Below are 47,753 nucleotides of genomic sequence, written 5' to 3'. Positions count from 1 at the left end.
CAGAACTAAATCCTTTGGATAAATTAATTGTCTAACTTTTGGGGGTCAGTACATTTTATAGGTTTTTTAAACATCCTGTTTAGAATGGTGATCAGCATCACTTAGCTGCTTTTTCTCTTTCTTCCTTATGAGCAATCAAGCCGTTGGTAAAAATCAATACTGCCAAGAGGAAGAGAAGCACTGTCGTTTGGGGGTAAGTCAGGCTAAACTGGTAGACTTTGGTAATAAACAAAAGGGGCAGAGTAACCACCATCATGATCAGAAAGCTATACCATTTGACTCGGTTACTGACCAGCTCCTGTTCGAAGAGCAGGGGAGCATAAAGACAGGCGATGAGAGCTCCGATAGGAATATCAACATAGTCAGCAGAAAAAATGGTGAAAATACTCAGAGCTGCAAAGAGCCATTTGAGTACATGACGAGAATAGTTGAGCCAATCCATTTTCATTGGATTATCCTCCTTGTTTAGATGATAGTTGGCAGGCAGGAGTTTCTGCCTGTCTTTTCCTTGTGGATTTCCACCTATATTATAACGCTTTAAAAGCAAAAAGCAAGCGGTTACATAAGTGTAGCAAAGCTTTTTCACTAGTTTGAATTATCAGACCTTTCAGTCATCCCTTTTTCTTTCAAAATAGAGACTTTTCCGGTATAATATTAGTCAAAGATAGTCAATGTTAGAGAAGCAAGGAAAGAAGAGATTTATTCTGAAATTCTCAACTGGAAAGGGAAGTCATGGGTGCAAAAAACACATCGGACAGTATTGAAGCATATATCAAGTCTATTCTGGCTCAGGCTGGGATGGTTGAACTGAAACGCAGTGAACTGGCTGATGTTTTTCAGGTGGTTCCCAGTCAGATTAACTATGTTATTAAGACGCGTTTCACGGAAAGTCGGGGCTATATCGTCGAGAGTAAGCGTGGTGGCGGCGGCTATATTCGAATTGGAAAGATTGAATTTTCCGACCAGCATCAGATGCTTTGCGGCCTGTACGACAGTGTGGGAGAGCGTGTCAGCCAGCAGGTTTTTACAGATGTTATTCAGCTTCTTTTTGACGAGAAGATTATGACTGAACGTGAGGGCAATCTAATCTTGTCAACAGCATCGGACTCGATTTTGGGTGATGAAGCTGCGGTGATTCGTGCCCGGATATTAAAAAAGATTTTACAACAACTAGACAGAAAAGGAATGGAATCATAAATGAAATACTCAAAAGCCTTAATAGAAAGCTTGGAAGCAGCCCAGCTCTTGGCCGGCCATTTTACGACAGATTATCTGGAATCATGGCATCTGCTGATTGCTTTGGCTAATAATCCCTACAGTGTTGCTGGTTCAGTTCTCAATGAATTTCCTGTGGAAGTTGATGGATTTGAAGAAGCAGCTTTTCAGATTACTGGTCAGGCTTATCAGAAAGACGGTCACTTCGAGCTGCTGCCTTTTTCTTATCGCTTAGAGGAGCTGTTTGAGGAGGCAGGACAGATTGCAGAAGCTGTTCGCGCTAAGCATGTAGGTACCGAACATGTGCTGCTGGCCATGCTATTTGACCGGGGGACCTTGGCCTCTCGTATTCTGGAATTTACCGGCTTTAGCTACGAGGATAAGGAGCAGGGGCCGAAAATCAGTGATTTGCGTAAGGTCTTGGAGCAGCGAGCTGGCTGGGGCAAGGAAGATATCAAGGCTATCCGCAGTCTGAATAAGGGCGTAATGGCTGCTAAGCAGACCATGGCTAATATGATGGGGATGCCGGCTTCTACCAGCGGGGGGCTGGAAGATTACACTCGTGATCTGACGGAGCTGGCTAGAGATGGCCGATTGGAGCCAGTCATTGGCCGCGATCAGGAAATTTCACGGATAGTTCAGATTCTCAGTCGCAAGACTAAAAACAATCCAGTGCTGGTTGGAGATGCTGGGGTTGGTAAGACTGCTCTAGCCTTGGGACTGGCTCAGCGTGTAGCGGCTGGTCAGGTTCCGGCTGAACTTGCCAAGATGCGGGTTTTGGAGCTGGACTTGATGAATGTAGTCGCTGGCACTCGCTTTCGCGGAGACTTTGAGGAGCGGATGAACAACATCATCAATGACATTGAAGAAGATGGTCATGTCATTCTCTTCATCGATGAGCTACATACTATCATGGGCTCTGGCAGCGGTATTGACTCGACCTTGGATGCGGCCAATATCCTGAAACCGGCTCTGGCTCGCGGAACATTGCGGACAGTTGGTGCTACAACGCAGGAAGAGTACCAGAAACATATTGAAAAAGATGCTGCTCTTTCTCGGCGTTTTGCCAAAGTCAGTATAGAAGAGCCGAATGTGGCTGACAGCATTGCTATTTTACAAGGTTTGAGAAAGAGCTATGAGGACCATCACAAGGTGCAGATCAGTGATCAGGCTATCGAGACAGCGGTCAAATACGCCCATCGCTATCTGACTAGCAAGCACCTGCCAGACTCTGCCATTGATCTTTTGGACGAGGCCAGTGCGACAGTGCAGAATAGAGGACCGCAGAATTATGAGCAGTCAGATTTGACGCCAGTGGATCAAGCCTTGATGGCAGCGGATTTCAAAAAAGTCTCAAAGTTGCTTGAGCAAGAGCAGCAGCCTAAGCTCTATAAACTGAAAGTGGAAGAAGACGATGTTTTGGCAACACTTAGTGGTTTGTCTGGTATTCCTGTGCAGAAGCTGACTCAGACAGATGCTAAGAAATATCTCAATTTGGAAACAGAACTGCATAAACGCGTGATTGGGCAGGATGAGGCGATTTCAGCTATCAGCCGAGCGATCCGACGGAATCAGTCGGGCATCCGCAGCAGCAAGCGGCCAATTGGCTCCTTTATGTTCCTAGGTCCGACAGGAGTCGGAAAGACAGAGCTAGCTAAGGCTTTGGCCGAAAGTCTCTTTGATGACGAATCTGCCCTCATCCGCTTTGATATGAGTGAGTACATGGAGAAATTCGCGGCTAGCCGCCTCAACGGAGCCCCTCCAGGTTATGTAGGCTATGAAGAGGGAGGAGAGCTGACGGAGAAGGTGCGCAACAGACCTTATTCTGTCCTGCTCTTTGACGAGGTGGAAAAGGCGCATCCGGATATTTTCAATGTTCTCCTGCAGGTCTTGGATGATGGTCAGCTGACTGACAGTAAGGGCCGCAAGGTGGACTTCTCCAACACAATTATTATCATGACCAGCAATCTGGGAGCAACCAGTTTGCGGGATGATAAGACGGTGGGCTTTGGTGCGCGTGACATTCGTTTGGACCACGCCAATATGGAAAAACGGATGCTGGAAGAACTCAAGAAAGCATATAGACCAGAGTTTATCAACCGTATAGATGAGAAGGTAGTCTTCCACAGCTTATCTGCAGAAGATATGCAGGAAGTGGTCAAGGTTATGGTCAAACCGCTCATTGCCAGTCTTGCTGAGAAGGGAATTGAGCTGAAGTTTCAGGCTAGTGCTCTTAAGCTGCTGGCTCAGGAAGGCTACGATGTGGAAATGGGTGCACGGCCATTGCGTCGCACTCTTCAGACCCAGGTGGAGGACAAGCTGTCTGAGCTGCTCCTGACAGGTGATTTGGCGGCTGGTCAAACACTTAAGGTCGGGGTTAAGACTGGCCAACTCAAGTTCGAAGTGGCTTAGAAAGCCAAGTCTGCAATGAAAATTTTCGCCTGCGATTAGCCCTTGATTAGATAGATACTCAACAGTTATTTCATCATTCAATGAAACTGGGAATTGAAGGATTGGAGGCTGATATGTCGTTTTTTAAAGATTTATTTGCAGGTAAGCGAGCCAGAGTGAAAAAACCAGAAGAGCGCAAAGCGGCTAGTATCCAGCGCTTGAAAAAGGAGGGGATTCCTTACCTTGAGCATTTGCCGGTCATCGAAAGTGCTGAGCAGGTACGGCCGCGCTCGCTAGAAGAAATTGCGCGTCGGGCTATTACCAGCCTCTTGATTATTCAGGCGGCCTTGGATATCGAAAATAATAATTATAATGAGGAGAGCCGCCAGTGGCTGCAGGATAAACTGCAGCAATACGGGGTGCAGGAAGAGCTGACGCCCAAAGAAAAGGAGGTCTTGGAAGATCGTGCCGACCCGGCAGCTATCATCAATATGGTTTGGAAATACGAGGCCTATTGGTCCCTGATTTGGTACTTAGGTCTAGTAGATACTTTGCCGTTTCCAGATAAGATTTGTGATTGTGATGCTGCTATTGATGCAGTCGCTAGTGCGGTTAACTTTCAGGAATTTCTGGGCAAATGCCAACCGCGCAGCTTAGAAGAGTTACTGGATGAAGATGATTTGATTTATCGTTATCACTGGGCCTGTGTTGATGCTCGGATTCATGACCAGCCAGAACCGGCAGGCCTTGATGAAAGTGTTGTTCTGGAGAGGCGGTCTGGCCTTGACTGGCTGTTGGGGCTGAATACGGCTCAAGACTGGGATGCTGTTGAGCTGCATACCTAGTCCAACTTCTCTTGATTCACTCAATTAGAAAAGGAGGTACCTTTGTCCGCTCGCAAAATGGCTAAAATTGCCATCCTATCGGCTCTATGTGTGGCCTTTCGCTATGCATTTTCCTTTTTGCCCAATGTGCAGCCTATCTCAGCTATCTTTTTCCTGATAGTTATCTTTGAGGATTTGCAGACCTCACTCCTAGTGATGGCTGTGACAATGTTTACATCAGCCTTTCTTTTGGGAATGAGTCCGATCGTCCTCTTTCAGTTGCTGTCCTTTGGACTGATTCTTTGCCTTTGGCGGCTGCTCTATTCTCGGTTAAATCTAGTGGGACAGGGAATAGCAGCAGCTCTCCTATCCTTTGGCTATGGCATTGCCATCGATACACTGACAGCCTTGCTTTACAACTATCACTGGTGGTCTTATGCGATTATCAATGCTTTGACTTTCAATATAGCGCACGGACTGTCGACCTTGTTTTTTTACCCACTCTTGTACCCTATTTTAAGGAGGCTCTATCATGAAAAAAATCTTTAGTTTGCTCACACTTGCTTTTGCCCTTCTCCTTGTTGGTTGCGGCAGCAGCCAGACAAATACTGACAAGAGCTCTAGCTCAGCTGATTCTTCTGTCAAAAAGGAACTGAAAATCAGCATCAGTATTGCGCCAGAAGGTCAGGAAAAGAGCGAGAAAACGGTGGCTGTCGAAGAAGGAAAGACAGCGATGGATGCTTTGAAAAAGGCCTATAAGGTCGAAGAAAAAGATGGTTTTATCACTTCTATTGACGGTCATGCTCAGGATGAAGCAAAGGGCCTCTACTGGATGTTTAAGGTCAACGGAGAAATGGCTCCTAAGGCAGCCAATCAAATCACTGTCAAGGATGGAGACAAGCTGGAATTCTACCAAGAAGTCTATCAGCAATAAATCTTTTATAAAAAGAATCTGATGCTTGGGCATTAGGTTCTTTTTTGTGCCCTTGATACAGTTTTAAAGTGCCTGAAAATATTTTTATAAAATTTTATAAAAAACTGTTTTTTCATTTTTAATTACGAATAGATAAGTAGGAGCGTGTTTCTCATGACAGAAGAAGGAGATTGAGAAACGGAACTTTACTTAAGTAAAAAATTTTTTTGAAAAATCTTGTATAAATGATTGACATAGTAAATTTCCGGTGTTACAATAATGTTACAAAAAGATTTCTAAATATTACAAGGAGACGAAAGATGAAAACACGTACTTATACAAAAATGATGGCAGCTGCAGTTCTGGCTTCTAGTTTTCTTTTAGGGGCATGTGGTAAGAAAGAAGAAAGTACAACAAGAGCTAGTTCTAGCAAGACTGTTCAGACTTCCTCTAGCTCAAAAGCTGCGTCATCCAGCAAGGCCAGCACTTCTCCTAAGGCTAGCAATAGCGCTTCTTCAGAAGGAGCAGTTGGCCAGCCTGGACAAGCCGAAATTCCTGCTAATCAGCAACAGTCTACTGTCGAAGCTCCTCAAGCCCAACAAACGCAACCGCAGCAAGCTTCAGGTCGACAAAATACTCAGTCTCAACCGGCTCAACCAGCCCAAGCACCGGAAAGCAATCGCCAGCTTCAAAATAAGCAGGCAGCTAGCAATGCTCGCTATAAAGGTGTCTTGACTATGGTGGATGGGGATTTCTCAGCGGCTGCTGGTACTTGGAAGGATGCCAATGGAAATACTGTGACTGTATCAGGTAATGGTCAATTCACAGTCCAGTCTGTAGATGGAAAGACTGATAATTATTCTATCGCTTCCTACTCCTATACGCTGGATGATGGGAAATACAATGCGCAGTTAAGCGGGCAAGGCAATGCCAATCTGCAGATTACAACAGGAGCAGATGGCTCAGTAACAAGCGTTGTGGTAACTCAACCTTAAACATAAGGAAAAAGGAAGTCCAATGGGCTTCCTTTCGTTTTTATTTTGGAATTTGCAGGAGTTCTTCGATTTCAGCCAGACTTTCAGCTTGCGAAATAGCACCGCGGAGCTTGGCTGCTCCGGCAGTACCGCGTAGATAATGCGGAGCTAGGCCCCGGAATTCGCGGATGGCTACATATTCTCCTTTGAGATTTACCAAGCGAGAAAGGTGATCGTGAGCGATTTTCATCTTGTCCTCGAAGCTGAGGTCTGGAAGAATTTCGCCGGTTTCAAAGTAGTGGTTGATTTGATTAAAGAGGTAGGGATTTCCCATAGCAGCCCGTCCTACCATGACGGCATCTGCTCCGACTTCTTCAATCCGATGTTTTGCGTCTTGGACGCTACGGATATCACCGTTAGCGATGAAAGGAATCTTAGTCAGAGCTTGGGCTACATCGTGCAGGGTCTCAAGGTCAGCATGACCAGTATACATTTGCTCACGGGTGCGGCCGTGCATAGCCAGGGCAGAGACGCCAGCTGCTTCAGCAGCCAGAGCGTTTTCTACAGCCAGTGAGCTGTCAGACCAGCCAGTCCGCATCTTGACTGTCAGGGGAATATCCAGAACGGATTGGACCTTGTTGATGATTTTATAGATTTTCTCAGGGTCCTTGAGCCATTTAGCCCCAGCTTCGTTTTTGACAATTTTATTGACCGGGCAGCCCATATTGATATCGACAATATCCGTTTTGGTGTTTTCTTGGATAAATTCCGCTGCGCGCGCCAAACTGTCCTCGTCGCTACCGAAAAGCTGGATAGAAACGGGATTTTCTCCCTCATCAATATGGAGCATGTGGAGGGTTTTTTCGTTGTTATACTGGATGCCCTTGTCAGAGACCATTTCCATGACGACCAAGCCTGCTCCTAACTCTTTGGCAATGGTTCGGAAAGCAGAGTTGGTTACGCCGGCCATAGGCGCCAGAACTGTGCGGTTGGGAATTTCAACATTCCCAATCATAAAAGGGGTATTAAGATTTGTCACGAATCAGTTCCTCCAGGTCGTTTTGGTCAAAGTGATAGGCTGTCTGGCAGAATTGGCAGACGATTTCAGCTCCTTGGTCTTGGTCACGCATCTCTTCTAAGTCAGCCTTTGGCAGAGTAGCCAAGGCATTCATGAAGCGCTCTTTGCTACAGTCGCACTGGAAGCGGATTTCCTCTTCAGATAGGCGTTTGTAAGGCTCATCACCATAGATGGCAGCCAGCAGAGCTTCGATGTGGTCATCGGATTCTAACAGCTTGGAAATAGCAGGCATTTCTTGGATTCGCTTCTCAAAGCGGGCAATTTCGGTTTCCTTGGCACCAGGCAGAACTTGGACCAAGAAACCACCGGCAACCTTGACTTTATCATTCTCATCCAAGAGGACATTGAGACCAACTGCGGAAGGTGTTTGCTGGCTTTCGGTCAGGTAGAAGGCTAGGTCTTCGCCGATTTCTCCAGAGATGAGAGGAGTCATGGAGTTGTAAGGATTGCCAGTACCATAGTCTGTGATGACGAGGAATTCTCCTTGGCCGACAAAAGGACCAACTAGAACCTCACCGGTGGCAGTCTTTTTGATATCTACACCGGGATTTTGCACATAGCCTTTGACATTGCCCTCGGTATCTGCCACTGTGATAATCGCGCCTAGTGAGCTGGTCCCAAGGACCTTGACGGTAATCTTGGTCTGGCCTTTTTCATTTGCAGCTAAAATTTGACTGGCAATCAGTGTGCGGCCAAGTGCAACGGTAGAGCTTGCTTGAGTTTGATGTTTTTCTTGAGCGGTCCGAACCGCCTCTGTGCTATCCAGCACATAAGCTCGGAAAGAACCATTTTCTGAGATAGTTTTGATAATTTTGTCCATACCTTTTATTTTAACACAAAATAGAAAAACAAGCGCGCGACTGCGCTTGTTTTTTGGGGTTAGGGAGAATTTTAAGACCAAAAATAGTATAATAAAACAAAAAGCAGAGGAGGCTAGCATGAACCAATCTTTGAAAGCGGCAGTCTATGGTTTGGCGGTGGCAGATGCTCTAGGTGTTCCGTATGAATTTTTAATTCGGGGCAGTTTTGAAGCGGTTGGTATGACAGGCTATGGCAGCCATCAGCAACCAGCTGGTACTTGGTCAGATGATACTAGCCTCGTTTTGGCGACCTGTGATTCTATCAGGGAAAAAGGTAAGATTGACCCTGCCGATATGCAGCAGCGGTTTAAAAATTGGCTCTTCGAGGGAGTTTACACACCAGATGGTTTGACTTTCGATGTAGGAAATGCGACTCGCGAAGCATTGACAAGGGGACACGGTTTATCTGATGAATATTCCAATGGAAATGGTTCTTTGATGCGCATTCTGCCCCTAGCCTTTACGGCAGCTGGTCCATCTGATATTGAGGCTGTTTCCAGTATTACACATGCCCATGCGACTTCCGTAGAGGCCTGCCAGCTTTATGTGGATATTGCTCGTAGGCTCTTAAAGGGTGAGCAACTATCGGAAATACTATCAGGCTTAGAGACTAGCAAGACCTATGCTCGGTTGCAAACTTTAGCAGAGCTGACCGAAGATGACATTCGCTCTAGTGGCTATGTGGTGGATACCTTGGAAGCAGCACTGTGGTGTCTGCTGACTAGCACTTCTTATGCGGAAACCGTCCTGAAAGCTGTTAATTTGGGCGATGACACTGATACAGTAGCAGCAGTTGCTGGCGGCCTGGCTGGTATCATCTATGGTTTGGAAGGGATTCCTGACAACTGGCTAGCCCAGCTGCGTAATAAAGAACTGCTGGAAAGCTGCTTGTTTTAAAGGGATAATCGGAAGACAGGACTGTATTGATCATTTAAAAAGTAAAACAGTAAAAGAGCCACCTAGGCTCTTTTACTTATTCTGTAGTTAATTCCTTCTGGGCTTCCTTGCCTTGGTCCAACAGGGCTTGGATAATCTTTTGATCACGCAGTTTGACAGAGTTGTTGATGGTCTCTGCAGACTGGATAACAGTGGCTTCTAGCAGAGCGCGTTTTTCCCGCCCTTTATCAATAGCTTCGATAATGCCTTGGTTTTGTGCGACGAGGCTTTCTGCCAGCTTAGTGACAGACTCAACAGCGATAGTAGGACTTTGGGAAATCCGCTCCAGCTGAGGAATGACTTCCTTGCTCGTTTCGGCGAGCATTTGCAGGGCAGCGTTATTCGCATTAGAGATGGCGTCAGCTACCTGACCAGACTTCATGGATTGCTGGAGAATGCCTAACTGGGCGATAGACAGCTTCATAGTTGGAATGGTATTGCGGCGGAGCATTCCAAGTTTTTGGCGCATATCAGAGGAAACCTTGACCAGATTACGCATTTGAGGCGTTGTAGCCCAAGCCACATAGAGACGGCTGACATATTCAGTGTGTTGCTGCTCTAGGGTATTGACCACCTCTGTCATACGAGCTAATTCTTGCGATTTGACTTGGTAGTCAACGGTTGTCATATCTAGCTGAGCAACTTCAGCCTGCAGCTTGAGCGCTCGATTGCCAGATTCTTGCTGAGCAGCTTCGATAAAGGAAATAACTCCGACTAGGTTTTCAATTGATTTGGTATTGTCCTCAATCAGCATTTCAGCAGAAACAATATTGCGAGCCAGAACATCTTCTTGTTTGACGACTGTTGCAGCCATGCCGTCCATTTTCTGCTCAATATTTTGTGAGTCAAAATAGAATTCTTGAAGAGTGTTTTTGCTCTGTTTGAAGAGCTTTTCCAGGAAATTAGGCTTCTTGTCCAGTTCTGCTACTTGAGCATCCTTGTATTTTGCTACAAAGCCATTGAGTTCCTTGTTGGTGTTTTTTAAGAGCTCATCTACCTGGGGAATCTGTAATTTTTTCTGTTCAGCTAAGATACGATTGACAGTACCGTTGACCTCTTCTACAGCAGACTGGCCAAAGTCCAGCAAGGCATTTTGGTCCGATACGAAATTATCCACCAGCTGCGGAGCTTTAGCCGTAATAGCACTCTGTTGCTCAGGAGTCAGTTTTTCCAGAAAAGTTAGCTGGCCATTTTCTTGAGTTGTATTGGCTTCGATGATTTCTGTTGTTTTGTCGCTTTTACTGATGGCATTGTTAGCAATTTTATCAATGTCAAAATTAAATTCTTGGCTCATAGTTTCTCCTTTGGTTTATATAGCTTAAAGACCAGTGTCTGTTTGCTTTTCTTTGTCTAAGATGCGCAGGCTAATGTCAAAGTCCCTCAAATCAGCTTCATTTAATTGGCGTAAGGCTTCATCTAAGTCCAGGTCAAACTGCTCGATAGCTGCTTTGGCCTTGGTCAGCCGCTCCTCTGCATTGTAAAAATCTTTGGGAGAAGCTTTGATTTTGAGGTAGCCTTCTAAAATATCTTCGTAGTGCTCCATCTGGGACTGATGAATAGCAGTCAGCTCTTCCTTGTTGTTGCTTTCGGATTGAGAGATTTTTTGAAGAATGGCCTCATGGTCAATCTGAATATTGCGAACCGTAGCGACCAATTCTGGGGCTAGCTCTTCTAGACTAGTTTTCTTAGGCTGCGCTTCTTTTCGTTTTTTCTCTCGTTCAATCTTTTTCAGTTGTTCATCGATTTCATCGGTGACAGTACGAATTTTGGTCTGGATTCGCTGGTAGACTGAAGTAGGAATTTCTCCGTGTAGGTCGTTAGCAGCATTTTTGATATAGGTTAGCTGGGGAAGAATTTCTAGAGCTAAATTCTGATAGCTTTCTTGGTCCCCATCTTCTTGGTAGCCTTCCAATTCTTTAATGCGACGGTCAGCATGACCAATCTCTGATTTTAAATCTTCAATACGGCCAATGCTGGCTTGCTTTGCTTCAATCCGAACTTTTTTCTGGCTTTGGTGGCGATAGATTCCGTAACCAATAGCCCCCAGAATAGCTATGGGAATTAGATAGCTGGCTACAGCTCCAGAACCAAATACAAATACCAGTATCCAAATCCAGCTAAACCATTCTGGTTGCTGGTTGGAATCATCATTTCTCCTTGACATGGACGTTTCTCTTTCTTCTCAATGTGATATCTCTATTTTAACATAAAAGCTGGTTTTTGAAGGATAAAGATTGAAATGATTTTATATATTGAGACCATTTTTTATATTTGCTTAATTCAGGAAGGCATTTGCTTCCTCTCAATAAAGCAAGCGTTGTTTCTAGAACGAAAGCTTCTTCGTTTCTCTCAAGTATTCAAACAAAAATCGCAAGGAATACCCTGCGATTCGTGTTTTATCAGTCCATTTCTGGGAAAAGTTTAGCTAGTATTTTCGGAGTAATGCTTTGTCCCGACCCCTCAGCACAATAGGTGTGCATATACATAGAGGGATTGAAGTTGAGCTCGATGCAGGTACAGTTGGGATTTTCCTCTGTGGAAATAGCAGAGCTGTCAGGGATGATAAGGTCAACGCCACAAGCCCAAGCTCCCATAGCTTTTGCCATGTCAGCAGCAAGTTCCTTATAAGATGGGTGCATGCTGTCCGTGACATCGATCGAGTCTCCGCCAGTAGAAATGTTGGAATTGCGCCGCAAGTCAACCTTGACTCCATCAGGTAGAATATCATCTGGTCCATAGCCTTGCTGGTCCAGCATGAGCAGTTCAATGTCCCCTAGTTGAATGATTTCAAGCGGTGAGCGATGATCTCGACCCCGCAGCGGATTGTCATTTTTGATGGCAACCAATTCTCTCACGGTATGTTGACTGTCTCCGACGACATTGGCTGCTACTCGCAAGAGGACTGCCTCACATTGACCGTCTAAGACAAAGAAGCGGTATTCCGTTCCAGCGATAAATTCCTCCACCAAGACGGCAGCGTCTTCTGAAAAAGCGATCTCTAAAGCCTTGCGATAAGTTTCCAGACTAGCCGGTTCTTGGAAGATAGAGATGCCCAGTCCGAAGTTGGTTGACTTGGGTTTGACGACAATTTGTCGGTCCTTAATCAAAGGGTAGTAGGCCAGTCCTTCTTCAAGAGAAGAAAACTCTGCTCCAGTGGGAACAGGAAAGTCAGCTGCAGCCAAAATCTTTTTGGTGACTGTTTTATTGGCCATTGCCAAAGGGATGACATAGTTATCCTTAGAGGTCATATTGCCGTTCTTGACATATTCAACATGGTGACCATGCCAAAGCTTGAGAAATTGATCGTTTTCATCTAAGATGTCGACATTCAGCCCCTTCTGAATAGCATCGAAGAGCAGCATCTGAGTGGATAATTCCATATTTTCATAGCCTTTGAGGGCATAAGGAGCAGTCCAAGCGTAGCGGTGATACTCCTCCGCTTTGTCTAGTCCAAAAGCTATTAAGGAATCTTGCTGAATATGAGGCAGGAGCTGGCCAGATAGGGTTAGCTGAGGATTCAGAAGTGCCTCCTTAAGCTGCTCAAGCAAGCTTTGGTAGTATGTCGGCAGTTCAAAATGCTGGATGAGGTCTTCCATGGCTTGGAGCAGGGCTGAGCTATCTGCCTCATCTGGCAGGGCAGTCAGCGGGTGGCTACAAGCAATCTTTTGGTTCAAGTCGTGGGCAGTTTTTAATGCCGTATCCACATTTTCTACATCATCTAACCAGAGCAGGCTCAGTAAAAAGAGATGGACGGTATCTAAGGTCTCTTGGCTAATGCCTAAATGGTCAAAAGGATTGAGATCGAAGCAGCGGAATTCCAGATAAGTGATCCCTTGCTCCAGATAGGCGCGATTGTGCTTCTGTCCACGGAAGCGAACGGCTGAGTAAAATTCTTTTTCAGCGCTGAGCTCGCCAGACTGAACGTAGTTTTCAATATCAGTTACATATTGCTCCAAAGAAGCGTAGGACACCTGAATATTCTCGTCATTGACATAGCCATAGTCGCTGTTACGAAAAGAGCGGATAGGCTGGGAAATGTCCTGACTATAGAAGCCAGCTTCTGCTAGAGGGGCAGCACCGTATAGATAGGTTAAAATCCAGCGGAAACGGAGAAAGTTTCGAGCTAGCTTGAGATAGAGGTCATTTTTAAAGTCCTTGAGTGAATGGTGGGAGCTGGCTTGAAAGAGAGCAGTGACCAGATCTTTTCCTAGCTCCATGTTGCAGTGGATGCCAGAGATGGCCTGTAGTTTTTTGCTATATTTTTTCGCTAAGCCCTCTCGGTAGTGGCGTTCATAGTCGTTTTCCAGATGGGCGATGGCAATCTCTTCTTCTGTCAGCTGCGGTGGCATGGACAGGGGCCAGAGGCGTTCACTCTGGTCAATCGAGCGGCCAGCCACATCGCTAATAGCTCCCAGTAAGCGCCGTGCTTCCTTAGTCGAGTGAGAAATAGGTGTAATTAGTTCCAGTTGTTGCTCGCTGAAGTCTGTTTGGATGGTCGGGTGGAAATTGCGGGAACCAAGCTGACTCGGATGGGCAGTTTGAGCTAGGTGCCCGTCAGCTGTCACTCGCAGATTTTCCCTCTCCAGCCCAAAGGTCGCTTGAAGAATAGGGCTTGCTGTATCCAGTTTCTGCAGTAATTGATTAATCGTCATCGTTTCACCGTCCTATGGTAGTAATTTTAGTCTATTACAAACGGAAAAAGAAAACAAATTTCCGCTACGATTTTACAAAAATTCCGAACTTTTATTTTTAATAAACCGCTAAATTTCAGAAAATACAGATTTTGTGAAAATTTAATTCGTTTTCAAAAGGGAAAAAGCAAATCAAGAATGGGTCCCATCTTGAAAAATTGTTAAATTTTTCATATAATGAGGTATAAAACATAATCGCAGGTGAGATTCCTGCCTGCTTTTCAAGAAAGGAAGAGCTGCTTCAGCTCAGACAAAATTATGACATCAGTAGTTGTTGTAGGAACCCAGTGGGGAGATGAAGGAAAAGGGAAGATTACAGACTTCCTTTCAGCCAATGCCGAAGTGATTGCCCGCTATCAGGGTGGTGACAATGCCGGACACACTATCGTGATTGACGGCAAGAAGTACAAGCTGCACCTGATTCCGTCAGGGATTTTCTTCCCAGAAAAAATCTCTGTCATTGGAAATGGAATGGTGGTCAATCCTAAATCTCTGGTCAAAGAATTGAACTACCTGCATGAAGAGGGTGTGACGACGGATAACCTTCGCATCTCTGATCGAGCGCATGTCATCCTGCCTTACCATATCGAGCTGGATCGTCTGCAGGAAGAAGCGAAAGGTGACAATAAAATCGGAACAACAATCAAGGGAATAGGCCCTGCCTATATGGACAAGGCTGCTCGTGTCGGTATCCGCATCGCTGACCTTTTGGATAAAGATATTTTCAGAGAGCGATTGGAGCGGAATCTAGCTGAGAAAAACCGCCTCTTTGAAAAATTGTACGATAGTACAGCAATCAACTTTGATGATATTTTTGAAGAATACTATGAATATGGACAGCAAATCAAGCAGTATGTGACTGACACTTCTGTTATCCTAAACGATGCGCTGGATCAAGGCAAGCGAGTGCTCTTTGAAGGGGCTCAAGGGGTTATGCTGGATATTGACCAAGGGACTTATCCATTTGTAACTTCTTCTAATCCAGTTGCAGGGGGAGTCACCATCGGTTCCGGTGTTGGTCCGAGCAAAATTGACAAGGTAGTCGGTGTCTGCAAGGCCTACACCAGTCGGGTCGGAGATGGACCATTCCCGACAGAGCTTTTCGATGAAGTTGGTGACCGCATTCGTGATATCGGCCACGAATATGGCACCACCACCGGTCGTCCGCGTCGGGTAGGCTGGTTTGACTCTGTTGTCATGCGCCATAGCCGCCGTGTATCAGGGATTACCAATCTTTCGCTTAACTCCATCGATGTTTTGAGCGGTCTGGATACAGTGAAAATCTGTGTAGCCTATGACTTGGATGGGCAGCGAATTGACCATTACCCAGCTAGTCTGGAACAGCTCAAGCGCTGCAAGCCGATTTACGAAGAGCTGCCAGGCTGGTCAGAGGACATCACCGGTGTCCGCAGTCTGGAAGAATTGCCAGAAAATGCCCGCAACTATGTTCGCCGAGTGAGTGAGTTGGTTGGTGTTCGCATTTCAACCTTCTCAGTTGGTCCTGGCCGCGAGCAGACCAATATCTTGGAAAGCGTCTGGTCTAATTTATAAAGAAAAGTCAGCACAAGGAAATTGCTTCTTGTGCTTTTTTTGTAAGAAAATTCCATCTTAAGATTCATTTAAGATATATATTTTATACTAACAGCATAAACAAAGACCTCCTAACTTTGTTTAAAAATCCTAAACTTTTTTCATAATAATCTCCTGAAAGTCACCCTAGTGGTGGCTTTCTTTTTTCTAAGACGACTGATTAGCTTATGATATAATGGAATAGAGAACGAAAGTTTAAGAAAGAATATGATGAACTATACGATTGAAGAAAAAGAAGATTTTATGCGGGAAGCTTTGAAGGAAGCGGAGATTGCTCTGGCTCATGATGAAATTCCCATCGGCTGTGTCTTGGTCAAAGAAGGTAAGATTATCGGACGCGGTCACAATGCACGTGAGGAGCTGCAGCGGGCTGTTATGCATGCGGAAATTATGGCTATTGAAGAGGCGAATCGGCATGAAAATAGCTGGCGCTTGCTGGATACAACGCTTTTTGTGACCATTGAGCCCTGTGTCATGTGTAGCGGAGCGATCGGTCTAGCGCGCATTCCTCACGTTGTCTATGGAGCAGCAAATCAAAAGTTTGGAGCAGCTGGCAGCCTTTATGATATTTTGACAGATGAGCGACTTAACCACCGTGTAGAAGTGGAGACAGGTGTCCTCCAAGAAGACTGTGCTCAAATCATGCAAGATTTTTTTAGAAATCGTCGCCAAAAGTAAAAAAATGTGATATACTATTCATGGAGCAACAGTTTTGCGTGAAGCGGGTCAGGGGAGGAATCCAGCAGCCCTAAGCGAAGTAAGCTGTGTGCTCTTTTCTATTGCTCTTAATGAATCAAGCCTGAAAGGCGCAGATGAATCTTAGAGCAATGGATGCAGTTTTTCCTATAAGGGAAAAATCTGTAAACCTTATAAAGATTCTTAACGAATCAACTCCGAAGAAGTTAGATGGGTATAGGTACATTGACGCAGTTTGAGCGAAGCGAGAACTAGGTTCCGAAATTAAATGAATCAAGCCTGAAAGGCGCAGATGGATATTGGAGCAGTAAATCAAGTTCGAACGGACCTGAAATGAATTCAGCTGACATCCAATCTTAAATAGAATATTGGGCTCTTTGTCAATCAAAAATATTCTTCTCAATATATGGCTAAAATTTGTTGACTTACGCAAACGATTGCTTTCAGTTATGTCCTAGGATTAGCTTATTTAGAAAAATAGTATAGAATAAAAAATGTAAACGTTTTAAAATAGTAAAAGCACTTGCTTATTTTTTCCTAAAGCGTTATCATAAAAGAAAAGAACAATTGGAGGATAAACATGACACATATTAAATTTGACTACTCAAAGGTATTAGATAAATTTGTAGCACCACATGAACTAGATTATATGCAGCCTCAAGTGACTGCAGCAGATTCTGCTCTGCGAAATGGTACAGGTCCTGGGGCAGAAATGACTGGCTGGTTGAACTTGCCTGAAGAATATGACAAAGATGAATTTGCTCGTATTCAAAAGGCTGCTGCTAAAATCCAATCTGATAGTGAGGTATTGATCGTAATCGGTATTGGTGGTTCCTATTTAGGAGCTCGTGCAGCTATTGATTTCTTGAATAATTCATTTGTAAATCTACAAAGCAAAGAAGAACGCAAGGCACCTCAGATCCTCTATGCTGGAAACTCTATCTCTTCAAGCTATTTGGCTGATTTGGTAGACTATGTATCAGACAAAGATTTCTCTGTCAATGTTATTTCTAAGTCAGGAACAACAACAGAGCCTGCTATTGCTTTCCGTGTCTTCAAGGAACTCTTGGTTAAGAAGTATGGTCAGGAAGAAGCAAATAAACGGATTTATGCAACTACAGACCGCGCTAAAGGTGCAGTTAAGGTTGAAGCAGATGCTAATGGCTGGGATACTTTTGTAGTGCCTGATAGTGTAGGTGGTCGTTTTACAGTATTGACAGCAGTGGGACTCTTGCCAATCGCAGCTGCAGGGGCTGATATCAGCAAGTTGATGGAAGGAGCAAATGCTGCTCGCAAGGCTTATGCTTCTGATAAGTTGGCTGAAAATGAAGCATATCAATATGCAGTTGTACGCAATATCTTGTACCGTAAAGGTTATCTGACAGAAGTTCTAGCTAACTACGAACCATCTTTGCAATACTTCTCAGAATGGTGGAAGCAATTGGCTGGTGAGTCAGAAGGTAAAGACCAAAAAGGTATCTACCCAACTTCAGCCAACTTCTCAACAGACCTGCACTCTTTGGGGCAATTTATTCAAGAAGGAACTCGTATCCTCTTTGAAACAGTTATTCGTGTAGATAAGCCTCGCAAAAATGTGTTGATTCCTGAATTAGCAGAAGACTTGGATGGCCTTGGCTATCTGCAAGGAAAAGATGTTGACTTTGTCAATAAGAAAGCAACAGATGGAGTGCTGTTAGCTCACACAGACGGCGGAGTGCCAAATATGTTTGTGACCCTGCCTGAGCAAGATGAGTTCACTTTGGGCTATACTATTTACTTCTTTGAGTTAGCTATTGCTCTTTCTGGCTACCTGAATGGTATCAATCCATTTGACCAGCCAGGAGTTGAGGCTTATAAGAAAAACATGTTTGCTCTTCTTGGGAAACCAGGCTTTGAAGAGCTGGGTGCTGAGTTGAATGCACGCCTTTGATTCTCATATGCTCTGAGTTCATTTAGAATATAAAAAGATCCACAAGTTCATTTCTTGTGGATTTTTTAGTACAAGCCTCTTAATTAGTTTATTATTTTTTTGAACAGTGAAAAAAAGAGTGTCTTAATTCTTTTATGAAAGCGCTGTATAATTGCCTTGTAAATAAAATTTGAGAGGTATCAAAATGAATGATTGGTTAGACATAAAAGGCAAAACAGTTCTTGTGACGGGTGCGTCATCTGGGATTGGTAAGGCAATCGTTGAAGAATTGCTGGAATTAGGTGTCAATGTAGCGAATTTTGACCTTAGCGACAACGATTTGCGTCACCCGAATCTATTATTTGTAAAAGTTGATGTAACTTCTCGCTCTGAAGTAGAAGCAGGAGTCGCTAAAATAGTTGAAAGATTTGGCAATATTGATGCGGTAGTCAACAATGCAGGGATTAATGTCCCTAGATTATTAATCGATGCAGAAAATCCTAAAGGTCCTTACGAGTTGGACGATGAGACGTTCGAAAAAGTAACAATGATTAACCAAAAAGGTTTGTATTTGGTTAGTCAGGCAGTAGGACGTATTTTAGTGAAAAATGGGAAAGGTGTAATTGTGAACATGGCTTCAGAAGCAGGCTTGGAAGGTTCTGAAGGACAAAGTGCCTATGCTGCAACGAAAGCGGCAGTCTATAGTTACACTCGTTCATGGGCGAAAGAGCTTGGTAAACATGGTGTACGTGTGGTTGGAATTGCTCCAGGAATTATGGAAGCTACGGGTCTTCGAACTCTTTCTTATGAAGAAGCACTGGCATATACACGAGGAAAGACTGTAGAAGATATTCGAGCTGGTTATGCTTCAACTTCAACGACTCCATTGGGACGGAGTGGGAAACTACGGGAAGTAGCTGATCTTGTAGCGTTCTATATTTCAGACCGTTCTAGCTATATAACAGGTGTCACTACAAATATTGCCGGAGGTAAAACTCGCGGTTAAAACAATGAAGGTAGGGAAGAGAGTTGACCTTAGTAAATCGGTGGTATAATATTTTAGATAAAATGGTCTCGCAGCCAACTTATTCCTTGTTAGATATGCGCTCAGAACTGGATATTAGCTTGCAAACCTTGCAAAAGAGTATCCAACAATTAAATGATGTTTTGGCTCCTAATATCCAGATTATCGTACAAGATGATCAGTTAATGTTAGAAGTGTATGACTATACAGAGTTGGAAAGGATTTTATCTGGTAGTTTAAAACAGGAGAGTGACTTCAATTCTTCCAGTAAAAGAATTGCCTATTTGCTAAAACGTTTAATTGAGTCAACCTCCCCTCTTCTTATTGACGACTTGGCTGAGGAAGTAGGTGTTAGTAGAAGTACCCTTAATAAGGATTTAAAACAAGTAAAATCTTTGGCAGAGAGTTACTCTATCACTATTTCAGGAAAGCCCAACCGTGGGCTGGAGGTCTTGGGGAGCGAGCTGAATTTGCGCTTGCTCTATATTCACCAAGTGGCTCCTTACTTTGAAGGAAGGACACTCACTGAGGCAACATCTTATTTTCTGGAGACGCTAGTTCAGGACTATAAAATCCCTAAAGAAACACAGGAACTCCTTCGAAAGACCATTTCAATTATGGTGGAGCGTATTCATACATCTAGAGTGTTGAATTGTCCTATTCCTTACTATAGGAATGATTTAACAGAGACACCTTTAGCTGAGAAATTAATCTATCATATTGAAATGACTTATAAGATTTCCCTCAGTCAGTTTGAGATAGACTTTTTGTGTTTTCCGTTTAATGTCCGTTTTATTGACACTTTAAGCAAGACATCTTATCAATCTGAACAGCTTGCAAAGATTTTTCAAGGGATTGTCAAGAAAGTCAAAGAAACAATGTTGGTTCACTTTGATGATGAAGAATTATTTGAAGAAATCAAGTCTCATCTAGGCCCCTTAATCAATCGACTGATTTTCCATGTGCAAGCTAATGATATATTTCATGGCGAGGTTCAAACTCAATATCCTTTTGCTTTTGAAATGGCAAAAATAGCTGGAGAAGAACTATCTGCAATTTTTGGTTCTGAATTAGAATTATCCGAAATCGGATATCTGGCTTTGTATTTTGAAATGATTTTAAGAAAGCAAAATTCTGCTGTTAAGGGTTCTCGCAAGCAGATAGCTGTAGTTTGCACAACAGGAAGAGGAACAGCTGCGATGATTATTCAGCAACTCAGACGAATCCTTGGAAATGATGTAGACATTACTCAGTATTCTGAAGAGGATTTTAATGTGGATTTGAATCAGGACTATTTCGCGATTTTTACGACAGTTCCTCTAAAATATAAAGATTCTAAATCTCCAGTCATTCAAGTTAATCATCTTTTTGATGATCAATGGCTGCAGGAAGAATGGCAGAGAGCCAATGCTTTTCATCAAAAAAATCTAGAAACAGTCAGCTTACGATTTCTTCGATTAAGCCCCCAAAAAACCTATCAGCAATACTTGCTAAATATGGTTGCAGAGTTAGGGAAACTTCAGATGATTGATGAAGGTTTTAGAGAACGGATAATTGATAGGGAGAAAAAGCAATCAACCATTTTTGGTGGAGGAATTGCCTTCCCCCATACAATTAACCAGGGTTATGCAAAGACTATTTTAATGTTTGGAAAGCTTGAAGAACCTTATAAAAAAGGAGATGAATGGATTGAATTTATCTTTCTAGTCGCTATTCCCTCAGAAATTGAAACAAAAATGGAAAGTGAATTACTGGAATTGTATGATGATATTTTTAGAATTGCAGGAGAGCCTTCTTTAAAAGAAGCATTGAGGGCTGTAGAAACAGAGACTGAGTTTCTATCATTTTCTAAGAGCAAAGGAGTATTTTAATGAATTCGCTAATAATTTTCGCTGTATTTGTCATGGCAGCTTATATATTTCAAATGTTCCTCGGCTGGCAGCAACTAAAAGACTTCAATAAGACCTATACGATGCTCCGAAAACTGGGGCGCGTAGCGATTGGCAGGAAGTCCGGAAGAATAAAATCCGGTACGATTGTCATGTTCGCGGTTGATGAAAACGGTCGGGTTCTTAAAGCTAGCAAAATGCAAGGAGTCACAATCTTAGCGCGTTTTCAAAATATGGACGATTATGTTGGAGAAGACATCCATTATTTTGACAAGTATAATCCTCTTGTGAGAAAAGAAAATAAGTTGATGCAATCAGCCATAGAAGATGCTAGAAAAGTCTATCTTTGGCATGAGGCAGGTATTGAGAAAGAGACAAGTTCATCTGATTCTTTTCTGGGATTCGGCTTTTATGCGAATTACTTACAATTATCTATTAAACAGTTATTTAAAAAAAATAAGAAAAGGAGTTCCTTATGAATCACATTACAAAATTTGCAGAGAGTTTTATGAAACTCTTCCAATTAGGTGGAGAAACCTTTATTAGCTGGATGACAAATATTGTACCGCTTGTCTTAATGCTATTGATTGCAATGAATACCCTTATCGCTTTCTTGGGAGAAGAAAAGGTCAATTCCTTGGCTAAGATTTCTGCCAAAAATCCTGTTAGCCGGTATATGATTTTACCTTTCATTTCAGCCTTTATGCTGGGGAATCCGATGGCGATCAGTATGGGACGCTTCTTGCCAGAATATTATAAACCTAGTTTTGTAGCAGCTCAGATGCAGTTCTGCCATACTTCAAATGGTGTATTCCCACATATCAATCCTGGGGAATTGTTTGTATGGATGGGAATTGCGACAGGAATTCAAACTTTAGGTTTGAGTCAGATGGACTTGGCAATCCGTTACATGCTTGTAGGAATTATCATGAACTTTGTTGGTGGATGGGTAACAGATTTTACGACTGCCTATGTTGCAAAACAGCAAGGTGTTACCTTGAGTAAAACATTTGATTGATAGAAAGAGTGAAATTATGTCATATAAGAGTATAAAAGTTGTTAAAGGAAATGGCGGTTTCGGAGGACCTTTGGTCATTACACCTAGTGAGGCTAAGCATAAATTTATCTATATCACTGGCGGCGGAGAAAAGCCAGATATTGTAGATAAAATTGCTGATTTGACTGGTATGGAAGCTGTTAACGGATTTAAAACTTCTATCCCTGATGAGGAAATTGCTTTAGCAATCGTGGATTGCGGCGGTACTCTTCGCTGCGGTATTTATCCTAAAAAGGGGATCCCTACAATCAATATTGTCGCTACAGGGAAAAGTGGCCCTCTAGCACAATATATCACCGAGGAAATCTATGTGTCAGCAGTTGGCCTTAATCAAATTTCTGCTGCTAATGAAAACGAAAAAGCGACAACTGTGGTAACAGAAAAGCCAACTTATGATACTAGTAAAAAAATTACAGAGCAAAAAGCTGAAACAAGTATTGTAGCAAGAATTGGGATGGGCGCTGGGAAGGTCGTTGCGACTTTCAACCAGGCTGCTCGTGAAGCCATCCAAACAATGCTCAACACAATCATTCCTTTCATGGCCTTTGTTTCCTTGCTGATTGGGGTTATTCAAGGTTCAGGTGTTGGAAATTGGCTGGCAAAATTAATGGTTCCCCTAGCGGGGAACATCTGGGGACTCATTTTGATTGGCTTTATCTGTTCCTTGCCATTCCTATCTCCTTTGTTAGGCCCCGGAGCTGTTATCAGTCAGATTATCGGAACCTTAATTGGAGTCGAAATCGGAAAAGGGAATATTCCGCCCCAAATGGCTCTGCCAGCTATATTTGCTATCAACACTCAAAACGGTTGTGATTTCATTCCTGTAGCACTCGGTCTATCTGAAGCCAAGTCTGAAACAGTTGAGGTTGGTGTCCCTTCTGTGCTTTATTCACGCTTTCTCAATGGTGTTCCGCGGGTGCTAGTAGCTTGGATAGCTAGTATTGGTCTTTATCAATAGACCTTTGATAGATGCACGTAAACAGAGCAACTATTATGTTAAACTTATCTATAAGCATAAGTTTAAGACAAATTAGAGAAAGGATAAATAGGAATTAGATGAAGAAAATTTTTGAAGCTAAAGTAATTCAAGTGGGGCCTGAAGCTCAGAATATGATTCAAGATGCCAATATGCTCATTTTATTTGGAGAAGAAGCACCGGAAGATTTAGCAGAGTATTGTTTTAAGATTGATAACAAAAATCTGCTAGGTTCAATACTAGAAGGCGGCAAGCTGGTGGTAGATAATCAGGAATATTCGATTAGTTCCGTGGGAAATGTAGTAGAAAAAAATTTAACTGGACTGGGCCATATCACGATTTCTTTTGATGGTTCAAAAGAGGGGAGCCTTCCTGGTACACTCCATGTCGCAGCAGACCAAGCAGTAGTAATTGAAAAAGGCTCTACCATTCAGATTTTTGAAGTAGCTCAATTAGGATAAAATATCTAAATAAGAATACTAGAAAAATAAGAGTCTAAAAACTTGATTCAGAGCCTGGGCAAAAGTCCAGGCTTTTGGGTCTAAATTAGAAAAAATAGATGACGCAGTGGTTGATTGGCATCTTCCTTCGCTTTTTAAGCCCCAAAGATTGCCTGATCAACTGTGCGGGGGTGGGAAGACGAACTTTTTAACTTGTTTGAAGTTCTTTCCCACTCCCTTTTTGAGTGGAAGAATAATTTATGTTATAATATTGTAAAATTTGTCATTATTTTTCAATGTTTTCGCAATATGACAAATCAATAAAATTTATAAGGAGAAAACCATGTCAGATAAAGATGGACAAGGTCAAGTGCAAGGGGCTTGGCAAGAAAATCAACCTAGCCAGCCAATGCAAGGGAATTTCCAGCAGATTCAGCCGCAAGGATTGCCTGATAAGAAGGGCAATATCGGAAAAGTCATAGGACTTTCAATTTTTGCTCTCATAATTGGTCTTTTGATTGGCAGCGGTTCAGCTTATTTTATCGGCAAGCAGGCGCAGACAAATAAGGATATACAAAGGATTAAGCGTCTGAGTAAGGCTCAGGAAGAAGCCAAAGACAAGAGTGACAGCTTTACTACAGACGGGCAGTCGGTTCAGTTTAATTGGACATTGGAAGACTTGGGACGGTTGAGCTATACAAATGATGAGGGATTAGGTCTGACGGCTGATCAAATCATTGAAACTTATGGCTTGGCTAGTTCAGCAGAATATGATCGCAATCGTCTGTTACTCAGATGGGGCCCTTCTGTTAGGGACAAGGAGCAAAATATTTCTTTTCAATTTGATAAAGTTGACCAGAACTACTATCTGAGGCAAGTGGTAGTTGGAGATTCTTTTAAAGAATATAGAAAAGGGAAGGAAACGACAGATTGGAGCGTATTATCTCCCAAAGACCTTGAACGTTTGAAAGAAGGAGACAAGGAAACGGGTGAAGGAGGAACAGCTTTATCAGAGGTCCTGAAGAAGCATCCTGTTCCGTCAGAAATTGTCATCACAACCGAACGTGACGTAGATAATAAGATTATCTCCAACCGTCTGATTGCTGAGGTGACTTATAAAACAGAAGATGGTTATGAATACCTATTGTTTGTAGGCCAGCCAGATGGAAATTTCTTATATATAAAGTCAGAGGAAATGTAAGTTTTTAGTTATTTAGTTTATCTTTTGTGACTGACTGCTTTCAAAGCATTTCGTTATTAAAAGAGAACTGATAAGACTATTGGAAATAAACAAGAAAGAGGAAAGAAGATTGACAGAACAGCAAACACAGCATTCTTTTGAGCCTTCAAAGAATGCTCAGTCGCAAGAGGGATTCCCGCATCATTTTCAACCTCAGCAAGGCCATGTTTCAAGTCCGCAGGAACCAACCCCACCTTTGGCCAAGAATAAATCTTGGAAAGGAATCCTGATAGGCGGAGCCTTGCTCTCTCTTGGTCTTGGACTAATCGGAGGGGGAATCTGGGGCTATGGTATAGGAGTGGCGGATGTCATCAAAGGGGAATATCCTGTGCTGCATCCTTTGGCTGATGCCGGAGCATCAAAGAGAGATCAATCAGATCAGTACATTGACCCAGATACTACTGAATTCAAGTGGGATATTGATAGTTTGTCAGAGTTACGGTTCAATACTATTCAGACAGATACGAATGGTACTTCTGTGGAAGATATTCTTGATAAATATGGCAAGGCTTTAAAAGAGGAGATCTCTCGTGACAGCCTTGATTTAGAGTGGGGAACGCTTCAAGATTCTGATGATGAGGAGGATTGGCCAGTTTATTATACAGATCAAACTGCTTCTCTGGATTTTGAGAAGAAAAAAGATGGTTTCTATCTGAATAGCCTTCATATCTATAATATTCGCTTTGAGGGAAGCAAACATAATGCTGAGGACGAAGCGATGGCGGCTGATTACTTTGAAAAATTGAAAAAAGGCGATGCAAAGACTGGTAAGGATGGCATTTCCTATAAGGAAGTTTTTAAGGAATATGGCAGTCCGAGGAGTATCTCTATTCGTGTAGATGAAGATTTTAGTGAGGATACTAGTCAAACCATTATGGAGGCGGCTTATGACGCTCCTAATGATGGTACTTATAGGTTGTTCTTCGTTCAGCAGGAGGACGGAAACTATCTTTTGTCCACTACTGCCAATAAATAAAACAGAACTCAAATAATAAAAGGAGAAACGATGTCAGAACAAAATAAACCGCAGGAACAATCTTTAGAAGGATTGGCTCCGTACCCGCAGCAAGTCCAGTCATCAGACTCAGGACAATTTGTAGCTAACTCAACAGAGGGGCAGCCTCTCCCAGTAGAAGGGGGCAGTCCTGAAATGCCGAATCCTAATCAAGATTTTGGCGTTCAGCAACCCATTTTTGATGCTCCTCAGCAACAGATGCCTCAGCAGGATAATTGGGGAAATCCCGCTTTTCAAGAAGCAATTCCTCAGGGATTTAATCCAGCTGGTCAGAACTTTGCCGGACCACAGCAAGCTGCAAACTTCGCTGCCCAGCCAAGTCCAGAGCCAAAGAAAAATAGTACGGGCAAGCTGATAGGATTTTTAGGAATAGGTCTGGCAGCAGGACTATTGCTAGGGGGTCTTGGCGGCTATTTCCTAAATGATTTTATGGGTGGGGGAAGTGTGCCAAGTCTGTCTCGAAAGGGACATCAAAGCGATGTTGCTTCTTTTGTGGCTCCGTCAAAAGAGGATGTATATGAGTGGGAAGTGAAAGACCTTGAAAAGCTGAGCATTGTTAGTGCGGATGATGAAGGATTGACCCCTGAACAAGTAGTCAAAGATTTTGGCTTGGCCAGCAGTGTGACGTTTCAAGAAGAAGGGCTCTCATTGTCTTGGTTACCTGACTCTAGTTATACCACTCTGACCTTTATGAAACACGAGGATGGCAGCTACCATCTTCAGGGTATGAGTATTATGCCCGGTAGTGACGACTATGATAAAAAGGTATCTGGCCAGATTACAGAGAGCTTAAAGACGGGTGATGCGGAAACAGGCGAGGGCGGTTCTTCCTTTAAAGAAGTAATCAAGGAATACCCAGAATATCAACATATCTCAGTTTATGGGGATGGTGAATCAGAGCCGAAGATGCTTGTAAACTATGAAACCTCTTCAAATAAGGAGATAACTTTGACTTTTATCCGTCAGGAAAACGGACAGTATCTATTGAGTAATCTTTCTAAATAGAATAAATGAATAGGAGTTCTTGTCTCATAAGCTGGAAGCTCTGAACGGTACGCAAAAGATCAAAATGACCATTGATGCCAACAGTGGGAACATTTTGAACGAAAGAATTAAATAATATCGTTGGAATATAGTTTGGAATTGCTTTGTTGGGCACGGACGAGAGTTCGTGCCTTTTTTTATAATCCGTGTCCCAAGTAGAGAATCTTATAGGAGTTTTGCAATCCCTTTTTTTGTGTTATAATATTGTCTAATCAAGCTTCTTGGTTTGCTTCAATTGTTCTTAAAATTATTGTGTATTGAGGATAAAAAGCAAACTAAAAGGCTAAACCATTCACGAATCGAGGGAAAATCATGTCTGCTACTAAAATGAACGCTCAAGAAATTATCAAATTTATCGCTGATTCCAAGAAAAAAACTCCTGTCAAGGTAACCTTTGATGGAGAATTGCACGGATCAATCCCTTGGTCTGTTGTGAAGCTAGGCAATGTTCTTTTTGGAGACTGGGAAGAAATCAAGCCACTTCTAGCGAACTTAGAGGAAAATAAGACTTATGTCGTAGAGCAGGATGCCCGCAATTCAGCGGTGCCGCTTTTGGATAAGCGTGACATCAATGCCCGCATTGAGCCGGGCGCTATTATTCGCGACCAAGTTGAAATTGGCGACAATGCTGTCATCATGATGGGGGCGGTTATCAATATCGGTGCGGAGATTGGTGCTGGGACCATGATTGATATGGGGGCCATTCTGGGTGGTCGAGCAATTGTTGGTAATAACAGTCATGTCGGTGCTGGTGCGGTTCTGGCGGGAGTCATTGAGCCGGCTAGTGCTGAGCCAGTTCGGGTTGGCGATAACGTGCTGATTGGTGCCAATGCGGTTGTGATTGAAGGTGTACAAATTGGCAGTGGTTCCGTTGTTGCGGCTGGTGCGATTGTGACCCAGGATGTTCCGGAAAACGTAGTGGTTGCTGGCGTTCCGGCACGAGTCATCAAGACCATTGACGAAAAGACCCAGCAGAAGACAGCTCTTGAAGATGCCCTGCGTACTCTTTAAAAATAGCATAAAGATGAATTGATTGGGTGCGGCCCAACACTTTGACGGGTCTGACAAGATTTTAAAGGAAAGAAACAATGCTTGATTATCTGAAAATTCGCCGTGATTTACACCAGATACCAGAAATCGGTCTGGAAGAATACAAGACTCATGCCTACCTGATGCAGGTCATTGATGGCCTGACAGCTGGTCTAGACTTTGTGGAAATCCGAACTTGGCGGACTGGTATTTTGGTCTTTATCAAGGGAAGTTCCCCAGATAAGACGATTGGCTGGCGGACAGATATTGATGGTTTGCCGATTGTGGAGGATACAGGACTGGACTTTGCCAGTACTCATGAAGGTCGCATGCATGCCTGCGGACACGATATGCACATGACGGTCGCTCTAGGCCTGCTGGAGCAAGCTGTGAGCGCTCAGCCTACCCACAATCTGCTCTTTCTCTTTCAGCCTGCAGAGGAAAATGAAGCAGGTGGAATGCTCATGTACGAAGACGGTGCTTTTGGTGACTGGCTGCCAGATGAGTTTTACGGTCTCCATGTGCGGCCGGATCTCAAAGTTGGTGATATTGCGACTAACAGAGGAACGCTTTTTGCTGGTACCTGTGAGGTCAAGCTGACTTTTAAGGGGAAGGGAGGCCATGCGGCCTTTCCTCATGAAGCCAATGATGCTTTGGTGGCAGCTAGCTACTTTATCACCCAGGTGCAGACCATTGTCAGCCGCAATGTCGATCCTATCGAGGGAGCGGTGGTAACCTTTGGTTCGCTCCATTCTGGCATGACCAACAATGTCATCGCAGAAACGGCCTTTCTGCATGGTACCATTCGGACTCTGACTCAGGAGATGAACCTCTTGACCCAGAAGCGCTTACGGGAAATCGCAGAGGGCTTAGCCCAAAGTTTCGGTTTGGAATTGGACTTGGAACTCAAGCAAGGAGGCTACCTGCCTGTAGAAAATCATCCTGACCTAGCAGACGAATTGATGGACTTTTTCCAGAAGGAAGAAGGAGTGGAGCTGATTGATATTGCGCCGGCTATGACAGGCGAGGATTTCGGTTATTTGCTCAGCAAGGTCAAGGGCGTCATGTTCTGGCTGGGAGTGGATAGTCCCTATGCCCTCCATCATCCCAAGATGACACCGGACGAGGCAGCACTGCCCTTTGCTATTGAAAAGATTGGGAAATTCCTAGATTATAAAATCAACGAAAGATAAGAAAAAGGTGGACGAGCTGCATGAAAAAAGAGCTGAGACAAACTGTACTGAACCAGATGAAGAAACTGTCAGGAAAAGAAAAAGAGCAGGCAGATAGCTGGCTGACCCAGCACTTGCTCAGTTCGGCAGCTTATCAAAAAGCTCAGGTTATTGCTACCTATCTTTCTATGCCGCATGAAGTCTCAACTGCAGCCTTTATCAAGCAGGCTCAGTTAGATGGCAAGCGGGTTTTAGTGCCCAAAACCTATGGCCAAGGTCGGATGATATTTGTGGATTATGATGAAAGCCATCTGCAAAAAAGCTCTTTTGGTCTTATGGAGCCGATGAGCGAAGAGGCTGTGGAGAAGACGGCGATTGATCTGATTCATGTGCCGGGTGTGGTTTTCAATTCTCAAGGCTTTCGGATTGGTTACGGCGGTGGCTACTATGACCGTTATCTGGCTGATTTTGCAGGAGCATCCATCAGTAGCATCTATAGTTTTCAAAAGTCTGATTTTGAGCCCGATTATCACGATATAGCAGTAAAGGAAGTGTTGACTTATGAACTACATCTATGATAAAAAATATCCTGTGACCAGTATTTTGCTAATTTTGACAACACTTGTCTTTGTGGGGATGCTTATTTTACGTGGTTTTTCTTATGCTGAAGAACAAACTGTCTTTGAATTTGGAGCAGTGTTTTCTCCAACCATTATCATGTATCCTGCTCAAATATGGCGTCTCTTTTCTGCTATCTTTGTGCATATTGGCTTGGAGCACTTTGTGGTAAATGCTGTTACTCTTTATTTTATTGGACGGCAGGCAGAAGATATTTTTGGATCGCGAAATTTCTTTCTGCTCTATATGATGTCTGGCCTGATGGGAAATATCTTTGTCTTCTTTTTCAGTCCGGATACTCTGTCAGCAGGGGCCTCTACAGCCTTGTTTGGCCTTTTTGCCTCTATCGTGACCCTGCACTATGTCGTTCGCGACAGCTATATTCAGCAGCTGGGGCAGTCTTATATGACCTTGATTGTGGTCAATATCATCTTTAGTTTCATGCCTGGTATCAGCCTAGCGGGGCATTTGGGCGGTTTGATTGGCGGCATACTCTGTGCGGTCATTCTTCCCGTTAAAGGCTCAAGCAATGCCTTTAAACCTGCTCAGCGCTGGCTAGTCTTGTTTGGTTATCTAGCCTTGGCTGCCCTTCTTATTTTTCTAGGTTTTCATCATTCCTTGATTTAACGAATCCTTAGAAAATAACTGATGAAATATCAAAAAAAGAGGTTGGGAACCTCTTTTTTATAGATAAAATTTTATTTTCAAAGTTAGTTGTTTGAATCAATTATTTTTTACTTTGTTTTTTCTCTAGTTTATGACCTAAGTCAATGATATATTGCTTCAAGGAGTCTTTGACCTGCGGATGCTTGAGGGCGTAGTCGATAGAAGTCTTCATAAAGCCGAACTTGTCACCGACATCATAGCGATCACCTTTGAATTCGCGAGCGAACACGCGCTGCGTCTTGTTAAGAGTATCAATCGCATCGGTCAGCTGAATCTCATTTCCAGCACCTGGCTCTTGCTTTTCCAAGATTTCAAAAATTTCTGGTGTCAGAAGGTAGCGGCCGATAATAGCCAAATCACTCGGTGCATCTTCAGGCTTTGGCTTTTCGACAAAAGTTTCCACGCTGTAGAGACCTTTGACACCTTCGCCTTGAGGGGCAATCACACCATAAGAGGAAACTTCATCATGAGGGACCTGCATGACAGCGATGGTAGAAGCATGAGTAGCCTCGTAGTCATCAATCAACTGCTTGGTCAGTGGCACAGTCTTATCATTGGTGATATCCATGAGATCATCGCCCAGCATGACAACGAAAGGCTCGTTTCCTACGAAAGCCTTAGCCTGAAGGACAGCATCTCCCAGTCCGCGCGGATGGCTTTGACGGATGAAGTGTAGACCGATACCAGTGGTTTCGTCAACCAATTTGAGCAAGTCGTCTTTACCCTTTTCTTTGAGGTTGTATTCCAATTCAAAGTTTGAGTCAAAGTGGTCTTCGATGGAGCGTTTTGACTTACCTGTGACAACTAGAATATCTTCAATTCCAGATTTGAGAGCTTCCTCAACGATAAACTGGATGGTTGGCTTGTCAACAATCGGCAACATTTCCTTAGCTAGAGCTTTGGTAGCTGGCAGGAAGCGGGTTCCGAGACCAGCTGCAGGGATGACGGCTTTCTTAACTTTTGACATAATTATTTCCTTTCTATTAGAACGAAGTCCATTCGTTCTCAGCCTTGAATTCATTATTCATGATTTCATAAATGGCTTCTTTGATATTACAGTTTTGATAAATAACCTTATAAATAGCTTGGGTAATCGGCATATAAACATCCAGCTCTTGGGCCAGTTCATAGGCTGCCTTGGTGGTAGAAATTCCTTCGATAACCATGCCCATATTGGCTTCAATATCAGCTAATTTCTCGCCGCGTCCTAGAGCATTGCCGGCCCGCCAGTTGCGGGAGTGGACAGAGGTTCCTGTGACAATCAGGTCACCGACACCAGATAGGCCGCTGTAGGTGAGAGGGTTGGCTCCTAACTTGACACCTAGCCGCGTGATTTCGGCTAGACCGCGTGTGATAATAGCTGCCTTGGCGTTATCACCATAGCCTAGTCCATGGAGAGCACCAGCTCCAACTGCGATGATGTTTTTCAGAGCGCCTGCAGTCTCTACTCCGATGACATCAGTGTTGGTGTAGAGGCGGAAGTAGTGATTGCTGAAGAGCTCCTGCACATACTTAGCTGTTTCCAGATCCTTAGAAGCAGCGGTAATTAGGGTAATATCGCGTACAATGGTTTCCTCAGCATGGCTGGGACCTGAGACGACGACAATCTCGCTGCGTAGCTCTGCAGGGATTTCTTCTTCCAGGATAGTTGAAATCCGTTCGTGGGTATTGGGCTCCAGTCCCTTGGAGGCGTGCATGATTTTTACCTTGTGGTCTAGAGCCTGAGCTACTTGTTTAGCTACCAGACGGGTTACCTTGGTCGGCACGACAAAAAGCACAGCATCCGCATCTTTTAAAGTATCTTCCAGGTCATGATAGGCCTTGATCTTTTCGTCCAGTACAATATCTTTGAAATAGCGTTTATTGGTGTGTTCGTCGTTGATTTCGTTGATTTGCTCAGCGATATTTCCCCAAATACGAACCTCGTGTCCGTTGTCATTTAACACTTGTGATAAGGCTGTTCCCCAAGAACCAGGACCAATCACAGCAACTCGTTGTTTATCCATATCTTCTCCTTATGATGAAATTCCGAGTCTGAATTTAAATCAGTTTTAGAGTTCTATATCTCATTTTACCATATAATATAAGAAATTTCTTGCTTGACATTGTTTTTATCTGTGATATAGTAAGGAAACTAAGTCAAATATGAAAAAAGTAGGAGGAAGCATGTTTTTTAAAAGTCTATTACGGTATAAATGGTATGCACTGAGTTCGCTTTTGATGACCTCATTGATGATTGCCAGCTCTCTTTTGCTGCCCTGGTTTTTAAAGCACATCTTAGACGCTTTGCAGGAGCAAAATAGCCAGACTATCTACAGTATGGGCGGTTGGCTGATTGGCATCGGTTTTGTCGGACTGGTGGCCGGAGGGATTAATGTGACCTTGGCGGCTTATATTGCCCAGGCTGTCTCATCGGATCTCCGTGAGGAGACTTTCCGTAAGATTCAGACCTTTTCTTATGCCAATATCGAGGAATTCAACGCTGGAAATTTAGTCGTGCGGATGACGAATGACATCAATCAGATTCAAAATGTGACTATGATGCTCTTTCAAATTCTTCTTCGCTTACCCATCCTTTTTATCGGTTCAGTCATCCTGGCCATTGTGACCATGCCCTCTCTCTGGTGGATAATTTTCTTGCTAATTGTGCTCATAGCTGGTCTAACGGCTGTCATGATGGGAATGATGGGTCCTCGTTTTAAGAAATTCCAAACTCTTTTGGATAAGATTAATGCCATTGCTAAGGAAAATCTTCGTGGTGTGCGAGTGGTCAAGTCCTTCGTTCGGGAGGAAGACCAGTTTCATAAGTTCAGTCAGGTGTCTGATGAACTTTTATCAGAGAATCTCTATATTGGCTATGCTTTTTCAATCATTGAGCCAATGATGATGTTGGTCGGCTACAGCTCTGTTTACTTGGCTATCTGGACTCTGTCTGGCATGATTCAGGCGGAACCAGGCCTGGTCAGCTCCATCGCTTCTTTTATCGGTTATCTAAGCCAGATTATTTTCACTATCATTATGGTTGGCTTCTTGGGAAATGGCGTGACGAGGGGGATCATTTCTATCCGTCGGATCAAGGAAGTATTGGCAACGGAGCCAGCTATGGCTTTCCCAGACTCGCTAGATGAAGAACTAGAAGGTAGCCTCAGCTTTGAACATGTGACTTTTTCCTATCCCAACGATGACGAGCCAATGCTAAAGGATATCAGCTTTGAGGTTGAGCCGGGGCAAATGATTGGCGTTGTTGGTGCGACGGGGGCGGGTAAGTCTACCTTGGCCCAGCTGATTCCCCGTCTTTTTGATCCGCAGGAAGGTTCTGTCAAGATTGGCGGCCGGGATCTGCGAGAGCTTAGCCAGGGAACTCTTCGAAAAAATGTTTCCATCGTGCTGCAGCGGGCGATTCTATTTAGCGGAACCATTGCGGACAATCTCCGTCAGGGTAAGCTCAACGCTTCGCTACCTGAGATGGAGCGGGCGGCTCGTATTGCCCAAGCCAGTGAATTTATCAGCCGTATGGAAGAGAGTTTTGACAGTGCAGTGGAGGAGCGTGGCAGCAACTTCTCTGGCGGTCAGAAGCAGCGGATGTCCATTGCCAGAGGTGTTGTCAACAATCCGAATATTTTGATTTTAGATGATTCGACCTCAGCCTTGGATGCCAAGTCAGAAAAGCTGGTTCAAGAAGCCTTGAACAAAGAGCTGCAAGGAACAACGACGATTATCATTGCTCAAAAGATTAGCTCCGTTGTTCATGCAGATAAGATTCTGGTCTTGGATCAGGGCCAGCTGATTGGCCAAGGGACGCATGCGGAATTGGTCACAACTAACGATGTTTACCGTGAAATCTACGAAACTCAGAAAGGAAAGGAGGACTAAGATGCGGACGATTGCATTTTTCTGGCAATATTTTAAGCGTTACAAATTATCCTTTGTCATTGTCCTTTTGATGATGGTAACAGCGACTGTTTTTCAGGTCCTTTTTCCGGTTTATGTCGGTCAGGCTGTTCAGCATTTGGTTGAGTTGGGACGGGCTTTTGCGGAGAAGGGTGAGACTGATCAGATTCTGTCAACTTTTGGCAGCGTCATGGGCAGTGTATTGGTGTCCTTTGTCTGCCTGTCTGTTTCCAGCTTGATTTACATGCTTTTGATGACCCGAGTTATTGCCCATTCGACCAATGAGATGCGCAAGGGCCTGTTTGGCAAGCTATCCAAGATGACAGTTGCTTTCTTTGACCGCCATCAGGACGGCGACATTTTATCGCGCTTTACCAGTGACTTGGACAATATCCTGCAAGCTCTAAATGAGAGTATGATCCAGGTTATGAGCAATGCCTTGCTCTATCTGGGCCTCGTGATTATCATGTTTGTTCAAAATGCTAGATTAGCCTGGATAACGGTAGCCAGCACACCGGTTGCTTTTCTTCTCCTAGTGGTTATTGTTAAGCTGGCTCGAAAATACACTAATCTTCAGCAAAAAGAAGTCGGCCGCCTCAATGCTTATATGGACGAGACCATTTCCGGTCAGAAAACCGTTATTGTTCAGGGAATGCAGGAGGAGGTCATTAAAGGTTTTATTGAGCAGAATGACCGAGTACGCTCGGCGACCTTTAAAGGCCGAACCTTTTCAGGTCTTCTCTTCCCTATCATGAACGGGATGAATTTGATTAATACAGCTATTGTTATTTTTGTTGGCTCGGCTGTCTTACTGAATGATTCCAATGTTGAAACGGCAGTTGCAGTTGGCCTGATTACTACTTTTACTCAGTTTTCCCAGCAGTATTATCAGCCTATCATCCAGATTGCAGCCAGCTGGGGCAGTCTGCAGTTGGCCTTTACAGGGGCTGACCGGATTCAGGAGATGTTTGATGCACCAGAGGAAGTCCGGCCAGAGAATGCACCTGCTTTCACTGAGCTTACAGACTCCGTTGAGATCAAGCATGTGGATTTCTCATATGTAGAAGGCAAGCCCATTCTCAAAGACGTGTCTATCTTAGCCCCTAAGGGCAAGATGACGGCTGTTGTTGGCCCGACTGGATCAGGTAAGACGACTATTATGAACCTGCTCAATCGCTTTTATGATGTAGATAGTGGCAGCATTGAGTTTGACGGTCGTGACATTCGAGCCTATGAGCTGGACAGCTTACGGAGCCATGTGGGCATTGTCTTGCAGGATTCGGTGCTCTTTAGTGGCACGATTCGGGACAATATCCGCTTCGGTGTGCCGGATGCTAGTCAGGAGATGGTAGAAACGGCTGCGCGTGCGACTCATATTCATGATTATATCGAAAGTCTGCCAGACAAATACGATACCCTGGTAGATGATGACCAGAATATTTTCTCAACTGGGCAGAAACAGCTGATTTCCATCGCCAGAACCCTGCTGACTGACCCACAAGTCTTGATTTTGGACGAAGCGACTTCCAATGTCGATACGGTAACAGAGAGCAAGATTCAGCAGGCAATGGAAGCCGTTGTGGCGGGCCGAACTAGCTTTGTCATTGCTCACCGTCTCAAGACGATCCTTAATGCCGACCAGATTATCGTCCTCAAAGATGGAGAGGTCATTGAACAGGGCGATCATCACCAGCTCCTCAAACTCGGCGGTTTCTACTCAGAACTTTATCATAACCAGTTTGTGTTTGAGTAGATGGTTGGTTTTGCAGCTGGATAATCAGCCAGGCTTTTAAAATATTAGATAGAAAAGTTAAAAAATCCAGCAGGTTTCTGTTCCTGCCGGATTTTTAATTAACATCAAAGTAGTGATTATTTCACATGTTTAGCCAGATCCTCTTGTGCCTTTTTATTGGATTCCTCTTTTTCTTTTTTCCACTTTTCTTGGGCCTTCTGATAATCTTTAGTCGTGACAATCTCATCACTGATTTCCACGTATTTATGATAGTTGGCATCTTTTGTACCTGTCTGAGCATAAGAGTTTGTAAATGGTACAATCCGAGAAATGAACGGTGCTGCTCCTCTGCTGCTCATAGTTGGCACAACGAGGGCGCTATCTGTCAGCCATGCTTGAGCTGCAGCATATTTTTCATAACGCTTGTCAACATCTTGTGTTTCGTTTCCGGCCTCTTCGACCAGTTTGCTATACTCATCTAGTCCTACAGCTTTAGCAGCAGCATTGTCTTTGTCTTCAAATCCAAGGTAGGTTCTGGTCTGAGTGCTGTTACCTGGCACTAAAATGTCCAGGTAAGTAGAAGGATCTTGGTAGTCTGGATCCCAGGCAACGAGACCGTTGATATCCCAGTCTTCCTGGCTAGCAGCTTCAGCATTGAAGGTGATGTTTAGTGCTTCGTCCTCAGATAGCATCTGCAGGTCTACAGAGACATTGTCCTTTCCTAACGCCTCTTCTAATGATTGTTTCAGAGATTGCATGCGGTTGACGAAGTTAGTAGAATTCTGAGCGACAGGAACATCTAGGTGAATTGGGAATTGTACGCCTTCATTTGCAAGAGCCTGCTTGGCTTTGGAAAATTCCGCCTTGGCTTTATCAGTATTGTGGAGACCGTCTTGACCGTCATCCAGCTTGATACCTTTCCACTCGTCACCATAGGAAGCCAGTGATTCTTCGACCAGAGTGCCAAATTCCTTACCATTGGCTTGAACGAAAGTTGGCGGAACAAAGAGATTGCGGACAGCTGGCTTGGCTGCATCTTCTCCGTTGACCTGAGCTGAATAGCTTTCGCGGTTAAGGGCAAAGGCTAGAGCTTGGCGGAAGTCCTTGTTTAGCAGAGCTTTTTTGGTAGCTTCTTTTTGTTCATCGCTGGTTTTAGAAGTGTGGTTATAACTTTGACGGTCAATGTTAAAGCTGATTAGACCGACCCCCGCTCCTGCTTCTGTCATGAAGATATTATCTTTGTATTTCTCAGCGATTGAGGAATAACTGGAAGTGGCTGGGTAGAGTCTTGCCAAACTGTAGCCGCCATCTCCGAAGGTCCGCGCTAATGAATCTTGGTCAGAACCATCGTAGTAAGACAGTTTGACACCATCAATCTTGACCTTGTCCTTATCCCAGTAGTTAGGGTTCTTCTCAAATTCGACAGAGGATTTAGAAGTAATGGATTTCATGATAAATGGACCGTTATACAAAATGGAATCTGCCTTGGTTGCCTGACCGAATTCCTTGCCTTGCTTTTCTAGGAAGGCCTTGTTGACCGGCATCATAACACCTGACGTTGTTTTAGAGTTCCAGTAGGTTTCAGGCTTGTTGAGTGTATATTGAACCGTATAATCGTCCAGTGCCTTGACTCCAACAGCTGAAAAGTCCTTGTTGGTTCCGGCTGCATATTCACTCAGCCCCTTGATAGAATCTTGGATAAGAGGGAGAGCGTCTGATTTGACATCAGCAGCATGTTTGATACCTGCCACAAAGTCCTGAGCCGTGACATCTGCGTATTCTTCGCCATCAGCGGTATACCACTTGGCATCTTTGCGCAGCTTATAGGTGTAGACGAGACCATCTGGAGAGACTGTCCAATCTTCTGCGATAGACGGAGCTAAGTTTCCATATTTATCATTTTCCAGCAAGCCATCTACACCATTTGTAGTCAGCTCGTGGGTAGACCCCTTTGCCGACTGGATGTAGTCCAAAGTTGTTGGATCAGACGTAAAGACATAGCTGTAGATTTTTTTGCTGGATTGGGAACTTCCGCCTCCAGAGCAAGCAGTAAGTAAGCCGACAGAGAGCAGAGCGAGCCCTGCGGCAAGAAGAATATTTGATTTTCTCATAGGGACCTCCAAGTCATGAGTTTTTACACTGCTTATTATAACAAATTTCTGCCAAAAGTAAATAATTTTCTGATAATTCTGAAATGTTTTTCTAAATTTTAAAAAAGAGATTTATAGTGTTGCATATTCTGATAAAAAATTTTTATAACCAGCTTTAAAAAAATCTATTGGACGGCTTCGCAGAGGAGTGGTAAGATATACTATATCAAAATAAGGGGGAATCACGGTATGTGCAGAACGATTGTTGGAATTTCAGCCAATCTTTGTCCAGTAGATGAAGCTGGAAAGAATATTCACACCTCTGTTTCACGTAAGTTTGTGGACGGCGTACGAATGGTTGGTGGCCTGCCGATGGTGATTCCCGTTGGAGATAAAAGTTTAGTTCAGGATTATGTGGAAACGATTGACAAGCTGATTTTGTCAGGTGGGCAAAATGTTCACCCGCAGTTTTATGGGGAAGAGAAGACCATCGACAGTGACGACTACAATATTGTTCGCGATGAGTTTGAGTTGGCACTCTTGAAGGAAGCCCTGCGCCAAAACAAGCCAGTCATGGCTATTTGCCGCGGTCTGCAGCTGGTAAATGTTGCTTTTGGCGGCACTCTTAATCAGCACATTGATAATCACTGGCAGGGCTTGCCATTTGGAACTTCGCACTCCATTCGCACGGAGAAAGACAGTGTTGTGGAGCGTTTGTTTGGTCAGGCTAGCCAGATTAATTCGGTCCATCGCCAAAGCATCAAAGACTTAGCACCTAATTTCCGCGCGACAGCTTTTGATCCAAGAGACAATACCATCGAAGCGATCGAATCGGTTGACAATCATCGTATCATAGGCCTTCAATGGCATCCGGAGTTTTTAATAAACGAAGAAAAGGGCAATTTGGAGCTGTTTCAGTACCTCTTGCAAGAGCTGTAAAAAATAATTTCATTTTTTTAAGTTACTTTTAGGAAAATTTAAGATAAGTGTTCTATACTAAGATCATAAACAAAGACCTCCTAACTTTGTTTAGAAATCCTAAAACTTTTCTTTTTCATAATAATCTCCCTATAAGAACCGCCCAATTGGCGGTTTTTTTGTTGAAAAGGCTGAGAAATCTAGATTTTCATCAATTTGATGTCTTTTATGTTATAATGAGTCACAAGTAGGCCGAGCGAATCGGTCGGTAGATGGAGGAGCAGAGATGTCAAGAGCGGAGCGAGTTATTTTAACAAATATGTGTATGGTTTATGATGAGGACCGCATTTTAGTACAAAATAAAGTAAATGATGATTGGACCGGCCTTTGCTTTCCAGGCGGCCATGTTGAAAATCGTGAATCCTTTGTCAAATCAGTGATACGGGAAATCAAGGAGGAAACAGGTCTGACCATCTATGAGCCTAGGTTATGCGGTGTTAAGCAGTTTTATACCGAAAAGGATGAACGTTACGTCGTTTTTCTTTACAAAACCAATCGTTTTGAAGGAGAGCTGGTCTCGTCCGACGAAGGAGAAGTATTCTGGATTAAACGCGAGGATCTTGATCACCACTCGCTGGCCTTGAGCTTTAAAGAAATGTATCAAGTTTTCACATCAGATTTGACGGAGCAGTTTACCTATCTGGATAATGGAGAGATCATCAGAAATCTATACTAGGGAGAACCGCCCAATTGGCGGTTTTTTGCTTGTTCTTTACGAATTTAGTATAATAGGAACAGCAAAAATAGAAAAGAGAAATACATGAAAATTCGCGGATTCGAGCTGGTTTCCAGCTTTACAAATGAAGATTTGCTGCCTAAGAGAGAGACAGCTCACGCAGCTGGCTACGATTTGAAAGTGGCAGAGCGCACCCTCATTGCGCCAGGGGAGATTAAGTTGGTTCCGACTGGTGTCAAGGCCTATATGCAGCCGAGCGAGGTGCTTTATCTTTACGATCGCTCATCCAACCCTCGTAAAAAAGGCCTGGTTTTGATTAACTCCGTTGGGGTCATTGATGGCGACTACTATGGCAATCCTGCAAACGAAGGGCATATCTTTGCTCAGATGAAAAACATCACAGATCAGGAAGTTGTTCTTGAAGTTGGCGAACGTGTAGTGCAGGCTGTCTTCGCACCTTTCTTAATTGCGGATGGAGATGAGGCAGAAGGCGTGCGGACCGGTGGATTTGGATCGACAGGACATTAGCATGAAAATCATTTTTATCCGTCACGGAGAGCCAGATTATTCACTTTTGGAAGAGGCCGGCTATACTGGATTTGGACTAGATTTGGCTCCCTTGTCGGCTGCTGGTCGTAGGATGGCGACAGAGGCCGCTGCTAATCCTTTGCTGGAACAGGCGGAAATTCTGATTTCCTCTTCTGTGACGCGGGCTTTGGAGACGGCCTCCTATTTGATTCGAGACCGCCAACTGCCGCTTTTTGTGGAGCCTTTTCTACATGAATGGCAGGTATATGAGAGTGGGACAGAAAAGTTTGAGCAGGCTCGGAGGTTATTTTTTGAAAATAATGGTTCTATTCCTGCAGGAAGTCCTGTCCGGTATGAGACAGCTGAGCAGATGAAAGCCCGCTTTTTGCGTACCCTAAGCAAATACAGAGACTACGAGACGGTAGCTCTTGTAGCCCATCGCATGCTCATCCGCCAGTTTGTACCTAATCAGCAGATTGATTTTTGCCAGTTTGTTGAATGTGAATTGAAGTTTTAATGTTTCGTTGTAAAAAGAATCTTAATAAAAGGATTTTGAGATAGAAGAAAATATGAAAGAATTTAAGAACAAGGACTATGCAACAGAAATTCGTCAGAAAATTCCAGGCTATGATGTGATGCTAGATGTGATTTTCCGAGGAGTATTGCTTAGGTTAGCACCCGGTTTAAAAGTCGATAAGGTGTTAGCGTTGGCAAGCCAGACGGATGAGCTGAATGGTTTGGCATCCTTATTTCCTAAGGCCGGATTGACTGTGGTAGAGCCAAGTGAGGCGATGCTGCAAGGGCTTAAAAGACAGGTTCATCTGCCTCAAGCGGAGTATCTTAATAGTCGATTTGAAGAAGCAGTGCTACCTTCTGCTTATCAGATTTGTTCTTGCTTGCTAGTATTGCAGTTTGTTGAAAATCCCAGCTTTTTTCTTCGAAAAATTTATGAGTCTTTAAGTGAAGGTGGCCTTCTGATTCTTAGCTTTTTTTCCAACCAGCAACTAGGCTATTGGAAAACACTTGCTTCAGAGCTAGGAGCCAATCAGCAACAAATTCAGCGTACTTATGAGAATCAAACTAGTTTGATGAATTCCTTCTCGCCTCAAGAAGTTGCAAACCTATTAGAAGAGGCTGGCTTTACTAATATAGAGCAAGTGTGTCAGGTTTTATCAACTTTTGTTTGGATTATTAGAAAATAAGGAGAATCACCATCGCTAAGAAAAAAACGACCTTTGTCTGTCAAAATTGTGAATACCATTCGCCCAAGTATCTAGGCCGCTGTCCTAACTGCGGCTCTTGGTCTTCTTTTGTTGAGGAAGTAGAGGCTGCAGAGGTCAAGCATGCCCGTGTTTCCTTGACAGGCGAAAAGACCCGGCCCATGAAGCTGGCTGAGGTCACTTCGATTGATGTCAATCGGACCAAGACGGAAATGGACGAGTTCAACCGTGTGCTGGGTGGTGGCGTAGTGCCTGGTAGTCTGGTTCTGATTGGCGGGGATCCCGGTATCGGGAAATCCACCCTGCTTCTGCAGGTATCCACTCAACTTTCTCATCAGGGCACCGTCCTTTATGTCAGCGGGGAGGAATCGGCTGAGCAGATTAAGCTGCGGGCGGAACGCCTCGGTGATATTGACAGTGAATTTTATCTCTACGCCGAGACTAATATGCAAAATATCCGCACAGAGATTGAAAAGATTAAGCCAGATTTTCTGATTATTGACTCCATTCAGACAGTTATGTCGCCGGAAATTTCCAGTGTCCAAGGCTCTGTTTCTCAGGTTCGAGAGGTGACAGCTGAGCTTATGCAGCTGGCCAAGACCAATAATATTGCGACCTTTATCGTTGGTCACATGACCAAGGAAGGAACCTTAGCTGGTCCTCGAACTTTGGAGCACATGGTGGACACCGTTCTTTATTTTGAGGGCGAACGCCAGCACACTTTCCGTATCTTGAGAGCAGTCAAGAACCGTTTTGGCTCAACCAATGAGATTGGCATTTTTGAAATGCAGTCTGGTGGGCTAGTTGAGGTTGTCAATCCAAGTGAAGTCTTTCTGGAAGAGCGTCTGGACGGCGCGACAGGTTCTTCTATCGTTGTGACCATGGAAGGAACGAGGCCGATTTTAGCAGAGGTGCAGGCCTTGGTGACTCCGACCATGTTTGGTAATGCCAAGCGAACCACGACTGGACTGGACTTTAACCGAGCCAGCCTCATCATGGCGGTTCTGGAAAAACGGGCGGGGCTCCTTCTGCAAAATCAAGATGCCTACCTCAAGTCAGCTGGGGGCGTCAAGCTAGATGAGCCAGCCATTGATTTGGCAGTAGCGGTCGCCATTGCTTCCAGCTACAAGGATCTGCCTACCAATCCTCAAGAGTGCTTTATCGGTGAAATTGGCCTGACTGGAGAAATTCGCCGGGTTAATCGCATCGAGCAGCGCATCAACGAAGCAGCAAAGCTGGGCTTCACTAAAGTCTACGCTCCTAAAAACTCTCTGAACGGCCTCAAAGTTCCAGACAATATCCAAGTCATCGGTGTGACAACGATTGGGGAAGTCTTAAAGAAGGTATTTTCTTGATTAAAGTAGTATTGCGAAAAGTTGTTGTGCGTGCTATAATATTGCTAGAAAAAATAGGATTTATCTGGAATTTCCTATAAGTTGTTTTTCCAGATTTTTTAGGAGGATAATCAACCATGGTAGATCATCGTATGAATGTTTCTATTACCAACAATGCTCAATTTCCCTTGGCGGAGATTGCCTTAGATGCATCAGAGTCTGTTCGTATTCAGACCGGGAGCATGATATACCACACTCCCAACGTTGTCTTGAATGCTAAAGTGAATGCAGAGTCTCAATCAATCTTTGGCATGGCAATCCAAGCTGTGGGCCGTTCTATGGCTTCTGGCGAAGGAGTGTTTATCACTGAAGCAACTGCTCAATCAAATAACGGTCGTCTAGCCTTAGCGCCTAATGTACCTGGTCAGATTGTTGCTCTGGAACTAGGCGAAAAGCAATACCGCCTTAATGATGGAGCTTTTCTGGCTATGGATGGTTCTGCCTCTTATACTTTGGAGAGGCAGTCGGTAGGTCGAGCTCTCTTTGGTGGCCAAGGAGGCTTTTATGTGATGAGTACCCAAGGTCAGGGAACACTCTTGGTAAATTCCTTTGGCTCGATTCAAAAGGTCGAGCTGCATAATGATAGGATAACGATTGACAATGCTCACGTAGTAGCATGGAGTCGAGAGTTGGAATATGATATTCATTTAGAAAATGGTTTCTGGCAGTCCATGGGGACTGGTGAAGGAGTGGTTAATACCTTCTATGGAACTGGGGAAATTTACATCCAAAGTCTCAATATTGAAACCTTTGCAAATCTTCTTCGCCCACACCTGAATATTGACAATTCTTGAAAATTTCTAGGAGAGACTCAGGCAGTCTCTTCTTTTTTGATGCTTCAGTTTTCCTTTGTTCAAAATATAGGAAAATGTTATAATCAAGTCATAATAAGAAGGAGGCATTTCTTATGCGATTTTCTATGGACAGTAATATGCAGTTTCCTTTGGTTGAGTTGTCGCTCAATCAAGGAGAAACCGTCTTTATCCAGCGTGGCAGCATGGTCTACCACACGCCGAATGTGACCCTGAATACCCAGCTCAATGCAAGCGGTTCTGGCTTGGGACGTTTTGTCAAGGCTGTGGGGCGTTCGATGGTTTCTGGTGAAAGTACCTTTATTACTCAGGCTGTTGCCCAGTCTGATAATGGCTACCTTGCTTTGGCGCCAGATGCTCCTGGTCAAGTCATTCCTCTTCAGCTAGGCGAAAAGCAATATCGGCTGAATGACGGTGCCTTTCTGGCTCTTGATGGTACGGCTTACTATACCATGGAGCGTCAGTCTGTTGGCAAGGCTCTCTTTGGCGGTCAAGGCGGTCTCTTCGTTATGACGACCCAAGGACAGGGCACTCTTTTGGCTAATGCCTTTGGTTCTATTAAGAAAATTGAGCTTCATAACCAAGAAGTGACTATTGACAATGCCCATGTAGTAGCTTGGAGCCAATCTTTGAATTATAATATCCATCTGGAAAATGGTTTCTGGCAGTCTATTGGAACGGGAGAAGGAGTGGTCAACACCTTCCAAGGTACTGGTGAAGTCTATGTGCAAAGTCTCAATCTTCAAACCTTTGCAGGCTCACTCAGCAAGTATATCCCAAGAAGCTCATAACAAATAAAACTAGGACAGAAGACCAGTCTAGATGCTGGATTTGACTGTCCTATTTTTTGTAACAAAGTCGAGAACTGACAGATAGCAGAAAAGATGGTAAGATAATATAAAATTATTTGAATATCAAAGTACCAGCAAGGGGAAGAATGTCATATTTTGAAAACTTTATGAAGGCCAATCAAGCCTTGAAAAGGCAACGGCCGCCTTTATGATTTAGCTGTTAGCACCATCGGATGCGAACTCGTTCGTGGCATTTTTGGCGGATTAAAGAAACGTTAGGAGAATAAAGTGACAATTACTATAAAACCTTATCAGAAATTGGATAAAGAGGCTGTTTTAGAATTATCAATTCAAGCTTGGTCTCCAGTTTTTCCAAAAATGGAAAAAGGAGTTCCTAAGTTTGTTTATGATAATTTTTATCCTCAAGGGTGGGAAAAAAGGCAAATCAATGATCTAACAGCAGTCTTAAATGAAGAGAGTCAGTTTGCCTGGTTAGCTTTTCTGGAGGAAGAATTAGTAGGATGGATTCACATTCGCTTGCACCCTGAGGATAAGATGGGTGAGATTTATATCCTAGCTGTTGCTCCAAGATATCAGCGTCAAGGTATTGGAAAAGCGCTCATGACCTATGCTTGTGATCAGATTAAACAAAAAGGAATGGAAATGGTCATGGTTGAGACGGGTGGTGATCTAGGTCATGCACCGGCTCGTAAAACCTATGAGAACTTTGGTTTTGAACAATGGCCCGTTGCTCGCTACTTTAAGAAGTTATAACTCACGGCTCTTTGTCAACTGTAGTGGGTGATAAAAGCTAGCACAGAGAGCAGTTCATATAGGTTCTCTCTTTTTTGAAGTTAGGTAGGGAAGTTCTAAAGCCAAAACCTAGTATGATAAGGTTAATTCGTTTGAACATCAAATAATATAATTAGTCAGGAGTCAAAATGTCATATTTTGAAAACTTTATGAAGGCCAATAAAGCTTATGTTGATCTGCATGGGACAGCACATCTGCCCATCAATCCCAAGACCAAGGTAGCTATCGTGACCTGCATGGACTCTAGGCTCCACGTGGCTCAGGCTCTGGGACTGGCACTAGGAGATGCCCATATCTTGCGAAATGCCGGCGGTCGGGTGACGGAGGACATGATTCGCTCACTGGTCATCTCTCAGCAGCAGCTAGGAACGCGGGAAATCGTGGTTTTGCATCATACAGACTGCGGGGCACAGACCTTTAAGAATGAAGATTTTACGGCCTATCTTCATAAAGAGCTAGGTGTCGATGTCAGCGAACAGGACTTTTTGCCCTTTACAGATGTAGAGGAAAGTGTGCGTGAGGATATGGCCTTGCTGAGGCAGTCGCCGCTGATCCCAGCTGATGTAAAAATCTCAGGTGCGGTTTATGATGTAGATACTGGTCGAATGACAGTTGTTGAGGAATAGTTGGGAAGTCAATTTCTTTGTCTGCGCATCAGCATTGAAATTGGCTCCTTTTTTATGTTAAAATAGAGAAACGATTTTAATTAGTTAGGACAATGTTATGATTCTTTCCATTATTTCTCAGGGACTGGTTTGGGCCGTCCTAGGTCTAGGTATTTTTATGACCTTCCGGATTCTGGGTTTTCCTGATATGACGACAGAAGGCTCCTTCCCCTTGGGCGGGGCGGTGGCTGTTACCTTGATTACCAAAGGAGTCAATCCTTTTCTGGCAACAGCAGCAGCCGTTTTAGCGGGCTGTGCTGCGGGTGCCGTGACAGGTCTGCTCTATACCAAGGGGAAAATTCCGACTCTGCTTTCTGGGATTTTGGTCATGACCTCCTGCCACTCTATCATGCTGATGCTGATGGGCCGTGCCAATCTGGGGCTTTTAGGCAGCAGTAAGATTCAGGATATTCTGCCTTTTTCAGGGGAAGTCAATGACCTTTTGACTGGTTTGATTTTTGTCAGTCTGGTGATTGCAGCCCTGCTCTTTTTCTTGGATACCAAGCTAGGGCAGGCCTATATCGCGACCGGAGATAATCCGGATATGGCTCGCAGTTTTGGTATCAATACTGGTCGTATGGAGTTGATGGGACTGATTCTGTCAAATGGCTTGATTGCTCTGGCTGGGGCACTGATTGCCCAGCAGGAAGGTTATGCAGATGTGTCCCGTGGGATTGGAGTGATTGTTGTCGGTCTGGCCAGTCTTATCATTGGCGAGGTGCTCTTCCATAGTCTGACCTTGGCAGAGCGTCTGATTACCATTGTAGTTGGTGCGATTGCCTATCAGTTCTTGATCTGGGGCGTCATTGCTCTCGGCTTTAATACTAACTATCTTCGTCTCTACAGCGCGGTGATTCTGGCCGTCTGTCTCATGATTCCAACCCTGAAAAATAAATTCTTTAAAGGAGCCAAATTAAGCAAATGACAGCGATTGTAGAATTAAGAAATGCAACCAAGCTTGTAAAGAGCGGCTTTGATGAAGAAAAAATCATCCTAAATGATGTTTCTTTAGACATTCACGAGCATGATTTTATTACGATTTTAGGTGGAAACGGTGCAGGAAAGTCGACCCTATTCAATGTTATTGCCGGCACTCTCCCTCTGACCAGTGGCAGCATTCATATCTTGGGGGAAAATGTCACTCATTTTTCACCAGAAAAGCGAGCCAAGTACCTGTCCCGTGTCTTTCAGGATCCTAAGATGGGAACGGCTCCGCGGATGACAGTGGCGGAAAATCTTCTCATTGCCAAATTCCGAGGCGAAAAGCGTGGCTTGGTGCCCCGTGGGCTCAACAGCTACAGGGAAGAGTTTCAGGCGACGATTGAGAAAATCGGTAATGGTCTGGACAAACATCTGGATACGCCGATTGAATTTCTCTCTGGCGGGCAAAGACAGGCTTTGAGCCTGCTCATGGCAACGCTCAAGCGACCAGAGCTTTTGCTTCTGGATGAGCATACTGCAGCACTGGATCCTAAGACCAGTGTAGCCTTGATGGAGCTGACCAATGAATTTGTCAATCGTGACCGCCTCACAGCTCTCATGATTACCCATCACATGGAGGATGCCCTCAAATACGGCAACCGACTAATCGTCATGAAAGACGGGCAGATTATTCAGGACTTAAACAAAAACGAGAAAGCCAAGATGACCATCGCAGATTACTATGGCTTGTTTGAATAGGCTTGCTCAGAGTTTTGTAAAAACAAGAGAAAGAATATGTACTAAATAATGTACTGCTCCCACAAAGTTAGACAATTAATGTTCAAAAGGCTCTAGTTCTTTGTTAAATAGGACTATGTCCTTTTTCTTCAAATTGCCCTAATAGATGAATAAAAACCGCTTGATTGCGGTTTTTTTGTTATAAACAAAGTATAAATTTCTAATTATCTTTTTATATTTTCTTAAATGCTCGTAAA

At 43.9% G+C, this 47,753-nt stretch carries 46 protein-coding genes, 1 other RNA gene and 2 pseudogenes; 40 read left to right on the top strand and 9 right to left on the bottom strand.

All coding sequences use genetic code 11. The features are described 5' to 3' along the window. Positions 1–97: 97 nt before the first annotated feature. Positions 98–586 carry a hypothetical protein gene (locus tag RWX26_RS10145; RefSeq protein WP_002928237.1) on the bottom strand — a complete coding sequence of 163 codons (489 nt, stop codon included), beginning with the start codon at positions 584–586 and terminating at the stop codon, positions 98–100. Between the two features lie 146 nt (positions 587–732). Between RWX26_RS10145 and RWX26_RS10140 the strand changes: the two genes are divergently transcribed. From RWX26_RS10140 to RWX26_RS10115, 6 genes are all read left to right on the top strand, one after another. Beyond that, entirely contained in the window at positions 733–1,197 is a 465-nt protein-coding gene (locus tag RWX26_RS10140) for a CtsR family transcriptional regulator (RefSeq protein ID WP_002928235.1), read from the top strand. Beyond that, positions 1,198–3,627: an ATP-dependent Clp protease ATP-binding subunit gene (locus RWX26_RS10135; protein ID WP_002928234.1), complete on the top strand. Its 2,430-nt coding sequence runs from the start codon at positions 1,198–1,200 to the stop codon at positions 3,625–3,627. An 80-nt stretch (positions 3,628–3,707) separates the two neighbouring features. Beyond that, positions 3,708–4,451, top strand: coding sequence for a DUF4272 domain-containing protein (locus tag RWX26_RS10130; protein WP_002928233.1), 744 nt, complete (start codon positions 3,708–3,710; stop codon positions 4,449–4,451). Positions 4,452–4,493: 42 nt separating this feature from the next. After that, a complete protein-coding gene (locus RWX26_RS10125; RefSeq protein WP_002928232.1) occupies positions 4,494–4,979 on the top strand; it encodes a hypothetical protein in 486 nt (161 codons plus the stop codon). Continuing rightward, positions 4,963–5,364, top strand: a complete 402-nt coding sequence (locus tag RWX26_RS10120; RefSeq protein WP_002911498.1) for a DUF4430 domain-containing protein — start codon at positions 4,963–4,965, stop codon at positions 5,362–5,364. Before RWX26_RS10125 ends, RWX26_RS10120 begins: the two co-directional genes overlap by 17 nt. 224 nt (positions 5,365–5,588) lie before the next feature. Next, a complete protein-coding gene (locus RWX26_RS10115) occupies positions 5,589–6,338 on the top strand; it encodes a DUF6287 domain-containing protein (protein WP_002928231.1) in 750 nt (249 codons plus the stop codon). Between the two features lie 40 nt (positions 6,339–6,378). Here the strand turns inward: RWX26_RS10115 and dusB are convergent, their stop codons facing one another. Together dusB and hslO are read right to left on the bottom strand one after the other, a co-directional pair. Beyond that, positions 6,379–7,356, bottom strand: a complete 978-nt coding sequence (gene dusB, locus RWX26_RS10110) for a tRNA dihydrouridine synthase DusB (protein ID WP_002928230.1) — start codon at positions 7,354–7,356, stop codon at positions 6,379–6,381. Then, entirely contained in the window at positions 7,343–8,215 is an 873-nt protein-coding gene (gene hslO, locus RWX26_RS10105; protein ID WP_032906204.1) for an Hsp33 family molecular chaperone HslO, read from the bottom strand. Before hslO ends, dusB begins: the two co-directional genes overlap by 14 nt. A 118-nt stretch (positions 8,216–8,333) precedes the next feature. On the opposite strand from hslO, the gene RWX26_RS10100 reads away from it, so the two are divergent. Beyond that, positions 8,334–9,152: an ADP-ribosylglycohydrolase family protein gene (locus tag RWX26_RS10100; RefSeq protein WP_314581420.1), complete on the top strand. Its 819-nt coding sequence runs from the start codon at positions 8,334–8,336 to the stop codon at positions 9,150–9,152. A 76-nt stretch (positions 9,153–9,228) separates the two neighbouring features. Here RWX26_RS10100 and RWX26_RS10095 read toward each other — a convergent pair whose 3' ends face one another. The 3 genes from RWX26_RS10095 to gshAB all read right to left on the bottom strand — a co-directional run bounded on the left by RWX26_RS10095 (position 9,229) and on the right by gshAB (position 13,843). After that, a complete protein-coding gene (locus RWX26_RS10095) occupies positions 9,229–10,485 on the bottom strand; it encodes a toxic anion resistance protein (RefSeq protein ID WP_002907849.1) in 1,257 nt (418 codons plus the stop codon). Between the two features lie 24 nt (positions 10,486–10,509). After that, positions 10,510–11,355 carry a hypothetical protein gene (locus RWX26_RS10090; protein WP_314581417.1) on the bottom strand — a complete coding sequence of 282 codons (846 nt, stop codon included), beginning with the start codon at positions 11,353–11,355 and terminating at the stop codon, positions 10,510–10,512. A 235-nt stretch (positions 11,356–11,590) separates the two neighbouring features. Then, positions 11,591–13,843, bottom strand: a complete 2,253-nt coding sequence (gene gshAB / locus RWX26_RS10085) for a bifunctional glutamate--cysteine ligase GshA/glutathione synthetase GshB (protein ID WP_314581414.1) — start codon at positions 13,841–13,843, stop codon at positions 11,591–11,593. Between the two features lie 297 nt (positions 13,844–14,140). On the opposite strand from gshAB, the gene RWX26_RS10080 reads away from it, so the two are divergent. The 17 genes from RWX26_RS10080 (at position 14,141) to RWX26_RS10000 (ending at position 30,208) form a co-directional block, all read left to right on the top strand. Continuing rightward, positions 14,141–15,433: an adenylosuccinate synthase gene (locus tag RWX26_RS10080; RefSeq protein WP_002928215.1), complete on the top strand. Its 1,293-nt coding sequence runs from the start codon at positions 14,141–14,143 to the stop codon at positions 15,431–15,433. A gap of 246 nt (positions 15,434–15,679) precedes the next feature. Beyond that, on the top strand, positions 15,680–16,150 hold the full coding sequence (gene tadA, locus RWX26_RS10075) for a tRNA adenosine(34) deaminase TadA (RefSeq protein ID WP_002893991.1): 471 nt from the start codon (positions 15,680–15,682) through the stop codon (positions 16,148–16,150). Positions 16,151–16,162: 12 nt separating this feature from the next. Beyond that, positions 16,163–16,260, top strand: an RNA gene (ffs, locus tag RWX26_RS10070) — signal recognition particle sRNA small type. 488 nt (positions 16,261–16,748) lie between these two features. Beyond that, complete coding sequence (locus tag RWX26_RS10065) at positions 16,749–18,098, top strand: glucose-6-phosphate isomerase (RefSeq protein WP_314581408.1); 1,350 nt, start codon at positions 16,749–16,751, stop codon at positions 18,096–18,098. 184 nt (positions 18,099–18,282) lie between these two features. Then, positions 18,283–19,083 carry an SDR family oxidoreductase gene (locus RWX26_RS10060; protein WP_002893988.1) on the top strand — a complete coding sequence of 267 codons (801 nt, stop codon included), beginning with the start codon at positions 18,283–18,285 and terminating at the stop codon, positions 19,081–19,083. Positions 19,084–19,145: 62 nt separating this feature from the next. Then, entirely contained in the window at positions 19,146–20,972 is a 1,827-nt protein-coding gene (locus tag RWX26_RS10055; RefSeq protein ID WP_314581439.1) for a PTS sugar transporter subunit IIA, read from the top strand. Then, positions 20,972–21,469 carry a transcriptional regulator GutM gene (locus tag RWX26_RS10050; protein ID WP_002893984.1) on the top strand — a complete coding sequence of 166 codons (498 nt, stop codon included), beginning with the start codon at positions 20,972–20,974 and terminating at the stop codon, positions 21,467–21,469. The genes RWX26_RS10055 and RWX26_RS10050 overlap by 1 nt, the downstream gene beginning before the upstream one ends. Then, complete coding sequence (locus RWX26_RS10045; protein WP_002893982.1) at positions 21,466–22,008, top strand: PTS glucitol/sorbitol transporter subunit IIC; 543 nt, start codon at positions 21,466–21,468, stop codon at positions 22,006–22,008. The genes RWX26_RS10050 and RWX26_RS10045 overlap by 4 nt, the downstream gene beginning before the upstream one ends. A gap of 16 nt (positions 22,009–22,024) precedes the next feature. Beyond that, positions 22,025–23,005 (top strand): PTS glucitol/sorbitol transporter subunit IIB, encoded by a 981-nt coding sequence (locus tag RWX26_RS10040; RefSeq protein WP_032913995.1) that lies wholly within the window; start codon positions 22,025–22,027, stop codon positions 23,003–23,005. A gap of 98 nt (positions 23,006–23,103) precedes the next feature. After that, positions 23,104–23,484: a PTS glucitol/sorbitol transporter subunit IIA gene (locus tag RWX26_RS10035; RefSeq protein ID WP_002893979.1), complete on the top strand. Its 381-nt coding sequence runs from the start codon at positions 23,104–23,106 to the stop codon at positions 23,482–23,484. 322 nt (positions 23,485–23,806) lie between these two features. Further along, entirely contained in the window at positions 23,807–24,664 is an 858-nt protein-coding gene (locus tag RWX26_RS10030; RefSeq protein ID WP_125434012.1) for a hypothetical protein, read from the top strand. A gap of 79 nt (positions 24,665–24,743) precedes the next feature. Beyond that, the gene (locus RWX26_RS10025) at positions 24,744–25,679 is read left to right on the top strand and encodes a hypothetical protein (protein ID WP_314581400.1); all 936 of its coding nucleotides are present in this window, start codon (positions 24,744–24,746) and stop codon (positions 25,677–25,679) included. Positions 25,680–25,709: 30 nt separating this feature from the next. Further along, a complete protein-coding gene (locus tag RWX26_RS10020) occupies positions 25,710–26,723 on the top strand; it encodes a hypothetical protein (RefSeq protein ID WP_009660258.1) in 1,014 nt (337 codons plus the stop codon). A gap of 351 nt (positions 26,724–27,074) precedes the next feature. Beyond that, on the top strand, positions 27,075–27,773 hold the full coding sequence (dapD, locus tag RWX26_RS10015) for a 2,3,4,5-tetrahydropyridine-2,6-dicarboxylate N-acetyltransferase (protein WP_314581397.1): 699 nt from the start codon (positions 27,075–27,077) through the stop codon (positions 27,771–27,773). Between the two features lie 77 nt (positions 27,774–27,850). After that, the gene (locus RWX26_RS10010; RefSeq protein WP_314581395.1) at positions 27,851–28,984 is read left to right on the top strand and encodes an N-acetyldiaminopimelate deacetylase; all 1,134 of its coding nucleotides are present in this window, start codon (positions 27,851–27,853) and stop codon (positions 28,982–28,984) included. A gap of 20 nt (positions 28,985–29,004) precedes the next feature. Further along, a complete protein-coding gene (locus RWX26_RS10005; protein WP_314581394.1) occupies positions 29,005–29,541 on the top strand; it encodes a 5-formyltetrahydrofolate cyclo-ligase in 537 nt (178 codons plus the stop codon). Then, positions 29,525–30,208 carry a rhomboid family intramembrane serine protease gene (locus RWX26_RS10000; protein ID WP_293826249.1) on the top strand — a complete coding sequence of 228 codons (684 nt, stop codon included), beginning with the start codon at positions 29,525–29,527 and terminating at the stop codon, positions 30,206–30,208. The genes RWX26_RS10005 and RWX26_RS10000 overlap by 17 nt, the downstream gene beginning before the upstream one ends. A 100-nt stretch (positions 30,209–30,308) precedes the next feature. On the opposite strand, the gene galU is transcribed toward RWX26_RS10000, so the two are convergent. After that, positions 30,309–31,214, bottom strand: coding sequence for a UTP--glucose-1-phosphate uridylyltransferase GalU (gene galU / locus RWX26_RS09995; protein WP_002907868.1), 906 nt, complete (start codon positions 31,212–31,214; stop codon positions 30,309–30,311). A 16-nt stretch (positions 31,215–31,230) separates the two neighbouring features. Then, positions 31,231–32,253, bottom strand: a complete 1,023-nt coding sequence (locus tag RWX26_RS09990) for an NAD(P)H-dependent glycerol-3-phosphate dehydrogenase (RefSeq protein ID WP_314581388.1) — start codon at positions 32,251–32,253, stop codon at positions 31,231–31,233. 160 nt (positions 32,254–32,413) lie between these two features. Between RWX26_RS09990 and RWX26_RS09985 the strand changes: the two genes are divergently transcribed. From RWX26_RS09985 to RWX26_RS11220, 4 genes and pseudogenes are all read left to right on the top strand, one after another. Then, positions 32,414–34,120 (top strand): ABC transporter ATP-binding protein, encoded by a 1,707-nt coding sequence (locus RWX26_RS09985; RefSeq protein ID WP_314581386.1) that lies wholly within the window; start codon positions 32,414–32,416, stop codon positions 34,118–34,120. A gap of 1 nt (position 34,121) precedes the next feature. Further along, positions 34,122–34,260, top strand: a pseudogene (locus RWX26_RS11230) (ABC transporter ATP-binding protein); the annotation flags it as partial. Beyond that, positions 34,236–34,964: pseudogene (locus RWX26_RS11225) on the top strand (ABC transporter ATP-binding protein); the annotation flags it as partial. The pseudogenes RWX26_RS11230 and RWX26_RS11225, both read left to right, overlap by 25 nt. Before the next feature lie 138 nt (positions 34,965–35,102). Further along, the gene (locus RWX26_RS11220; protein ID WP_373197575.1) at positions 35,103–35,891 is read left to right on the top strand and encodes an ABC transporter ATP-binding protein; all 789 of its coding nucleotides are present in this window, start codon (positions 35,103–35,105) and stop codon (positions 35,889–35,891) included. Positions 35,892–36,007: 116 nt separating this feature from the next. Here the strand turns inward: RWX26_RS11220 and RWX26_RS09975 are convergent, their stop codons facing one another. Next, positions 36,008–37,981, bottom strand: coding sequence for a peptide ABC transporter substrate-binding protein (locus RWX26_RS09975; protein ID WP_314581379.1), 1,974 nt, complete (start codon positions 37,979–37,981; stop codon positions 36,008–36,010). Between the two features lie 228 nt (positions 37,982–38,209). Here RWX26_RS09975 and RWX26_RS09970 point away from each other — a divergent pair, with 228 nt between their 5' ends. The 12 genes from RWX26_RS09970 to RWX26_RS09915 all read left to right on the top strand — a co-directional run bounded on the left by RWX26_RS09970 (position 38,210) and on the right by RWX26_RS09915 (position 47,517). Further along, complete coding sequence (locus tag RWX26_RS09970) at positions 38,210–38,899, top strand: gamma-glutamyl-gamma-aminobutyrate hydrolase family protein (protein WP_002907876.1); 690 nt, start codon at positions 38,210–38,212, stop codon at positions 38,897–38,899. Positions 38,900–39,164: 265 nt separating this feature from the next. Next, the gene (locus tag RWX26_RS09965) at positions 39,165–39,614 is read left to right on the top strand and encodes an 8-oxo-dGTP diphosphatase (protein WP_314581373.1); all 450 of its coding nucleotides are present in this window, start codon (positions 39,165–39,167) and stop codon (positions 39,612–39,614) included. Positions 39,615–39,698: 84 nt separating this feature from the next. Beyond that, the gene (locus RWX26_RS09960) at positions 39,699–40,142 is read left to right on the top strand and encodes a dUTP diphosphatase (protein ID WP_314581370.1); all 444 of its coding nucleotides are present in this window, start codon (positions 39,699–39,701) and stop codon (positions 40,140–40,142) included. A 1-nt stretch (position 40,143) separates the two neighbouring features. After that, entirely contained in the window at positions 40,144–40,659 is a 516-nt protein-coding gene (locus tag RWX26_RS09955; protein ID WP_314581368.1) for a histidine phosphatase family protein, read from the top strand. 52 nt (positions 40,660–40,711) lie between these two features. Beyond that, positions 40,712–41,344 (top strand): methyltransferase domain-containing protein, encoded by a 633-nt coding sequence (locus RWX26_RS09950; RefSeq protein ID WP_314581367.1) that lies wholly within the window; start codon positions 40,712–40,714, stop codon positions 41,342–41,344. Positions 41,345–41,349: 5 nt separating this feature from the next. Continuing rightward, positions 41,350–42,717 carry a DNA repair protein RadA gene (gene radA, locus RWX26_RS09945; protein ID WP_125337611.1) on the top strand — a complete coding sequence of 456 codons (1,368 nt, stop codon included), beginning with the start codon at positions 41,350–41,352 and terminating at the stop codon, positions 42,715–42,717. 116 nt (positions 42,718–42,833) lie between these two features. Beyond that, a complete protein-coding gene (locus tag RWX26_RS09940; protein WP_125337612.1) occupies positions 42,834–43,550 on the top strand; it encodes a TIGR00266 family protein in 717 nt (238 codons plus the stop codon). 113 nt (positions 43,551–43,663) lie between these two features. Further along, positions 43,664–44,359: a TIGR00266 family protein gene (locus tag RWX26_RS09935; protein ID WP_002893942.1), complete on the top strand. Its 696-nt coding sequence runs from the start codon at positions 43,664–43,666 to the stop codon at positions 44,357–44,359. A 288-nt stretch (positions 44,360–44,647) separates the two neighbouring features. Next, positions 44,648–45,133, top strand: a complete 486-nt coding sequence (locus tag RWX26_RS09930; RefSeq protein WP_002893940.1) for a GNAT family N-acetyltransferase — start codon at positions 44,648–44,650, stop codon at positions 45,131–45,133. 167 nt (positions 45,134–45,300) lie between these two features. Further along, on the top strand, positions 45,301–45,798 hold the full coding sequence (locus RWX26_RS09925) for a carbonic anhydrase (protein ID WP_002905460.1): 498 nt from the start codon (positions 45,301–45,303) through the stop codon (positions 45,796–45,798). Positions 45,799–45,895: 97 nt separating this feature from the next. Next, complete coding sequence (locus RWX26_RS09920) at positions 45,896–46,762, top strand: ABC transporter permease (RefSeq protein WP_002899165.1); 867 nt, start codon at positions 45,896–45,898, stop codon at positions 46,760–46,762. Then, positions 46,759–47,517 (top strand): ABC transporter ATP-binding protein, encoded by a 759-nt coding sequence (locus tag RWX26_RS09915; RefSeq protein ID WP_002893934.1) that lies wholly within the window; start codon positions 46,759–46,761, stop codon positions 47,515–47,517. Before RWX26_RS09920 ends, RWX26_RS09915 begins: the two co-directional genes overlap by 4 nt. The last annotated feature ends 236 nt before the right edge of the window (positions 47,518–47,753 follow it).

The sequence above is a fragment of the uncultured Streptococcus sp. genome, assembly GCF_963536705.1.
Lineage (GTDB): Bacteria > Bacillota > Bacilli > Lactobacillales > Streptococcaceae > Streptococcus.
This window is presented reverse-complemented; position numbering and strand designations above follow the sequence as displayed.

Coding starts and splice junctions, on each gene's coding strand:
- RWX26_RS10140 (WP_002928235.1), top strand. CDS start 733: ATGGGTGCAAAAAACACATCGGACAGTATTGAAGCATATATCAAGTCT.
- RWX26_RS10135 (WP_002928234.1), top strand. CDS start 1,198: ATGAAATACTCAAAAGCCTTAATAGAAAGCTTGGAAGCAGCCCAGCTC.
- RWX26_RS10130 (WP_002928233.1), top strand. CDS start 3,708: ATGAAACTGGGAATTGAAGGATTGGAGGCTGATATGTCGTTTTTTAAA.
- RWX26_RS10120 (WP_002911498.1), top strand. CDS start 4,963: ATGAAAAAAATCTTTAGTTTGCTCACACTTGCTTTTGCCCTTCTCCTT.
- RWX26_RS10115 (WP_002928231.1), top strand. CDS start 5,589: ATGATTGACATAGTAAATTTCCGGTGTTACAATAATGTTACAAAAAGA.
- hslO (WP_032906204.1), bottom strand. CDS start 8,215: ATGGACAAAATTATCAAAACTATCTCAGAAAATGGTTCTTTCCGAGCT.
- RWX26_RS10100 (WP_314581420.1), top strand. CDS start 8,334: ATGAACCAATCTTTGAAAGCGGCAGTCTATGGTTTGGCGGTGGCAGAT.
- RWX26_RS10095 (WP_002907849.1), bottom strand. CDS start 10,485: ATGAGCCAAGAATTTAATTTTGACATTGATAAAATTGCTAACAATGCC.
- RWX26_RS10090 (WP_314581417.1), bottom strand. CDS start 11,355: ATGTCAAGGAGAAATGATGATTCCAACCAGCAACCAGAATGGTTTAGC.
- gshAB (WP_314581414.1), bottom strand. CDS start 13,843: ATGACGATTAATCAATTACTGCAGAAACTGGATACAGCAAGCCCTATT.
- RWX26_RS10080 (WP_002928215.1), top strand. CDS start 14,141: ATGACATCAGTAGTTGTTGTAGGAACCCAGTGGGGAGATGAAGGAAAA.
- tadA (WP_002893991.1), top strand. CDS start 15,680: ATGATGAACTATACGATTGAAGAAAAAGAAGATTTTATGCGGGAAGCT.
- RWX26_RS10065 (WP_314581408.1), top strand. CDS start 16,749: ATGACACATATTAAATTTGACTACTCAAAGGTATTAGATAAATTTGTA.
- RWX26_RS10060 (WP_002893988.1), top strand. CDS start 18,283: ATGAATGATTGGTTAGACATAAAAGGCAAAACAGTTCTTGTGACGGGT.
- RWX26_RS10055 (WP_314581439.1), top strand. CDS start 19,146: ATGGTCTCGCAGCCAACTTATTCCTTGTTAGATATGCGCTCAGAACTG.
- RWX26_RS10050 (WP_002893984.1), top strand. CDS start 20,972: ATGAATTCGCTAATAATTTTCGCTGTATTTGTCATGGCAGCTTATATA.
- RWX26_RS10045 (WP_002893982.1), top strand. CDS start 21,466: ATGAATCACATTACAAAATTTGCAGAGAGTTTTATGAAACTCTTCCAA.
- RWX26_RS10040 (WP_032913995.1), top strand. CDS start 22,025: ATGTCATATAAGAGTATAAAAGTTGTTAAAGGAAATGGCGGTTTCGGA.
- RWX26_RS10035 (WP_002893979.1), top strand. CDS start 23,104: ATGAAGAAAATTTTTGAAGCTAAAGTAATTCAAGTGGGGCCTGAAGCT.
- RWX26_RS10030 (WP_125434012.1), top strand. CDS start 23,807: ATGTCAGATAAAGATGGACAAGGTCAAGTGCAAGGGGCTTGGCAAGAA.
- RWX26_RS10020 (WP_009660258.1), top strand. CDS start 25,710: ATGTCAGAACAAAATAAACCGCAGGAACAATCTTTAGAAGGATTGGCT.
- dapD (WP_314581397.1), top strand. CDS start 27,075: ATGTCTGCTACTAAAATGAACGCTCAAGAAATTATCAAATTTATCGCT.
- RWX26_RS10010 (WP_314581395.1), top strand. CDS start 27,851: ATGCTTGATTATCTGAAAATTCGCCGTGATTTACACCAGATACCAGAA.
- RWX26_RS10005 (WP_314581394.1), top strand. CDS start 29,005: ATGAAAAAAGAGCTGAGACAAACTGTACTGAACCAGATGAAGAAACTG.
- RWX26_RS10000 (WP_293826249.1), top strand. CDS start 29,525: ATGAACTACATCTATGATAAAAAATATCCTGTGACCAGTATTTTGCTA.
- galU (WP_002907868.1), bottom strand. CDS start 31,214: ATGTCAAAAGTTAAGAAAGCCGTCATCCCTGCAGCTGGTCTCGGAACC.
- RWX26_RS09990 (WP_314581388.1), bottom strand. CDS start 32,253: ATGGATAAACAACGAGTTGCTGTGATTGGTCCTGGTTCTTGGGGAACA.
- RWX26_RS09985 (WP_314581386.1), top strand. CDS start 32,414: ATGTTTTTTAAAAGTCTATTACGGTATAAATGGTATGCACTGAGTTCG.
- RWX26_RS11220 (WP_373197575.1), top strand. CDS start 35,103: ATGTTTGATGCACCAGAGGAAGTCCGGCCAGAGAATGCACCTGCTTTC.
- RWX26_RS09975 (WP_314581379.1), bottom strand. CDS start 37,981: ATGAGAAAATCAAATATTCTTCTTGCCGCAGGGCTCGCTCTGCTCTCT.
- RWX26_RS09970 (WP_002907876.1), top strand. CDS start 38,210: ATGTGCAGAACGATTGTTGGAATTTCAGCCAATCTTTGTCCAGTAGAT.
- RWX26_RS09965 (WP_314581373.1), top strand. CDS start 39,165: ATGTCAAGAGCGGAGCGAGTTATTTTAACAAATATGTGTATGGTTTAT.
- RWX26_RS09960 (WP_314581370.1), top strand. CDS start 39,699: ATGAAAATTCGCGGATTCGAGCTGGTTTCCAGCTTTACAAATGAAGAT.
- RWX26_RS09955 (WP_314581368.1), top strand. CDS start 40,144: ATGAAAATCATTTTTATCCGTCACGGAGAGCCAGATTATTCACTTTTG.
- RWX26_RS09950 (WP_314581367.1), top strand. CDS start 40,712: ATGAAAGAATTTAAGAACAAGGACTATGCAACAGAAATTCGTCAGAAA.
- RWX26_RS09940 (WP_125337612.1), top strand. CDS start 42,834: ATGGTAGATCATCGTATGAATGTTTCTATTACCAACAATGCTCAATTT.
- RWX26_RS09935 (WP_002893942.1), top strand. CDS start 43,664: ATGCGATTTTCTATGGACAGTAATATGCAGTTTCCTTTGGTTGAGTTG.
- RWX26_RS09925 (WP_002905460.1), top strand. CDS start 45,301: ATGTCATATTTTGAAAACTTTATGAAGGCCAATAAAGCTTATGTTGAT.
- RWX26_RS09920 (WP_002899165.1), top strand. CDS start 45,896: ATGATTCTTTCCATTATTTCTCAGGGACTGGTTTGGGCCGTCCTAGGT.
- RWX26_RS09915 (WP_002893934.1), top strand. CDS start 46,759: ATGACAGCGATTGTAGAATTAAGAAATGCAACCAAGCTTGTAAAGAGC.